The organism is Campylobacter sp. RM12640 (assembly GCF_020137595.1).
Lineage (GTDB): Bacteria > Campylobacterota > Campylobacteria > Campylobacterales > Campylobacteraceae > Campylobacter_E.
Window position 1 is genome coordinate 1 of record NZ_JACGAU010000004.1, and the last position, 57671, is coordinate 57671.

The following is a 57671-nucleotide window of genomic DNA, read 5'->3' on the forward strand; positions in this document are numbered from 1 at the left end:
GCCATAACTCACGCCCTTTCTTATTCTCTCTTAGATTATTTAGCTTTAGATTTAATAAACTTAAAGATATAGCCTTTAAATGCGTTTAATTATGCTTTAAATCGTTAAAGGGCTAATAAGAAAGGTAAATATTGTTTTTAGTAGATTTTTGAAATAAATGGCGTTTTTATGCGTTTGTGGTGTTAATGCTAACGCATTAACTAGAGCAAAAACGCTTTGCGTTTTTATTGCTACGGCTTAAAAGGGATTACCTTTTAAGCCTTTATGGGGGTTTCCCCCATACCCCCAAAGTATAAAGCATAAATTAGTAAAAATTAATTATTGTTATTTAAAGGAGTTATAACGCTTTCTAAAATGCTATTAATTACTAATTTTGAAAGGTTTTTATTGCGTGTTAAGTAGCCGTGTGTAGTTGTAATGTTTGAATGTCCTAAGGTAAGCATTACGCTTTCCATACTAAGCCCTAGATGATTAATAGCGTAAGTTCCTATTAAATGCCTTATGTCGTGAAGTCTCATTTTTGGTAAATTGTTTTTATTTAAAAAATTATTCCAAGCTCTACGCAAATCTATATATTTATTTGCCGTATCTGGGTTTGTGAAAACGAAATCTTCTTCGGAATTGAAAAAAGTCCATTCAAAATGTAGTTTTAATCTATCTTTTAAAAGTGGTGTTAATGAATATTCCATAGTTTTAGAGATTTTACAATTTTCGGAGCGTATTATATAGCTTTCGTTTTTAAAATCTATATCTTTCCACTTAAGGCTTAATACTTCGTTTTTTCTTCTTCCGTATAAAAAAATATTACTATATTTATCTTTATTATTAACAATGGCTTTAATTATATTCTTTTGAATATCGGTTGTATATCTAAAATAAAGCTATTTTTAGTTTATAGCCTTATTTTAATAAACTATCGAATATCTTACTAAAAACCTTAAACTTAATTTATATCTTGATTAGCTGCAAAAAATCTCATTGTTGCAATTTCATCTAACTCTAATGCTTGTTTTTTTTCAAATTCTTTTTTCTTTTTTTTAATTTCTTCATCGTGTAAGTATTTTATTTTCTCATAATCTAGCGAAGCTTTTTTATACAAATGAGTAAAATGCACTATCTCTTTTTCACATAAACTAATTTTTTCTAGTAATTCTTTTTGTTTATTTAAATTAAAAAAAATCGCTTCATTTGCTAATTTTATTTCAAGTATAGTTTTTGGTTCTGGATATGTGTCTAATTCTTTTTTTACTAATTCAAATTCTTGTTCAATTGCAGTTTTTTTAAGTTTTGCTTTATTTAAAGCAAGCTCTGCATTTTGTAAAGCTTGCTTTTTTACACTTAATATTTGTTTAAATTTCATAAAATGATTGTATCTTCACGCTCAGGAGAAGTAGAAATCATTTTTATTTTTACACCAACTAATTCCTCAATTTTTGAGATATATTTTTTCGCATTTACAGGTAAATCATCGTATCTTCTAATTCCATAAATTTTACCAAAGCCATCAACACTTTCATAAATTGGTTTTACATTTTCTAAATCAGCTGGAACATAATCAATTATTTCGCCCTTATATTCATATGCTTTACAAATCTTAATACTATCAAAATTTTCTAAAACATCTAATTTCATTAAAGCAAGTTCACTAAGCCCATTTAATCTAGCAGTATATCTTACAGCTACTGCATCAAACCATCCGCAGCGTCTTTTTCTACCTGTGCTAACACCTATTTCTTTTCCTATTTCGCCTATTCTTTCGCCCTGCTCTGTTTTATCTTCTGTAGGGAAAGGTCCGTGTCCAACTCTTGTAGTATAAGCTTTTACTATTCCTATTGATTTGCCTGCTTCATAAGGACTTAATCCTAAACCACTTAAAGCTCCTGCAGCAATAGTTGTTGAGCTAGTTACATAAGGATAAGTTCCGTGGTCAATATCTAATAAACTACCTTGAGCACCCTCTAATAAGACTTTTTTATCTTCATCTAAAGCTTTCCATATAAGTCTTGTAGTATCACAAATAAATGGTGCTAACATTTCTTTATATCTTTTAAGATTAGCCAACAGCTCATTTGCATCAGGTGCATTTACGCCTAAAGTATCAAAATATGGTTTATTTATCACAAAATCTTTCAAAATTGCATTACAAAGTTTTTCAGGTTCAAGCAACTCACTTACTCTATGCCCACTTCTTGAAATCTTATCAGCGTAGCAAGGTCCTATTCCTTTACCAGTCGTTCCTATTGCATTATCACCTTTAAATTTTTCTTTAGCAATATCAATTTGTGCATGATAACTTAAATTAAGATGAGCTCTATCACTAATAAATAATCTACCTTCTAAATTATCAAATTGAGCCATTTCTGTAATCAAAACTTCAGGATTTAATACAACCCCATTTCCTATTACATTTTTACAACGATGATGTAAAATACCACTAGGCAATAAATGTAAAGCATAACGAACTCCATCAACCCAAATAGTATGACCTGCGTTGTGTCCTCCTGCACTCCTACATACAAAATCATAGTTAGCGCATAATTTATCTACAACTTTGCCTTTACCTTCATCTCCCCACTGAATACCTACTAATATGTCAGCTTTGCTCATATATATCTCCTATAAAAATATTATTTCCGTTTTCATACATTTGCATAATTTTATCTCTATTTTTTTCTTTCACTAAAGATACTAATCTACTCATATAATCTGCTTTAATAGCCAATTCTTCATTAGTAAAATCAAAATTTCTAATATTATTTAAGAATTTATCAAAATCTAAATTATCAAAAGATTCATTATTGTTAATTCTATTGCCAATTACTTTATAGTAATATTCGCAATACAAAATATCTAAATTCTCATTATTTACAATTCTATTTTTACAAAATACAACAAAATTATCCAATTCTGCTGGGTCGTATTCTTGTCTAAAAATTAAACAATATAAATTCTCACCTAAAGAATTCTTAGTTACAACATAGCTTAATTTATTAGGATGCAATATGTTATTAAAGTCTTTTAAATAAACAATATCCTTAATAGAACAAGTTTTGCCATCTAATATATTTGCAATAATTTTATCTTGTTCTTTTGCTAACAAGTCTTTTAAATATATCTTAGGTACATTTTGAGTATTTAATAAATTTCTTAGTTCTTTATTAGCACTAATACATTTAAATTCTTTATCAAATATACCTATGATAGAATTACTTTGTTTATAAATATCACTAAAAGATATAGGTTCTTTTATTTCATCTTCTAATATATCTTGTTTTAATAAAGCAAGATGAGCTGTTATGTTTAAAAACCTAGCTTGTTTACTATCATAATTATAATCTCTTGAAATATTAAAGCTAACTTTAAATTCTGCATATCTACCATTATTTTGTCTTAAATATAAATTTTGTTCAATTACTTTAGAATAATTTGTAAAACTATTATCTTTAAGATTTTTTAATTTTAATAAAAATTCAATATAAGCAGGATAGCTACTTTTATGTAAAAGCTCTTTAAAATAAGCATAACTTAAAGCTGTATAACCTAAAATTCTATCTATATTTTTACTACAACTTCTTATTTTTAACTTACCACCTTTAAGGGTAAAATTCATAGTAATAATGAAACTTTTTTCTAAAGCTTCATATTGAGATTTAATATTTTCATAACTTTTACTAACCATATTAGTATCTAAAATCATCAAAATATCATAGCAAAATCTCTCTGATCTCATAACGAATGGATATATTTTAACTTCTTTAAAGTCTTCTCCATTCACATAGTGTTCAGTTTGTATATAAAATCCTTGATTTTTAATAGAATTTTGCATATTGCTTGCAAAATTTATCGGGTCTATAATGGTATCTCTTTGCTCTTTTTTACCAAGCATATACAAATTCATTTTAGACATACCTGTAATTTTTTGATTATAAAAATCAAGTGCTGATTGATTTGCTTTAAAAATCTTAGCCGTAAAAGCATCAATCATTAGCATAGGAATTGTGCTTTTACTAAACATAGAGCTAAGTCTTTGTTCTAATTCTCTATATTCTTTTTTAATATCTTTATATTCAAGAACTGAAAATGCCGTTTGTTTTTGCAAATCTTCTAAATCAGAGCCTTCTATTAGCTCAAAATTTTGAAACTCATCAATATCGCTAGCACCTTGTAAATCATAGCAATACCTTACTTGTCTTACTAAACCATTTTCAACCAACATAGAATCAAGATAAGCGTTCCAAAAATACATAACTAATATTATTAGCAAAAATGCACTTAACACAAAATAATAATTAAAATACTCGCTTACAGATATAAAGCTTCTCACATTAAAGCCGCTATATTCTACTTCTTTAATAATATTGTCAGAATTACTTGCTGTTTGATAAATTCCAGATAAATACCAATAGTAACTAAACTCATTTACATTGACAGATAAATCTAATTTTGATTGATTACTTGAATACAAAACATTACCAAAAGAATCTACCAATATATAATCAGTATTAAATTTATTCACACTTTTTAAAAGTTCTTTTAAATCAAGCTTTGCAACCAAAAATGTATTTTTATTATTCTCTAATTTTTTTGCAAAATATATGCTACTTTGTAAGTCTTTAGTAGTAATTAATTCGCTAATATAAGTAGTTTTGCCAGTTAAATTCCTAGTATTAATTTCTATGAATTTTTTTAAAGGGTCAACTTCATCACTGCTAATTTTATCTAAAACTTCTCCATCTTCATTAAGATAATAAAATGCTGAAAATGTATTTAAGTCTAAATTTTTTAAACTAGGATTCATCTCAAGTGCTTTTGAATATAAATCTAGTCTAATTTTATGCTGTTTTATAGCATTTTGAATACTATGAGAAATCAATTTGTTATTATTAATTAGTTTATCATTGACTGTTGTAAAATTTACATAAAAACTAAAAAATAATACTAATACAAGTAAAATAAAAGTAATAAAAAAATTTTTTCTTAAAAGCCAAATTATATTATTAAACTTAAGCACTTAAATCCTTCTTTGATAATTCGTTTTTAAAATAACCCTTAAAATATAAACTAATTATAAGTGATGGTAATAAAAACAAAGAACCGCATAATAATAAAATCATAACTAAAACAGTCAGTAATCCAAAATAAATAGTAGGTGTAAAATTAGAGCTCATCATAAGACAAAATCCTAAAACAATAGTGCAAGTTGTATAATAAAGTGCTGAACCAATACTTTGATGACTTGCCCTAATAGCATCATTTAAATTCCTTTTTTTGATTTCTTCTTTAAATCTATGAACATAATGTATTATATCATCAACTCCAATTCCAATAGAAATTGCTGCAATTGTAATACTCATTAAATCAAGGCTTAGCCCGCTAAAAGCAATAATCGCAAACAATAATGAAATAGGAATCAAATTAGCAATTATTCCAATAATACTAAATCTTATATTTCTAAAAATTATTAAAAACAATGCAAATAAGCTAAGTATAACAAAATTAAGAGTATCTACTTGAGAACTTATAAGTGAGCTTAGCATATTGTTATAAAGCACCATAACTCCACTTACTTGAATATTTATATTATCATTTTTTGTAAGTTCTCTTAAATTATCATTTAAATCTTTTAAAAATTTAGCTCTTTTTAAAGTTTTATCACTATCAATCATTCTAATTGCTATTCTAAATTCTTTTGATTTTTCGTTGTAATATGGATAAATAATTTGCTTTTTAGTGCTTTCTTCAAGGTTATTTTGCAATATATTTAGCAAAAAGCCATCAATATCTTTACCATTATTCATAGATTTTGCAAAATCTAAAAGCGAATAAAGGCTTAAAACACTGCCTACATAATTTTGATTTTCTAAGAAATTATGAATTTTTTTTAGAATTTCTACTTTTGATGGTGTTAAATAGTACTTATCACTATTATCTAAAAATTCAGCAAACTCATCAGCTTGTTCATCGTCTTCATCGTTAAATTTAACAATTACATCTAACGGAAGCGTTCCACCTAGTTTTTCATCAATTAATAATAAACCTTTTTTAATATCACTACTATCTTTAAAATAATTCACAAAACTATTTTCAGCACTAAGCTTTGGAATTGAAACAATAGCAAAAACAACTATTATCAAGCTTACAAAATATACTATTTTTCTATGATTTATTGCAGTATTTGCACAAAACAATAAAAACTTAGGCTCTTTAGCAAAATATACATTTTTAAAATCTTTTTTTGCAAGTAACAAATAAGGCAAATATAAATAGCATAAAAGCAAACTAACACTAATACCAATGCTCATCATAACGCCTAATTCACTAATAGGTTTTATTCCTGAAAAAACAAGACTTAAAAACCCAACTACGGTTGTTAAAATAGCATAAAAGCTAGGTTTTGCCTTAGCTAATAATGTGTGTCTTACTTGTGTTAATCTATCTGTATTTTTATTAAAGTTTATAAGTTCTGAAAAATGAGATAATAAATGCACTATAACAGAAATTGTAATAATTAAAACCAATGCTACATAATTACTTGAAATAACGGTTATATTATAACCCAAAATCGCCAAAATTCCCGTCGTGCTAAAAAGAGAAATTAAGCATATAAACATACAAACAAATACAAAATACAAACTTCTAAAAAATATAAAAATAGCAATTGATAATAATACAAACAACCCTATTCCATAAACATATAAATCAGATTTAACATAAGTAATCATATCACTTGCAATAACGCTCATCCCACCTAAAATCAAATCATTATCAAGCGCAAATTGCTTTAATGTAACAATCAAATCATCTGGGTTATTTGCATATATTAAAAAATCAACAACAGAATAATCTTGGCTAATTAAATTCTTTAAATAGAATTTATTTTTACTTATTTCATCTTTAGCTTTTAATAAATTAGCTCCTTCATTTATACTTTTTCCATCACTTAAAAATAATGGAGCATTTAAAATACTAAGAACTGATTTAACACCATCTATTTTTAATAGTTTTTTCTCTATATTTTGAAGTTTTTCAATACTTTCAATACTAAAGACATCGCCTTGGCTTTTATAGGCTAATACTAAAAAATCTTGGGAACCAAAAGTTTTTATACTTTCATTAAATAGTTGTAAATCCTTATCATCTTCTAAGAAAAAGCTAGTTGATTTTGCTTCAACTTCTATCTTAGTAGAATAATATGATAACCCTAAACAAATTAATAGAGTTATCATAAAAACTTTTTTAGAATTTACAAGAAGAAAATTAATTATTTTATTCATTTAAGCTTTTCAAATAAGCCATTAATTCCACTCTGTTTTATAATATCTAAAAACTGAGCTCTATAACTAGCTATTAAACTTGTATTTAAAATATCAATATCATATAACTTACATTCGTTATTGATAATTCTAAACTTAAATATCATTTCTTTAACTTGTTCTTCATACTCAACTTTCATATTTGCCTGACATCTTTTATCATCTATATTAGTGCTTGTTAATTCAAGGCTACTACCTTTAACCAAATCAATTTTAGATGAAAAATCTTTTTTAAGTCTTTCTATAAAAATACTTTGAAATTCTGCTAATTTTTCAGCGCTTAACTCATTAGCGTTTTTTGAAAGAACTAATTTCGTCATTAATTCAATATCTAAATCATCTTTTAATAAATTAAATAAATCTTGTGATTTATCGTTGCTATCACCCTTAAAGATATCTTGTATTTTTGCAACATCTAAAACAATATCATCTTTAAAAGTATCAATTTTGTAAGCATATAAACTTGCTAAGCTTAAAGCTATTATTAATAATTTTTTCATTCTAATTCCTTTCGGTTTTTTTCATAAAAATCCCTTATTGTTACATAAGGATTTATACTTTTATAAGCTTCATTAATTAAAGCAGAATTACTACTTGTTTTATCAATCAGCCCAAAAGCAGAAACGCTAATACTAGCATTATTAGTTAAATAAAAACTAGGCTTTAAAGCATAATCAAACGGCAATGCCAAAGCATCTCTTACATTTGAAGGTCCTAAAAATGGTAAAACAATATGCTCTCCTGGTGGAACACCCCATCTAGCAAGCATCAAGCCAAAATCACTTTCTTTTTCATATTTAAAAGGTCTTAAAATACCACCTAAACCCAATGTGGTATTACCTAAAAATGCTCCTAATTCAGCAGTTCCTGATTTAAATTCTCCACTCAAGTATAAAGTAATAAATCTAAGCGGAGACCCTAAATTATGGAAAAAATTATTAACACCTTTTTTAACTATTGGAGGAGTGATAGTATTGTAAATATTGCTAAGTGGTCTTAAACTCATATTATAAACTGCATAATTAAAACTAGTAACAGCTTTATTGTAATTATAAAATTTATCTACTCTTTCTACTTGATTAAATTCTGCTTCAAAATCATCAATTTCGTTCGCAACTACTAGTGTAATCAAAGAAAGGATAAAAAATAATTTTTTTATCACAAAATTACTCCATATTTAGTATTTTTGGCAAATAATAACAAAAAAATATTAAGAACAAACTATGAAAATTAATCTAGAAATTGAATTTATTTTAAATGATAATGTAAAAATTACAAAAAAACATATATTGCTTTTACAACAAATTAAAACAGACAAAAGCATTAGCAAAGCTGCTAAGAATTTGAATATTTCTTATAAAAATGCTTGGGATAGTCTTGATGAAATAAGCAAAGCTAGTGAGTATAATCTATTTTCAAATACTTCAAGAAAAGAAGGAAGTAAATTAAGTGCTTTTAGTGAAAATATATTAAAAAAATATGAAGAGTTTTGCAAATTTAAAGCCAAACTCAATGATGATTTTACCTATAAACTATCAGCTCAAAATAAAATTAAGGCTAAAATAGTTGAGATTAAAAATGAGAAAAATTATATAAATCTAACTTGCAAATGCGGTGATGACTTAATAAAAGCAAATATTTCAGTAGCTGCTCTTACTGAATTAAATCTAAAATTATTTGATGAAGTTATATTAATAACAAAAATTAATTTTATAGAATTAGAAAATAATAAAGAAAATAGCTTTAATGCAATTATTCAAAATATAGATATTAAAGATGAGTTAATTTATTTTACATTAAATTTCAATAATCAAATCATCAAAGCAATTGGTAAAAAAAATAAATTATGTAAAAATTACTCAATAAATGATGTAATTCAATTTCAAATTCCCGCTAAAAAAATCATAGTATCTTTATAACTTGTTACGGAATGTAACAATTTTTAATTTAATTTATAAAAATGTTACATTTTAGATAAGATTTAAATAAAATTATGTTAAAAACTTACTCAAAATCATAATTTTAAGGATAATTATGTTGGATATAACGCTTATTTTATTGGCTGCAGGTAATTCTACTAGGTTTAATTTACCTTGTAAAAAGCAAAATTTATATATAAATAAATCCCCATTATGGCTATATTTAGCAAAAGAATTTGAGAAATTATATAAGTTTTCAAAAATAATAATTGTTTGTGATGAGCCTTGTTTTTATGAAGTTAAAGAGCCAAATTATATTTATGTTAAAGGCGGTAAAGAAAGATTTGAAAGTATTGAAAATGCTTTAGAAAAAGTAAATTCTCAATATGTGTTAATTACTGATGTAGCAAGAGCTTTTATCAATCCTAATGTATTAAACGAACTTATATTAAATGCTAAAAATTATGATTGTGTTTTTCCAGCTATTAAAATTGTTGATACAATTTATAATGAAGAAAAACAATGCTATTTAAATAGAAATGAACTAAGATTGGTTCAAACCCCACAACTTAGCAAAAGCTCTGCTTTAAAATCTGCGAATTTAAAAAATTTTACAGATGAAAGCTCGGCAATATTAGCAAATAACGGAACAATAAAAGCTATAAATGGAGATGAATTAAGCTTTAAAATAACTACAAAAAATGACTTGCAAAAATTAAAATTACTCAATCTAGCAAAGCCAAGTAAAGATATTTTTGTTGGATATGGATACGATGTTCATGAGTTTTGCCACTCTAATGTAGGGCATAAATTAGATGAAGATAATAAAAATGAAGAATTAATCTTAGCAGGTGTAAGACTAGGAAAAGAATATGCTCTAAAAGCACACTCTGATGGAGATGTATTAGCTCACGCATTTACTGATGCTTTATTTGGAGCTTGTGGCTTAGGAGATATTGGGGCTGCTTTTAGCCCTGATGATGATAATTATCATAACGCAAATTCTATGCAACTATTAAAACTTGCTTATGATAAATGCGAATCTTATGGATACGAGCTAATTAATGCTGATATTACAATATGTGCTGAAAAACCAAAACTCTTAAAACATAAACAAGAAATGCTAAAAAATTTAATCACTACCCTAAAAACAAGCAATATTAATATAAAAGCTACTACAACAGAAAAACTAGGTTTTGTTGGGCGATGCGAAGGTATAAGCGTAAGCGTAGTTGTTAATATGAAATTATTTGATTGGAGCGAGTATGAGAATATTAATAGTTGAAAATGAGATTTACTTAGCTCAAAGTATGGCTTTAAAGCTAAATGATGCTGGATATATTTGTGAAGTTGCAAATGATTTTAAAGATATAAAAAACAAATATTATGATGTTATTTTGCTATCTACTAATATAGATAATTTTTTAAAAGTTATTCAAAATCATAAAAATAGCGTTATATTATTGTTAGTTTCTTATGTGAGTAGTGATACAGTTAGTATGCCTATTGAAGCTGGAGCATATGATTACATACAAAAACCTTTTATGATAGAAGAACTTATTAGAAAAATAAACTATTTTTATGGCTACAACAAGCTAAAAGCTCAAAATACCGCACTAAGTAGCTATATAAAATCAGTTATTGATTCAAAATTTCATACAGCAAAAAGATTAGTATTTCCAACACTAATAAAAACAAATAAGCAAATCTTAGCAGATAGCTATGTTTTTAATTATGTATTTTCTCATAATGTAAATATTCATTTTACTGATTTAAGTAGCTCATTTAATCTAAATAATTTATTAGTAGGAGATAGAGATATTAGGTATTTTACAAATTTTCAAGTTTTAAAAGGCTCTAAATTAGAGCAAATTATCAAGCTTAGTAAAGGGCAAAATTTTATATTTCACACTAATGGAAATGCCGATATTGAAGGCTTTAACATAATTGAGCTAGAAGACAATTCAAATACACTAGCATTAGGAGAAATTCTAACAATTGATGATTACATAAAAAATATGATAATTCATTGGCAAAAAAGCTATTCTGATACAGAACTTAGTAAAAAATTAGGATTAAGCAGAAAATCACTTTGGGAAAAAAGGAGAAAATATGGAATCAATAAAAAATAAAATAAAAGAAATAAAAATTACTGAAAAAGAATTAAGTATATTAAGTTTAATTGAAATTAATTCTTTTAATACCAATGGATATTTACCAAATAAAGAAGAAGTTTTTAAGGAATTTAATTCCGCCACAATTGATAAAAATATATCAGCCTGTACTTTAGCTTTTTCTCCTAATTATGAATTAAATGATAATATTAAAAACTATCAATTTAACAATGAAATTACATTAATATTAAATGATAAAAAAGTAGGAAAAATCACTCAAGCAACTACTTTTGATAATGATAAAGCATATACAAATATATTTAGTGCAAATACTTGCAAATTAGATAAAGAATTAAATCCTTGCATAGCAGGAAAGGTTGAGATTTTTAATAATGAATTTAAAAAGGTAAAAACTGCTCTAAATAATAAAATCAAAAAAAATAATGCCAAAAAAATAACAGCCCTAATCCTAAATGCCGACCCAATCACAAGAGCACACGAAAGAATGCTAAGATGGACTATTGATAAGGCTGATTTAGTGATAATTTTCGTAGTTGAAGGATATGATACAAATTCTTTAAATTTTCAAGCAAAAAAAGAATGCTTTGAATACTATGCGAAAAACTTTTTACCACTTGAGAGAATTTTCCCTGTGTATTTAAAAAACATAGATTTATTTAGTCCTTACCTTGACCCAAATTACGAATGTTTATTGGCAAGTTCATTTGGTGCAAATAAGCTAGTAATAGGACAAAATCATCAAGGTTTAGGATTGTTTTATGATAATAATTTAGCTCATACAGCCATAGATGAATTATCTAAAAAAACAGGCTTAGAGCTAATAGTTTTACCTGAATTTGTATTTTGTAATAAATGCAATGTAATGGTAAGCACAAAATCATGCCCACACGGAGCTCATCATCACATAAAATATCGTTCATCAATGATTAGAGAAATGCTTCATTCAGGGCTAATCCCGCCAACCGTTTTAGTAAGAAAAGAAATATCAGCAAAGCTATTAGCACACTTACACCCTAATAGATTTAAAAATGTTCAAATGATTTATGATGGATTATTTCCAAGTAATGGTATTATAGAAAAACGAAGTGATGAAGACCTTTATAAAGAGCTAATTACTTTATATCAAACAAGTTATATGATTTAAGGAGATTTTATGAATAATTTTAATGAATTTTGTGAAAAAGTTCAAAGCGAAAAAGACTTTTTTAAACCACTTGCTTTTGCTTTAGGTGTTGGGTATTTCGGACAAAAAAGCAAAGAATTAATTTATATTGATTTTGCAAATGTAAATTATATGCAAAATTTCGGCACTTTTGCTGTGTATTTTAAAGAATTAGCACTAAATAATTACAAAAATGAAAGTGAGTTTTGTATCGAGCTTAAAGAAGAGCAAATCAAAAATATCTTAAAACATTTTGAATGCTTTGAAAACGATGGCAAAAGACACGAAAATATAATAAGTCTAAAAGCAGCTTTAAAAAATATAAAAAATGAAAGATTTTTTCTAGTTGCACTAAATAGTGATGAAGCACCTAAAAGCATTGCTAGTGTTTATTTAAAACTACATTTATTATCAAGACAATTCGTAAAACCAAGAGAGATTAATCTAAATGGAGCTTTTGGACTATTAAAAAATCTTGCTTGGAGCAATTCAAAACCTTATGAATTAGAATATTTAAGAGAATTTGAAGCTGAATTAAAATTTAGCAAAACTTATCCTGAAATTGATTTTGTAGATAAATTCCCAAGATATTTACAAACAATAATCCCAGCTGATAATACAAGGATTTTAGATACTTCTAAGGTTAGGTTAGGAGCACATTTAGCTAATGGAACAACGATTATGCCAGGTGCAAGTTATGTGAATTTTAACGCAGGAACTCTAGGTTCAGTAATGTGCGAAGGTAGAATTTCAAGCTCTGCAATAGTAGGCGAAGGTAGTGATGTTGGCGGTGGTGCAAGTATTTTAGGAGTATTAAGCGGGACTGATGGCACACCAATTAGTGTTGGTAAAAGATGTTTATTAGGAGCAAATAGTGTTACAGGAATAGTTTTAGGAGATGATTGTGTAATTGATGCAGGTATTGCAATTTTAGGTGGAAGCAAGGTTGAATTGTTATTATGTGATGGACTTAAGAATGCAAATCCTAATTTTAATTTTGATAAAAATGTTTATAAAGCTAAAGAATTATCAGGATTAAATGCCCTACACTTTAGACTAAACTCAACTAATGGAAAACTTCAAGTAGGCTTTAATAAAAAAGCAATTAAACTAAATAAAGATTTACATTAAAACTAAGAAATTACGAGAAATCGTAATTTCTAAATATCACTTAAAATATGTATTTTATTAGTATTAAATATAAACTTATAAATCAATAATAATATGCTTATAAAATTCTTTGAATTATAAGTTTATTTCTAGTTTGATATATAATTTTATGAATATAAAAGAATATAAAAACAAATTTATTTTACAACAACAATTGCTCTGCAATAAAAAATTTATAAATATTTTAATTAAGCAAATACAATCCATAAATTTGAATACTAATTTATTTTGTGAAGCTTTAAAATATCTTAGCTTAAATTCTCTTAAAAATTTTAATATCTGTTTTAATAAAAAATTCTATCAATTTTAACACATAAATTGATTTTAAAATCTATTTAGTAGGTTTTACAAAAATTATTAAATTACATTTTAAGGACTTTAAAAACATTTTATAAAATAAAAACCCTTTTTTATAAATCACTTATATTGTAAAAATTAAGCTCAAATAACGATTATAAATTTTGAACCTATATTATTTAAAGATATTATTTTTATTCGTTATTAAGCAATACTAATTGTCAATTTTATAAGCAATCTTAAAAATAAAATATGTTTTATAATTACTTATTTAATAATTCACCTACAAAATCACTCATAGAATAATTTTTATTCTCTTTAGTAATAAGCCATTTTGCTACATTAATAGCACCTTTAGCAAATATTGCTCTAGAATTTGCATTATGAATTAATTCTATACTTTCATCATCTCCATAAAATCCAACACTATGATACCCTGCAACGCTTCCACCTCTAAGGCTTACTAAACCTATTTCGTTATCTTCTCTTTTGCCTTCTCTATTAAAGCAAATCTTATGCTCTTTATTTAAAGCTTTATTTCTAGCTTCAAGTGCATTTTTTGCTAATGTTAGAGCTGTTCCACTAGGAGCATCAACTTTATGCTTATGATGTTTTTCATAAATTTCTATATCAAATTCTTTTAAAGCAAGTGCAGCAATTTTCGTAAGTTCATTTAATATTGCAACACCCAATGAAGTATTAGAAGCCCAAAAAAACTTACCTTCATAAGTTTTAGCTTTTTTAAAATATTCATCTTTAAGCCCAGTAGTTCCAACAACTAAAGCTGGTGGATTATCTAATAAGCTAGCTTTTTCAAGTAACTCAACACTAGCAGCAGGAGTAGAAAAATCTATTATAACATTAGCTTTAAAAAGCTCATTATAATCATTATTTTCCTTAGTAAAAGAATATACTAAATCAATATTCTCATCAGCCAAAGCTAGTTTTACTAGCTCCTTACCCATTCTACCATTTGCCCCAAATACTGCTAGATTTATCATTTTATTATAATAGTGAGTTTAATTTATCAGCTAAAGCTTGTTTTGCTTGAGCACCAATTACCGTATCAACTATTTCGCCATTTTTGAAAAATAACATAGTAGGAACTGAGCGAATTCCAAACTCAGCAGCTAATTCTTCACAATCATCAATATTAACCTTAGCCACTAATGCTTTACCTTCAAATTCATTTGCTAATTCTTCAATAGCAGGTGCAAGCATTCTGCAAGGTCCACACCATGGTGCCCAAAAATCTACTAAAGCAACGCCTTTTTTAGCTAAATTAATATTTTCACTTGTTAATTCTTTTGCCATTTTATTCTCCTAAAAAAATATTTGTAAATAAAAATTATCATCTAACTTAGTTAATGAATATTTATTTTATTAAAGCACAATAACACAAATTACAATAAGGAAAAATTATGATATTTAGTGATGAAGAATTAATTGAACCTTGTTTAAATGTCCTAAAATCAAAGCTTCACATACTTCATAATGATGGTGGCGATTTGGAGTTTTTGGGTGTTAAAAACGGGGTTGTTTATATAAAATTACTTGGTGCTTGTCATGGTTGTGCTGCTGCAAATACCACTTTAAAATTAGGGCTTGAAAGGGCTTTAAAAGAACAAATTGATAGCAATATTTCGTTAATAAATCTTGAAGGTGGAAAGGAAGCTTTTGAAAAACTATGAAAGTTAATTTAGATAATTCTTACATAACAGATAATTCAAATGAATGTGAAAAAGGTTGTTATTTTTTACTAACCAATTCAAATTCCAAATACGAAAACGATGCAAAATCTAAAGGTGCTTTAGTAATTAACGAAGCAAAAGCAAGAGAACTTTTAAAAATCGATGAAAATATAAAAATTATAGGTATAACAGGCACAAATGGTAAAACCACTACCGCTGCTGCAATTTATTCTATATTGCTTGATTTAGGTAAAAAAGTATTTTTATGTGGAACTCGTGGGGCATTTTGTAATGATAAAAAAGTTGCGGCAAAATCTTTAACAACAGGATTTTTATTAGAATTATTATCGTATTTACAAATTGCAACTTTAAATAATTGCGAATATTTTGTAATGGAAGTAAGCTCTCACGCAATTGCACAAAATCGCTGTGGAGATATGAAATTCACTGCTAAAATCTATACTAATTTAACTCAAGACCATTTAGACTTTCACGAAACTTTTGAAAATTATGCAAATTGTAAAGCAAGTTTTTTTCAAGATGAATGCTTAAAAATAATAAATCAAGATGCTTATAAATTTTCTTATAATGTAAAAGGTGCTATTACTTATGGTATAGAAAATCCTGCTTTATATAGTGTAAAAGCTTATACATTAATTGATGGTATTGAAGCAGTTTTTGCTGTTAAAAATGAGCTTTATGAGATTAGCTCTTCTTTAAAAGGATTATTTAATATCTATAATCTTCTTGCAGCTTTTGCTTGTGTTAATGAATTAGTAAAACCTAATAAAGATGATTTAACTAATGCTATTGCTAATTATGCAGGGGTAATGGGAAGAATGCAAAGCATTCCTAATAAATATAATAAAGAAATAATAGTAGATTTTGCCCATACTCCAGATGGAATTGCTAATGTGCTAGAAGCAATGAAGCATAAAGAATTAATAGTAGTATTAGGCGCAGGTGGTAATCGCGATAAAAGTAAAAGAACTCCTATGGCAAAAATAGCTAGTCATTATGCAAAAACTTTATTTTTAACAAGTGATAATCCAAGAGATGAAGAACCTATTGCTATTCTTAAAGATATGATAGATGGCTTAAGCGAAAACGAATTAAAAAATATAAATATTGTAATTGATAGAAGATTAGCAATTTATAAAGCACTTTTAGCTCAAAATAAAAATGAATGTGTTATGATTTTAGGTAAAGGTGATGAAGATTACCAAGAAATAAAAGGTGTAAAATATCCATTTTTAGATGAAAAAGTAGCACTTGAATGCTTAGATGAAATACACAATTATGAAGAAAAAATTAGATTGAAAGGTGAATATGTTTAAAGATTTTGATTTTTCTAAAATGCAAGAAATGTTGCAAGATGTCCAAAATAAAGCTAAAGAATTTGAAAACGAATTAGCAAATAAAGAATTTGTAGCAAAAAGTGGTGCTGGAATGGTAGAAGTTAAAGTAAATGGCAAATTTCAAGTAATTGATATAAAAATAGATGATGAATTATTAAAAGACAAATCATCTATGCAAATATTATTAATTTCTGCACTAAATGAAGCTTTAGAAAGTGCAAGTTCAAGTACAAAAAATGCTGCGGCTGATATGTTTTTTAAGGCAGGAAAATGAGAAAACTTGCATTATCTTTAATGTTAGTAGCGACCTTATTTGGCGTAGAGCGACCTACATTTGATGATTATTTAGCATGTTATGAAAAAAATAAAGCAAGTATGTTAAATTACGAAGGCTTACCTGCTTTTGTGTTAGATGAAAATCTTTTAGCTGTAGTAAAATTACCTGATACAAAATTAAATTCATACATTAAATACGACCCATTTTTAAATCTTTATTTAGTAAGGACTGATTTTTCTTTAATAAAGCCAATCACAGATGATGAAACAACAAGAACTAGAAATGATTGGCTAGGAATTATTGATGCTAAAAAAGAGTATATAGGACATTTAAAATATCTAGCTCAAGGTTTATTTGAAAGAGATAAGCTTGATTTTAATACAAAAATTGGTTTATTAAATTCTCCTTGTTGCAAGGTTTTGGGTATTAGTTTATTAAATGGAGAATTCATAGGCAATCGCTATTTAAATCATTTTAAAAAATATAATGATGTTTATTGGGGCGATATTGGTGCTACATTTACTCAAAGAGGGGATAGATATTTTGTAAATGGTATTACTTTTAATAGCAACTTAAGATTAAATGATGAAATCTTAAGCATAGATGATAAGCCTATAGAATCACTTAGGGCATTAAATGAAAGAATACTTTTTGCAGAAAATCAAAGCACTATTTATTTAAAAGTTTTAAGAGATAATGAAGAAATTAATATAAGCTCTGTTGTAAGTCCTAAAATATATGAACAACCAGTATTTACAACAAAAAAAGCAATTGTTAAAAAACAGATTTCAAATTCTTTAGGAATAACTTTAGATAATAATCTAAATGTAATAGGAATTTCAAATAAAAATTTAGGCTTTAAGCTAAAAGATAAAATCCTAAGAGTAAATAATGTAATAGTAAATACTAAAGCAGATTTTAATAAACAAATTCAACAAAGCGGTGTTTTAAATATATTAATTCAAAGATATATTAAAGACGAGAATAAAAACGGGGATTTTCAATTCTTTATAACAATTAACAAAGGAAAATAAATGTTAGAAAAAATGTCAAATAATTTAAGATTTTTAAGTGTAGATATGATTAATCGTGCAAATAGTGGTCATCCAGGCGTAGCAATGGGGCTTAGTGATATTTTAGCAGTGCTTAGCACAAAAATTAATCTAAATACAAAAAATCATATAAATCGTGATAGATTAGTATTTTCAGGCGGACACGCAAGTTCTTTAATATATTCGTTTTTACATTTAAGTGGATTTAATTTAAGTCTTGATGAGCTTAAAAATTTTCGCCAATTAGGCTCACTTGCAGCAGGGCATCCTGAGATTAAAACTCACGGAGTAGAAATAGATACAGGCCCACTTGGTCAAGGTATTGCAAATGCTGTTGGTTTTGCAATGGCAGCAAAATTTGCTAGTAGCAAACTAAATAATTCGTTAAATCATAAAATATACTGCCTTTGTGGAGATGGGGATTTGCAAGAAGGAATTAGCTATGAGGCTTGTTCTTTAGCAAATGTTCATAATTTAAATAACTTAGTATTAATTTATGATAGTAACGAAATTAGTATTGAAGGCGATGTAAAACAAGCATTTCGTGATGATATAAAGGCTAGATTTAGTAGTGTTGGCTTTGATGTTTATACTATTGATGGGCATAATTTTGATGAAATTAGCAAGGCTTTAGAAATGACTAAAAATGCTGAGCGTCCAAGTATTATCATAGCTAAAACCAAGATTGGAAAAGGTGCTTGTGAATTAGAAGGAAGCGAGAAAACTCACGGCTCACCACTAGGTGCTGAACTAGCTTTAAAAGCTAAAAAAGCAGCTAATTGGAATGAAGAAGAGTTTTATATAGATAGCGAAGCTAAAAATGGCTTTGAGAAAATGTGTAAAAGAAGTGATGAGTATTTTGCAAGTTGGGATAAAGCAAATAAATTTAATGATGAACAATTAGAATTTATAGCTTATTTAGAAGGCAAAAAAGATTTAAATGTAGATTTTTCTAAACTTGATTTAAGTAAAAATTACGCTACAAGAGATAGCAACCACGCTTGTCTAAACGAAATAGCAAAACAAATTCCTACATTTTTAGGTGGTTCAGCAGACTTAGCACCATCAAATAAAACTTATCTAAAAGATTATGCAGATATTAGAAATGGTGGTAAAAATATAGCTTTTGGCATTCGTGAGCATGCAATGGGTGCAATTATAAATGCAATGGCAAGATATGGTTTGCATCCGTTTTGTGCTACATTTTTAGTATTTAGTGATTATTTAAAGCCTTCAATAAGATTAGCGGCTTTAATGAATTTGAAAGCATTTTTTGTATTTTCACACGATAGCATAGGAGTAGGAGAAGATGGTCCAACTCATCAACCAATTGAGCAAATCAGCACTCTTAGAAATATTCCTAATTTATACACTTTCCGTCCTGCTGATATGGCTGAAAATATAGCTTGTTGGCAAGTGGCTTTAAAGCTAAATAATCCAAGTGCATTCACGCTTAGTCGCTCAGCACTTCCAAGCTTAAATACAAGTATTCCTGATATTAGCAAGGGAGCTTATTTTATAAAATATAGCGATAATGCAGAAGCTACAATAATTGCAAGTGGTAGTGAGGTTTCACTTGCACTTGAAGTTGCAAAAGATAAAAATATAAATGTATTAAGTATGCCTTGCTTTGAATTATTTGATAAAGAATTTGATAAATCTTTATTAAAAGGCAAGATTATCGGAATAGAAGCTGCAAGGTCTTATGAATTATATAAATACTGCGATGAGCTTTTCATAATGGATAGTTTTGGTGCTAGTGGTAAAGAAAAGGATGTATTTAAATATTTTGGATTTGATGCAGAAAAAATAAAAGAAAAACTATAAGTTTAAAGGCAATTTATTTGCCTTTAAATCAATTCTTCTATTTGTAATTTATAAAGATAAGCACTAATTAATAAAAATCTAATTTTAGCACTACAGAACTAAAGGCAATTTATTTACCTTTAAATCAATTCTTCAATCATACCTTTTATATTTGCAATTCCTAAAGATAAAGCACTAATTAATAAAGCTCTAGCCTTAACATCACTTAAATATTCACTCATAATTACACCATTTTTAATCAAATCAACTTCAGCTCCAGCATAAGCATAGGTTCTAAGACCTGCTTTACCACTTTCACATCTACTTGTCATAATTATTGGAATATTTGCTTTTTGAATAATTGGCATAGCTCTAGCCATTACATGCCCTGCTCCATAGCCACTAATTACCAAACCATCATAATTATTTAAAGCATATTCAAGCATATCATTGTCAAAATCAAGGCACATTTTTAGTAAGGCTACTTTTTTAGTAATTTCTTTTAAAGGCTTTAGTTTTAGCCTTTTATAATTATTATTAAATAAATAAAACCTACCTTCTTTAATCTCTCCAACCAAGCCACGATTAAAACTTGTAAAAGTTTCAAGACTAAATGAATTGCTTTTATGGATAAATTGTGCTGAATGAACACTATCATTTAATACACAAAGCACACCTAAACCCCTTGCTAACTCACTATTTGCTAGAGTAATTGCATTGCTAATATTAGCTAGATAATCACTTCCTAACTCGCTAGGATTTTTCATAGCACCTGTAAAAATTAGTGGCTCATCTAAATCCCAAAATAAATTACAAAAAAACGAACTTTCTTCTAAAGTATCAGTTCCTTGAGTAATAATTACAGCACGAGAGCCTTTTTTAATCTCTTCTTTTGCAAGATTTAAAACTTCAATTAACATTGAAAAAGTTATATTTGGACTTGAGATATTGCTAAAAGTTATTGCATTAATGTCTTTAAATGAACTTGTTAAATCATCAGCATTTAGGCTAGGAATTGCTCCTTCGCCTAAATTACGCATAGAAATTGTCCCGCCAAGAGATATTAAACTAAGCATTTCTTACACAATCTATTAAATATCTTACATTTTCTACTGGAATATCAGGTAAAATTCCATGCCCTAAATTAAATATATGAGCCTTATCTTTTGTAAGTTCTTTTATAATTTCAACGCCTTCTTTTATAGCTTTTTTGCTATAAAGTCTGCAAGGCTCAAGATTTCCTTGTAATACATAAGGAGTTTTTGCTGCTACTTGAAGTGGAGTGCTCCAATCAACACCTAAAACATCAATTTTTGCATCCAAGCATTCAATAAAACCACCTACTCCTTTAGGAAAAGCAATTATTGCAATATGTGGGTATTTTGTCTTTAAATAACTTGCTAAATCTTGAATATATTTCCAAGCAAATTCCAAATAAGCACTAGGCTCAAGCGCATTAGCCCAGCTATCAAAAATCTGAATAGCATTAGCACCTGCTTTTATTTGATTTTCACAGTATTCTTTTAAAACTTCAGTAATTTTTGCTAATAATTTATGTGCTAAGGCTGGATTTTCATAAATCATTCTTTTGCTTTTTGCATAAGTTTTAGAGCCTTTTCCTTCTATCATATATGTTGCTAAAGTCCAAGGAGCACCACAAAATCCTATTAAAGCTTTATTTGAAGCTAATTTTTCACGAGTTAATTTTATAGCGTCATAAACATAAGTTAATTTATTAGCTGCATTTATATTTAATTTTTCTACATCAATTTCACTTGATATTATCTCATCAAAAACAGGACCTTCACCTGCTTCAAATCTAAGTGGTAAGCCCATCTCAAGTGGCACTACTAAAATATCTGAAAATATAATAGCCGCATCAAAATCTAGTATATCCACTGGTTGAAGCGTAACTTCACTAGCTAATTTATAATCCTTACAAAGACTTAAAAAATCTCCTGCTCTAGCACGAGTAGCCTTGTATTCAGCTAGATATCTACCTGCTTGACGCATCATCCAAATAGGCATAACATCACTTTTTTTTCCAAAACAAGTATCTATAAATATCATCTTTGCTCCTTAGTGTTCTTTAGATTTATTATCACTTTTATGTAAAGCCCATAATCCAAGGCAAATACACATAATACCGATTGCTAAATAAAGCATATCCATACTTGAGCTAAATTTTAAATTAAGTGCGTGTTGGAAAAAATTAACAACTAAAACCATAATAATAACTTTACCAAGCTTATCTTTTAGCTCATCTAAACTATGAACTTCTAAAACCTTGCTTTGTTTGTATTGTTTAAATTCTTCAACATCGCTTATAAATAATTCATATATTCCAAAAGAAAATATATAAAAAACTAAAGCCATTAAATATAAATCAACAGCTCCAACTATAGTGCTTACAGCTTCTTCGTGAATGTCAATATCAGCACCTAAAAAATAATAAGTATATGTAACTTTTATGACCTTATACACATCAAAACTAGCAATAAAAAATAATATAAAAGCACCTAAAAGACCAAAAATAACAGGCAAGATTGTAATAAACCTAGAATTTACTAGGAATTTTTCAAAATATTTTTCTAACATTTATTCCCTTATTTCATAAAATCCGAATTGTTGATATTCGTGTGGTTTATTATAAAAATCTTTTGTAGTACTTTGATAAATAGGACTTAAACTTAACTTAAAGTTATTTGAATTTTTATAAGTAGAATTACTTTGTTGTAAAAACAACCAATCTATTTGATTTTTGAAAAGCTCTAAGGCATTAAACCCGCCTTCAATCATTACAAATTTAATATTTTGCTCTTGCAATTCATCTTTTAATTTTAAAGGATTTTTACCAAAAATAATTTCTCTATTAGTTTTAAAAATATTTAGTGATTTAAAATTAGAATTTAAATCTTGAAAATATTTTGAAAATACTAATAAATTAGGTGCTTTTTTGCTAGTAGAATATCTAGCATCAAGCATAGGATTATCAAGTCTTAAAGTATTGCCACAAATTATTAAATAATCTATATTGGTTCTAATTTCGTGAAAATATGTCCTTAAATACTCATTACTAATACTACCTTCATTGTTATAATTTAGATTAATTGCTAATTTAAATAAAACAAAAGGCTTATTATCTAGCCAGAATTTGAATGGAGCAATTAGTTTATCGCATTCATCTTGTAAAATCCCAAGATTTACTTTAATTCCAGCTTGTCTTAATTCATTTATACCATTTTGAGAACTATCACTTGAGCCTATATTTACTTCTTTAACTTTATATTTTATTAATAATTCATGACAAGGTGGAGTGCGACCTTGCTTACTGCAAGGCTCTAAAGTTACATAAAATACACTATCTTTTAAAGCATCTTTTCCATATTTTTCTAAGATTTCATTCACACATAATCTTTCTGCGTGAAATGTTCCTGCTTTTTGGTGTGCTTTAATACTTAAAATCTTGCCGTATTTATCTAATACTAGACAACCTACGGCAGGATTTGGATAAGTTAAGAATTGATATTTCCAAGCCTCTTTTAAGGCTAGGTTCATATAAAAATCACTTCCTAAATTCAAGTTTTTTAACTCCAATAGCTTTATAAGCATCAATTCCTGCAGTTATCTTGCCTAATTTTAAATCAATTTGCTCTATTAAGCTATTTTGTAAAGCTCTTTCGCTATCTAAGAATTCTAAAAAGCTGATTTCTCCTTCATTAAATTTAAGCTTATTAAACTCATAAATTTCTTCTTCTAGTTTTACTATTTCATCATAATCTCTTAATTTAACTTCGGCATTATTATATTTTAAAATAGCATCTTCTATTTCTTTTAACGCAGTTTTTACTACTTTTTCATAGCCTAATACTGCATTATCTTGAGCTAAATTTGCTCTAATTACTTGCTCATCAACATCACCTAAATTAAATAAAGGTTGTAACAAACTAGCAGTAATTGAACCAACAGGGTCAGAAAATACATTATGTGTATCTCCACTCCAACTAACACCAGCACCTATTGTAAAGGTTGGAAAAAAGCTATCCCAAGCAATTTTTGCATTATTATGAGCTATTTTTACATCTAAAATTGCTTTTGCTATATCAGGACGATTTGTCATAACAGAGCTTGGTATAGTAGCTGGCATAACAAAATCTTCTATTAAGTTATTAGCAAATTTAATTGGTTCTTTTTCTTGATTTAATCCATAAACTAAAATATCTAAAGAATTAATATATAAATCTCTTTCTAATTTTAAACTTCTTAATTTAGTTTGATTTAGAGTAAATTGTTCTTTAGTTTGTAAAAGAACTGATTTTGTAATAAAGCCTAATTTATATTGCTCTTCTTTTAATTTTAAAGTTTTTTCATAGCTATTTATAAAGTCTTCTAAAATTTCTATTTTTTTATTAGTTGCTACAACTTGATAATAAAGTTTTGCAATACTAAATCCAATAGTTTGATAAGTATTTTCTACATCAAATTCGCTAATATTAGCACTATAAATAGCATTATCTTTAGCCTTACCAAATTTATTTAATAAATCTATTTCATAAGATAAATTAAGACCTAAAGAATGCCCGTAAGTTGGCTTTTGGTGTTTAATTAATCTCTCATTTGCATTAATGCCAAGATTAATGCTAGGCTCTCTTTTAATCCCAACACTTACTAAATTTGATTCAGCTATTAAAAGATTATTAATAGCTATTTTAACATCTTCATTATTTTCCATAGCAATCTCAATCAAGCGATTAAGATTTTCATCTTTGCCTAAGCTTCTCCAATCTTTAATTTCAAATTTAGTATTATTATCTAAATTATTTGGAGTTTTAAGCTCATAATTATTAACACTAGAGCAAGCAGCTAAAAATAAAGCTGCGATTGCTGATATTAAAAGCTTATTCATTAATTTGCTTTCCTTTCTTTTTAAAAACCTTATCATTTAAACTCTCTAGTAAATAGAAAAATAAAGGCACAAATAAAATAGATATACTAGAAGCTATAATAATACCACCAACTAGCCCTGTGCTAAGTGAGTGTCTAGCAGCACTACCTGAACCTTCACTAAATACTAAAGGTAAAATACCAAAACCAAACGCTAAAGAAGTCATAATAATAGGTCTAAATCTAAGTTTTGCCGCCTTTATAGCTGCATCATAAGTGCTTAAGCCGTGTTTATATTTTTCTTCCATAGCAAATTCAACAATTAATATAGCATTTTTTGCACTAAGACCAATTAACAATAATAAACCTATTTGAAAATATATGTCATTTTGCATACCCCTTAAATAAGTTGCTGCTAAACTTCCAAATACTGCAAAAGGAACTGCCGTAATTACTGCAAGTGGCATTAACCATCTTTCATATTGAGCTGCAAGTATTAAAAATACAAATACCATACCTAATGCAAATGCAGTAGAACCACTACCACTAGCATTTACTTCCTCATAAGAACTTCCTGCCCAAGCATAAGAATATTCATCTTTATTCATAGTTTCATTAAATACTTCAACTATAGCATTAATAGCATCTCCACTAGTATATCCTGGAGCTGGAGAAGCTGTAACTTTTGCAGCTGGGAAAAGGTTAAATCTAGTTACTGAAAACGCTGCTACACTTGGCTTAATATCAACAACACTAGCTAAAGATATGCTTTTGCCTTCACTATTTTTAACATAAATGTTTTCAAGACTTGTTCTTTTATTTCTAAATTCTTCATCGCCTCTTACATTTACTTGGAAATTTTTACCTAAAGCAGTAAAATCATTCACATAAACAGAACCAAAAATTAAATTTAAATTTGAATATATATCACTTAAACTAAGCCCTAAAATTTTAGCTTTTTTCTCATCAACACTTACTTTTAACTCAGGATAATCAGTATTTAAAGTCGTTCTTGCTTGAGTTAATTCAAGTCTTTTTGATGCTGCTGCAAGTAAAGTATCTATATCTTTTTTAATTTCTTCATAACTTTTACCTGATTTATTTTGCACATACATTTCAAATCCGCCTGTTAAAGAAAGCCCCATAATCGGTGGTGGATTTAAGAAAAATGCAAAACCATCAGGGTCAAGCCACATATTTTTCATCCAAGTATTAGCTAAATTTTCACTATCTCCATTAATACCTAAATCTTTTCTATCTTTATAATCTTTTAATGTAATAAATGAAATTCCAGCACTTGGAGAAAGAGCTGAACTCTCTACATCAAATCCATTTAAAGAAATCATACTTTCTACTGCAGGATTATTCTTAACCATATCATAGATTTTATTATTAAAGGCTAGAGTTTTATCTAGGTTGCTAGAAGATTTTAATTGTGATAAAACCAATACAGCACCCTTATCTTCGCTAGGAACAAGAGAGCTAGGAATAATTTTTAGTAAGGCAAAAATTCCATAAAAGAATATAGCAACCACTATTAAACTTGGAATTACATGTCTTAAAACTTTTGCAACTGCACTACCAAAAATATTAATACTCCAATCAAAAAAGTCATTAAATTTTTTAACTAAATAAAAAGGCTTATCTTCATGGTCTTTTAATAATATACCGCATAATGCAGGAGTTAGCGTTAATGCAACAAAACCTGAAATACAAACAGAAATTACAAGAGTAATTGCAAATTGTCTTTGAATTTGCCCTACAAATCCATCTAAAAATGATACAGGAATAAATACCGCACTTAATACTAAAACGATAGAAATTACAGGTCCGGTTACTTCATCCATTGCCATTTTAGTAGCTGCTTTTACATCTTTTGTAATACCACTTCTAAACACACGCTCAACATTTTCTACAACAACAATAGCATCATCAACAACAATGCCGATTGCTAAAACTAAAGCAAATAATGTAATAAGATTGATTGTAAAACCAAAAACATAAAGGAAAGCAAAAGTTCCAAGTAAAGAAACCGGCACAGCAATTAATGGAATAATAGTTGCACGAAGGTTTTTTAAGAACATATACATAACTATTAAAACAAGTAAAATAGCTTCAACAAATGTTTGAACAACTTCGCTTATACTATCTTTTACGAAATCAGTAGTATCATAAGGCATACTATAAGCAACACCACTTGGGAAGAATTTGCTTAGCTCTTCTAATTTTTCTTGCACAGCTTTAGCTACTGCTATAGCATTTGCACCTGATTTTAAATTAATCATCATAGGAACCATTTTTTTACCATTATTAAGTCCGGCAAAACCATAGTTTTTAGTTCCTATCTCTACTCTTGCTATATCTTTTAAATATAAAATATTTCCATTTGGAAGTGCTTTTATTATGATATTTTCAAAATCACTTACCTTACTAAGCTTACCTTTAGCGCTCATTGTATAAACAAATGGACTAATTTCTTTCATAGGTAAATCGCCTATTGTTCCTGTTGGATATTGTGAGTTTTGTTCTCTTATAGCTGCACTTACAACAGCTGGATTTAAATCATATTTATTAAGCTTTTCTGAATCAAGCCAAATTCTCATAGAATAATCTTTAGCTCCAATTACTTCAGCACTACCAATACCTTCTAATCTCTTTAACTCTTCAGCCACATTTAATGTAGCATAGTTACTTAGATAAGTTTCATCACGGCTATCATCAGGAGAATAAAACGAAACAACAGCTAAAATATTTGAGCTAGTTTCATCAACACTAACACCTAATTTTTTAACTTCTTCAGGCATTTTTGCTTGAACGCTTTGAACTTTATTATTAACATCAATTAATGCTTTTGATGGGTCTTTTCCAACCTTAAAATAAACATTTAAAAACATCAAACCACTTGAACTTGAGCTTGAAGTTATATAAATCATATCTTCAACACCATTAATTGCGTCTTCAAGAATACTTGCTACATTTTGAGAAAGCGTAGCTGCATCAACGCCAGAATAATTAGCAGTTACCCTAACCGTTGGAGATGTTACATTAGGATATTCTTCAATAGGCAAACCCTTCATTCCTAAAATACCAGCAATAGTAATTATAATTGAAACAACTATCGCAAATACTGGTCTATATATAAAAAACTTAGAAAACATTATTGTTCCTTAGTCTGCTCTTTAGGAGCTTGCTTTTGCATCATCGCACCAAATTCTGCCTTAGTTGCTATTTTTGCGCCAGGATAAATCTTTTTATAATTATTTAAAATCAATTCATCATCAACTTTTAAATCACTTGTTTTTGCATCAATTACGGCAATTTTCTCATCATCAAAAATTGTTTTAACATGAATTTGTTTTGTTATATTTTTGTCTTTAACAAATACATAATATCCATCAATATCTTGTAATAAATTTTCTCTACTAATTACAAAAGAATCATTTTGCATAATATTGCTTAGTTTAAGACTAACAAAGGTTCCTGCACTTAATTCTTGATTAGTATTTTCAAAAACCGCATAAGCTTTAGTACTTGCTAATTCATTATAATTTGATATAAACTCAACTTTACCTTCATAAGTCTTACCATTTAAAGTAAAATTAGCTTTTGCACTTTTTAAATCATTATTATTTCTTTTAATTTGTTCCATATTTGTATCTGATATAAAAAATGTAGCTTTTAAAGTATTTTGATCTACAATTTTTACTAATTGAGTATTATTTGCATTAGCATAGCTTCCAGCATCAACTAACGAAGCTTGCACATATCCATCAAATGGAGCTTTTACATTAGTATAATCATAGTTTAATTTAGCTATCTTATAAGATGCGTTAGCTCTATCTAAACTAGCTTTTGCACTTTTAAATGCCGCTTCTTTTGCATCAAATTCTTTTTGGCTAACTGCTTTTTTAGCATATAAGTCTTTAGTTCTATTATAATCAGTATTAGCATTTTCATAGTTTGCTTTAGCAACACCAACATCAGCTAACGCTAAATCCAAACTAGCTTTATATTGCTCATCATCAATCTTATATAAAATTGTTCCTTGTTTTACAAAATCGCCATCTTTAAATAATATTTTTTTAATCTCGCCCGATACTTTTGGCAAAACTACTACATCTTTATTAGCTTCTAATTTCGCTGCATATTGATAATAAATTTCAGCATTTTCTAAACTTACTTTTTTAATATCTACAATAGAAGGTGGCATTTCTTGCTGCTTTTGCTCTACCTTGTCATTGCAAGCTGTAAATAATAATAAGCTAGCAACGAAACTTAATTTAATAAGTCTTTTCATAAATCTTCCTTGTTGTAATTTTAAATTTTAAAGATGTAATTATAATTACATTTAAGTTAATGAAATTAACGCAAAGCCCTTAAAAATAAGATATTTACATTTTTTACATGCTCACTTAATTCATCTTTTGTAAAGATTTCTTTAGAGTTAAAAATCAAATCAAAAATCTTATTACTTCTAATCATAGAGCAGTATAAATTAGCTAAATTATAAGCACTTATTTCATTTAGAATTTCTTTTTTGATTTTTTTCTCAAATACTTCACATAAAAATCTAATTATTACATCTTTATCTGCTTTTGCACATTCTTGTTTAAAATTAATATCTTGATAAGTTCTCTCAAGAACTAATCTTAAAAATTTTGCATTATCTTCGCCTATAAAAAAATTACAATATTCATTACCAAATACATTTAAAAAATCTGGTAAATCCAAGTTGGCTTTTGAAGAAATCATAATTTTTAAATTCTCTAACCTAGTTTCTGCCCTAAATTTTAAAGCCTTTAAAAATAAATTATTTTTATTTTCAAATTTTTTATATATCGTCGCAAGAGAACCGCCAGTTACTTTAACAATATCGTTTAAACTTGTATTTTCGTAGCCCTTTTCTAAAAATAGTTCAAGGGCTACTTTTAAAATTATTTCTTCTTTTCCTTCCATTTTTTCTCCTTAGGATATATAAATATTGTATCCTTTATGGTAAATATTTTATCATCATCTAAGGCATAAGCTCTTATATTAATATGCTTATGATGTTTTTTAACTTTCTTAAGCTCACTTCTTAAAATAACAATTTGTTTTAATTTCTCACCAGCTTTAACTCTAAAATCTTTTTTAGGTTTTAAAATACTAATATCATCATCTAATATTTCTAAATAAAATCTATGGTCTTGCTTGCTAGTATTGTGAAATAATATAACATAGGCATTATCAACATAATTTTCATCTTTATTTATTGTATATAATTCAGTAGTTCTATTTATATTCATAAGCATAGTTTCTTTGCTACCAGCCGTTAAAACTAACCCAATAAACATAGCACACAATACAACTATATAAACAATAGTTCTAAATCTAAAGAATTTAAGTTTTTCTTTAGTTTTTATTTCTTTTGTGCTAGACCAAGATATTAATGATGGTCTATTAAATCTTGCTTGAACATTTGAACAAGCATCAGCACATTCAAGACAATTTATACAATCAAGTTGCATTCCTTTTCTAATATCTATATGAGTTGGACATATTTTTACACAGGCTTCACAAGCTATACATTCTCCGCCTATTGGTTTTTTTATAATTTTTTCTCCATCTTTATAAATAATTCCGCCACGACTTTCATCATATATAACACTTTTTGTGTCGTTATCAAACATAACGCTTTGAATTCTTGCATAAGGACAAATATAAGCACAAAAATTCTCTTTAATAAAAGTAATATCAAATGTTATAAATAAAGATAAGCATAAAACAATTCCAAATAAAAGTAAGTGTTCATTAAAATGGTCAAGATAAGTAAAGAAATCTTCAGGTGGAACAAAATACCATAAAAAATTACTTGCAGCAATTAAGCTAATTGGATAAAACACAATAACACTTGCAATTCTTGCAAATATTTTATTTCTTGGTTTATTTTGTTTATTTTTTCTGCCACTATAAATTCTAAATAATTTAGTTTGTATTAAATCTCTAAAAATTATTCTAAATATAGTTTGAGGACAGCCCCAAGCACACCAAACTCTACCAAGTAAATTTGTAATAAAAAAAATAAATACAAACATCATAATTAATAAAAATGGCATTAAATACAACTCGTTTGTATTAAAAGATATGAAAAATAAATCTAATTTTTGTTTATCAAAACTAAGCAAAAATAAATGATTACCATTTATTCTAATAAATGGAATAATAAAAATAATACAGGTAAGTAAAACATAAAATGTAGTCCGCTTTTTAAAATAATTTGTAATATTTCCCATTACGTTCTCCTTAATTTTAACTTAATTTGTAATTTTAAGATAATTTTAGTCTTTAAAAATTAAGAATAGTAAATTAAAAAATATTTTGTTTATTAACAATTTTTTTATAAATTAGCACTTTTAATTTTACAACGAAAGGAAGTGATTGCCGTGCCAGGGATTAAAGTTCATAATAACGAATCTTTTGACGAGGCTTATCGCAAATTCAAAAAGCAAACTGATCGTAACCTAATCGTAACAGAAGTTAGAGCAAGACGCTTTTTTGAACCTATGACTGAAATTCGCAAAAAACAAAAAATTTCAGCTAGAAAAAAAATGCTAAAACGCCTATATATGTTAAGACATTACGAAGCAAAGCTTTAATAAAAAGGGGTTATCCCCTTTTTAAAGGTTAGAAATGAAACTCTTAGTAAAAGACGCCGCAAAATACTTAAATATCAGCAAAGAAGCTATTTATAATAGAATTAGAAGAGGCACTTTAAAATCAATAAAAGAAGATAATAAAACCTATGTTTTAATAGAACCAGAACAAAATAGTTTAGCTATTAAAGATGAGCTATTAGAACAAATAAAAATCTTAAAACTAAGCAACGAAGAATTAAAAAAAGAAAACGAAGAATTAAAAAATAAAATAAATCTACCAGTAATTATAAAAGCAAAATGGATTTTAATAGATGAATATTTATTAAGATTTAAGAAAAAAAAGCGTGAAAAAATAAAAAAATATCTCATATCAAGGCTTTTTAAAAGTAAAAAAATAAAACTAGAAAACAATCAAGTATTTATAAGAAACAAAAAATTATCAAAGATTTAGGAGGAAAAATGTTTAAGAATTTAAATAACTTAACTTACAAAGCGTCTTTAACTGCAATTGTAGCTGGTTCATTATTAAGTGCTTGTGGTGGTGAAGAGCAACAACAAGCTAAAGGCTCATTTTTAATAATAGAAGAATATGCTCCTAAACAATACAGAATTAAAGATGAATTTCCAAGTGATGAAACAAGAGTAGTTCTAAAAGAATTAAATGGAAATGAAAGAGTATTAAGCAAGGCTGAGATGGATGAGCTAATAAAAGCTGAAAATGCAAAAATAGAAGCAAATCAAAGCTCATTAACAAATGAAAGTATTGGCTCAAATCATTCATTAGGCGAAGTTTTGCTAAGCTCTGTAGCAGGTGCAATCATTGGCTCTTGGATAGGCAATAAGTTATTTAATAATTCACATTTTAATGCAAACAAAGCTACGCATTATCAAAACCCAAGCACATATCAAAGAAGTGTAAATAGCTTTAAAAGCACACCTAGTGCAGGAGCTTCAAAAAGTAGTGGATTTTTTAAAAGCCAAAGCACAAGTGGTGCTAGTAGTTCTGGTAGTTTTGGCTCTTAATGTATATTGAAATTATAAAATTTAAAAACTTTATAGTTTTAATAAAAGCTAATGATGAGTATTTGATTTCAGTTGATATTACAAATCTTGCTACTTTAAAAGAAAAACCAAATCAAATAACTTCATTAGTAAAATCTGAACTTTTAAAGTATTTTAAGGGAGAAGATTTTGATTTTACAAATATAAAACTTAATCTTGATAAATTTTCTACTTTTACAAAAGAAGTTTTAAATGAACTTAAAAATATACCTTATGCAAACACTATAACTTATAAAGAATTAGCATATAGAATAAATTCTAAAGCCTATCGTGCAGTAGGAACTGCATTATCAAAAAACCCTTATTTAATAATACTACCTTGCCATAGAGTAATTCGCTCTGATGAAAGTCTAGGAAGATTTACTTGTGAAGTGTCTAATATGAAAGAGTTTTTAAATAAACACGAAAAAAATAATATCAAACCAAATAATTTTTAAAGTATTTTATAAGCCATTATTAATTTATAAAATACTTAATCCTAATTTAAATTCCAAAAAGGAATTTAAATTAGAAATTTAACTTAATAATCTTTTCTAGTAAATACATAGCCTTGCATTAAGCATCTTGCAGTCCTAATCACACTCACACTATCATTATCAATAAATCCCGTAATTGTCCCACTTGGATGAGCTATTACTAATTCATTAGAAAAGCTACTTAAATGCTCATTAATTAATGTGCCTTGTGTCTTTGCTGCCATTGAAATACATACCGTTCCTGTAACTGCAATTGATGGGTGTGGGCGTTGCATACTCATCATTCTAACGCATACATTTATATCATTTTTTGATATTTTAGCACCACTTGTGCTAGTGTAATCTTGCACGAAATCAACCAAACAAGCTTTAGGCACTGATGGATTTTTTGCTGTTGCTTCTTCTTTTTTTGCTAAGCCAATTAGCTCACTTGCTATACTTCTTACTTCTTCAATTTTATCAAGCTCGTTTTGAGAAATTTCATCATACATATTGCCACTTAATAAATCTTTAGCTCTCATAAACACAAGCGCTGCTCCAGCATCTACTATACTAATTTCAATATTGCCAAAACTTGTATTTACAACTTGTTTTGCAGAATTTGTAGGCAATAATCCTTTATTCATAGAGCCTTCAGGATTAATAAAACCTAATTTAATTTCACTAGCTGTATTTGGCACTCCTGCTATTTTAGTATCTCCTGCTGGTTCAAAACTCTTTAAATCATCGCTTAATTTAAATCTAGCCTTTAAATATTTATTTGTATTGGTATTTAAAATCCTAACACAAATTATTTTATTTTCTAAATCACACTCATCTTTTATAATGATTTTTTCATACATTTTAGAATCATTTAAATCAATCAAACCCAAATCATAAGCAAAAGCACCAACGCATGAGCTAATATTTCCACAATTACTATTAAAATCAACCATTTCTTTATCAATATTTACTTGAGCGAAAGTATAAGTTAATTCATTATTTTTAATATCAACTATAGCTACTTTTGAAGTTACTGACGCAGCACCACCAATTCCATCAATTTGCTTTGTAGCAGTTCCCATAACATCAGCTAAAAACTCGCCCCATTTAACTCTTGCTGGCATATCTTTTTCATAAAAACAAGCAGCTTTAGATGTGCCACCTCTATAAATACTACATTTAAATTTCTTCATATTTTCTCCTTTTAATTAATGTAAATAAATCCGTCCATTATTCTTCTTGCACTTCTTTTAAGTCCAACACCTATGATTTTACCACTTTCTATCTCTACGCTAACATCTACTACGCCTAAAAAATGTTTGATTTTTACATCTTGAATACCATTTTGTATCATAGTTAAACCACTAAGCTCATTTGCTAAAGTGCCATTTTCTAATGCTGCAACGGCTAAATTATATAATCCACTAGCAGGCGAGCTTTTGTGAAGATTTCTAAGGCTTAAAACCCTAATTCCTATATCAAATTCACTTTTATCATCAGATTTAAAAAGTGCTGCTATTTTTGGTATAGCTTGATTGTTTTCTAAATCATTTTCATCTTTAGCAAAACCTAATTTAATAGCATAAAAATCTCTTAATTTGTTTAAATCTTCAATAGCTTTTAAAGCACTAAAATCATTATAATTTAAATTAAAATCTAAATCAAATTCCCTTGCATCAACATATAAAAATGGATTTATTAAATCAAGTAAAGTAGCTCTATAACCATTAAAATTGCTAATTTTTCCTAATGGATATTTAAGTCCTGTTTGTTCAGCCCCTGCATTTTTAATAAAAACATCAGCTAGCTCACAACCACCAAAAACTCCTTGCATAATACTAGAACCTTTTTCTACAAATTCTCCATCTTTAATCTTAGCTTTAAATTCAATAATTTTTTTAATATTTGTATTGTAAATTCTAACACATACATTGCTTGCAAACCTATCAAAACTAAATAATTTTTCATTAATAGCATAAGCTCCAACAGCAGCTATTAAATTCCCGCAAGTGCCCTTATTATCTATACTATCTTTCATAACCCCAGCTTGAAAGAATTCCCACTCAATATCATAATTTTTATTATTTACACTTTTTACAACGCATATTTTATTGGTTGATGATATAGAACCACCTAGCCCATCAATAGCGTTTTGGTTATGACAATCAATGGATTTTTTAAATATATCAGCCCAAGTGCTTTTATCTTTAGGCAAGTCATTTGCGTTAAATATTAGCCCCCTACTCGTGCCACCCCTATAAACACTGCATTTAATTTTCATAATTATCCTTTAAATTTATTTTCTATATCCATCCACTTATCAAATTCACATATTCTATTTCTTTCTTTCATAGAAATCATTAAATGTTCTGCATTATCTGTTCTGCCTGTAGTTTTTAGATGATTTAACAAATCATTCATACCTTTAATAGCAGCTTTTAAAGTAGCATTTGCATAAAGAACTATATTAAAGCCCATTTTTTGTAATTCATCATTGCTCAATATCGGAGTTTTGCCACCTTCTACCATATTTGCAATATGATAAGCTTTTACTAATTTAGGAAGACTTGCCATTTGTTCTATGCTAGTAGGAGCTTCTATAAATAATATATCAGCTCCACTTTCTAAATACGCATTAGCTCTATTAATAGCATCATCAAAACCATTAACAGCAATTGCGTCTGTTCTTGCAATTATTAAAGTATCATATTCTAAGGCGTCTTTACAAGCTTTGATTTTCGCACACATTTCATCTTGAGATATTAATTTTTTCCCATCAAAATGCCCGCACCTTTTTGGTAGTTGCTGGTCTTCTATTTGAATTGCTGCTATTTTGTTTTTACTAAATTCTTTTGCTGTTCTATAAACATTTAAAGCATTGCCGTAGCCATTATCTATATCTGCTATTACGGGAAGATTTGTAGCGTCGTTTATTCTCTTTGTATTTTCTAACATTTCATTCATACTAACAAGTCCTATATCAGGAAAACCAAACTGCATATTTGCCATACCTGCTCCTGTAGCATAAACAACTTTAAAACCTGCTAATTCAATAAGTCTTGCATATAAAGCACAAGAAGCTCCTGGTGCTACCAGAATTTCTTGTGAATTAAGTGCTTCTTTTAAAATTTTTGCTTTCATTAGCACTCCTTTTAAAAAATGCTTAATCTTAACACAAAATTTTAATTTTTGATATTAATTGTTAATTAATAAGAAATAAGTGTGTAGAATTGTAACAAGATGATTTAATTAAAAATCATCTTTTTTACTAAAGACATTAATAATATATCCTAATATAAACATAACAATCACAGGTATAACCCAGCCAAGCATAGATGAGTAAAATGGCAACATTTCTAAATATTTAGCTATACCTAAATAAGATAATATTTTTTCATCGTTTATGCTTAAAATTGAGCTGTCAATTGCGTTTAAAATTCCTATAAAAGCCGCAGTATAAACGCTAAATCTATAAATGATTTTGCTCTCATTTATTAAATTATTTATTAAAGATAAAATTATTAAAACTATAGCTATTGGATAAATCGCTATTAATATAGGAACGCTTACTTTTAAAATCTGCGTTAAACCTTGAATTGATAAAACAAAACTAGCAACTACCCAAATAATAACCCAAGTTTTATAAGAAATCTTAGTAACACTACTAAAATAACTAGCACTTGAGCCAATCAAACCAATCGTAGTAGTAAGACAAGCAAGTAAGGCAGTAAATCCTAAAATAAATCTACCAAAACTACCAAATAAATCATCACTAATTAATGATAATAAAATAGCCCCATTACTAGCGTCTTTAAAGGTATTACCATAAACATAGCCTAAATACCCTAAAGCAAAATAAACTATCATTAAAATAATTCCAGAAAATAATCCTGCTTTTATAGTAAGTAATGATAATTGATGTTTATTAGTAACTCCTAATGATTTTAAAGCTCCAACAACGCTAATCCCAAATACTAAAGCAGCAAGCGCATCCATAGTCTGATAGCCTTCTACAAATGCTGTTGCTACTGGGTGGGTAGTGTAATTTTGATTAGGAATGCTAACATTTACTTCTGAATAAATTAAAGTGCATATAAAAAATACTGCTATTAAAATAAGTAAAATCGGTGTTAAATACTTGCCTAATGTATCTAACATAGTGCTAGGATTTAAGCATATATAATAATTAAGTGCAAAATATATAAAACTATAAAAAGCTAAATAATATACATTATATTCATTATCAACAAAAGGTAAAATCATTATTTCATAAGGCATAGTGCTAGCTCTTGGAATTGCTACTAAAGGCCCTATGGTAATATAAATAACTGCTACAAAAATTACTGCAAATGTTACATTTACTCTACTTGCTAATTCTTTTAATGTTCCTGCTTTAGCAACTGCAGCAACGCCTAAAACAGGTAAAGCAACACCTGTTACACAAAAAAACAAAATCGCTAAATAAAAATTATTCCCCGCATCCATTCCTAGTTTTGGTGGCAAAATAAAATTCCCCGCACCAAAAAACATTGCAAACAACATTAATGCTACTACATAAAATTCTTTTTTTCCTATTTTTGTCATATTTCTCCTTAGATTTTTTTATAAAAGACTTCTTACACCTTTTGAATTAGGTTCGCTCAAAATTCCTTGCTTTTCGCACTGCTCTACAATATTAGCAGCTCTATTGTAACCTATATTTAATTGGCGTTGAATATAAGAAATACTAGTTTTTCCACTCTCTTGCATAATTCTTACAGCTTCACTGAATAATTCATCTACACTATCATCATTATTTTTAACATAGGTTTGAGTAAAGCTTGAATCTTGTAAAATACTCTCATCATAATTTGCTTTTTCTTGTTTTTTTAGATGCTCTACTACTCTAATTATCTCTTCTTCACTTGCAAATGGAGCGTGCAATCTTACTATCTGACTTGTTCCTGGTGGAGTAAATAAACTATCTCCACGACCAAGCAAACTCTCAGCTCCTTTAGAATCTAATATAACCTTACTATCAACTCCAGTTCCAACTTTATAGCTTAATCTACTAGGTAAATTTGCCTTAATAAGACCTGTTATTACATCTACACTTGGGCGTTGTGTAGCTACTATTAGATGAATTCCTGCTGCTCTTGCCATTTGAGCTAATCTTGCTATATAAGTTTCTACTTCTTTTCCACTAGTCATTATTAAATCAGCCAGCTCATCAATAATAATTACAATATAAGCAAAAGGCTCAAGTCCTAATTTAGGTGCTTTTTCATTAAAACTCTCAATATTTTTAGTATAAACGCTAGCCATTAATTCATATCGTCTTTCCATCTCTAAAACCATATTTTTTAAAGCTAAAGTTGCTTTTTCTGCTCTTGTAATTACAGGAGTTAATAAGTGCGGAATATCATTATACATTGAAAATTCAAGCATTTTAGGGTCAATCATCAATAACCTTAAAGTCCTTGGGCTATTTTTATATAAAAGACTTAAAATCATAGCATTAATACCTACACTCTTACCACTTCCTGTAGTTCCTGCTATTAATAAATGCGGTAAGCGTTTTAAATCAGTTACAAAAGTATTTCCTACTATATCCTTACCTAAGGCTATTGTTAATTTGCTTTTAGACTTTGAAAATAATTCATCTTCAAAAATAGTTCTAATATTAATTGTTTGAGAAGTTTTATTTGGAATTTCAATCCCTACCACATCTTTTCCTGGAATTGGTGCTTGAATTCTAATACTTGTAGCCTTAAGTGCCATAGCTAAATCATCAGCTAAGCCTGAAATTTTGCTAAGCTTTACATCAGCAGCAGGTCTAAACTCAAATGTAGTAACCACAGGACCCCAATATGTTTTAACCACATCTCCATCAATCTTAAAATGCTTTAATTTTGCTAAAAGCTCGTTTATTTTCTCATCAAGCTCATCTTCATTAATTATTATTTCTGTAGTTACGGCTTTATCTAATAATTCCACACTAGGTAGCTCAAAATCTCTTGGTATTTCAATCGCTCCTAATTCAATATCTTTTAAAATTGCTTTATTTTCTTCAAGCTCATTTAAAATCTCTACTTTTTTGCCTTTTTTAGGGACAAAACTTTGAGAATCTTGCTCATCTACTATCAAAATATCTTGAAAATCATTAGAATTTAAAACAGGAATTTCATTTTGTATTTCTTCGTTTTGCTCTATTGATTTTTCTTCTTTTATTTCGTTTTTAACTATTTTAAAATCATCTTTATTAATGCTATCTTTGTTTATTTTCTGCATTAAAGGCTCTAAAACTATTTTTGGCTCACTAATTATTTTGCCTTGTTCGTTTGTAAAATTAATTTTAGTCTTTTCATCTTCTTTAGGAGTTTTTATTTCATATGATTTTACAAATCTAATATTGCCTAAATCACTTAAAATTTCTTCTTTTGGTTTTGATTTGTCTTCTTTAGGAGTTTTTGTTTCTTTTATGATTTTTTCTTTTTTAATAGGTTTTTCTTTGCTTTTAAAAAGATTTTTGAATTTATCTTTATCTTGTAATTTTGAATAAATATAAGAATGATTAAAATAAATTAAAATAAATACAAGCAAGATAAAAAATACAATATTTACAAAACCTAAAAAGCTAATAATTCCAAAATCAAAAACACTAGAAAAAGGTAAAGATAATATCAAAATACTACAAATTATATTGGCTAATATTTTTAAAGCATATTTAAAAGATTTATATACAAATAAGTAATTTCCTACAAATGCTAATAAAAAAATATAAGAAAGATTTCCAAAACAAATTCTTAAGCCCTTGCTAAAATAAGCACTTGCTAAAAACAATCCATTAGCTTCGGGCAAAAACAGCCCGAAACTAAAATAAAATAATATAAATGAAACAAATATAAATATAAATTCTTTTTTCATCTTACATATAATTTAATAAGCTTAATTTTGAAACCTGCGCACTAGCTTGCAAAGTAGCTTGTAAGGTAATTGTCGCTTGCATTAGCATTAATTGGCTTTCTACAGGGTCTGAATTAAGAACCTTCGCCTTAACTTGTTCAACATTTACTTTCATTAAATCTGCTCTATCTTGAGAATTTTGAATACTTGTTTGAGTTGCACCTATTTTTGTATGAACTTTATTAATATGATCTTGTAAATGGTCAATCCTTTTTAAAGCTCCTTGAATACCAACACTTTTTAACAATTCAGGATTATTACTATCTGCTCTATAATTTCCATTTCTAACAGCTTCTATCATCTTATCAAGGTCTTTTATAATATCAACCCTACCTTCATCAACAATTAAAGTAGAATTTGTATTAAAATTAAACAAATCTCCCTTTTTAGAACCTTCAGCAATTGGCAAACCATTAGCATCATTTCCAAAATCAAATTCATCTTTATTCATAGTATTAGCGTCAAATATAGCTAAATCTATTTTAGTAGTAGTCGCACCTTTGTCTATTAAAGTCATTTGACCTTTTTCATTAAGACCTACATCAACTGAATTTTTAGAATTAATTAACAGCCTTTCTAATTCTGCTTTATCATCATTATTTAAAATCATAGGAGAATTAGCTTGATTTGGATATTTTGGCACTAATTGATAATCTTTAGTTGGGATATTATCACTAGCAAACATAGAAATAACATCTCCTAATTGCTTATATGTTATATTTTCAGGATTTGTCTTAACACTATCTGAAATATGCTGATTATTATCATAAACCACATTTGTAATAGGTAAAGTTACCTTTTTATCTTGACCATTTTGTTTATAACTAGCCGTTGCAGTGCCTTGAGTAATATTAAAATCTATTGAATAATGTACCTTATTTTTTGAAGTAATTTCTAGTTTTAAAACACTATCAGGTCTTGTAGTATCATTTGGATTTAGCTTTAATGTTCCTTGCGAAGCCTCAACTAATTTAGTCTCATTAGTAGCTACATTATTATTTTTATCTACTTGAGCTATGTTTGAGCTTAAGATATTATCTTTTTTACTAAATAAAGACCTAGAATAATCAATCCCATCACTAGTAAAAGAAGTATCTATATTACCTGTATTTGTAAATTCTAAAACAAAAACATTATTATTATTTCTTAAATCATTTGGATTAGTTACACTTGCTAACTCACTTTTAACAGGAAAAGGAATGATAGGCATTGGTGGTGTATCAGGTATTTTTGGTGGATAAATTTGTCCGAAATCATCAGCCTTAGCAGTAGCTGCAAACATAGAAAAATTAATTCTACTTTCTTGATTTTTTAAATCAGTAATTTCTATTGTTCCATTATTGCTAAGCGTTACATCTACTACTTTATTTTCTTTAGTATTTCCGTATAACTCACCTATTTTATTAAGCATAGCACCAACATCTTCACTAGCACCCATCTTAAACTTAGCTTTAAAACTCTCACCATTTCCCTTAGTCCCACGAACATAAAAATAAGTATCAGGAAATCTTCCTTCATCATTTTTTAAAAAATGATCATTCACATTAAGTTCTTTTCCATTAGCTTGTGGTTTTAAATATTCTTTACCAATTAAGTCTTTAATCTTACTATCTTGAGTAATATAATGCACTTCTTCTGGTTTATTAATATCATATCTTCTATCAACCAAACGAACATTTGTGCTGATTATTTTTTTGTAATCATTATCAACACCTTTCATAAGCTCCTGACCTGAAATATTGTAATCATTATACACATTAGACCCTAGTAAAACTTGCATATTTTCATCATTGCCATAATAATTACCCTTTTCATCAAAAGGCTTAGTCCCAACATTAGTTCCACTGAATAAATATTGTCCGTTAATACTTGTATTTGCAATATTTACAATATGATCTCTTATTTTTTGTAAGTCATTTGCTAAAGCGTTTAAAGAAGTATCAGAATGAACTTCGTTTGCACCTTGAATTAATTTGTTTTTAAATTGGTCTAGTGCCTTACTCATTTCATCTACTGCTTTATCAGAGTTTTTTGTAATATTTATAGCTTTACTAGCAGCTTCGCTAATTTGCTGAAATGTAGAAATCTCATAAACAAGTCTTGAACCTTCTGAATAAATTCCAGCGTCATCATAAGATTGATTAATCTTCAAACCACTTGTTAATTGGTTATTTGCGTCATTTATCATATTTTGCTGACGCTGAAAATTGCCTAAATTTTGTGAATAAATATAAGAGCTTGTTATTCTCATTCTTTTTCCTTGTTAATAATCTTTAGGGTATATCGGTAAAAAAATTATTTTATTAAGTCTAAAACTTCACTAGGTGTATTTGCTATGCTAAAAATATTTAAAGAACTCTCATCAATTGCACCGGAATTTAAAAGTGTATTTTTAAAAAAATCAACTAATGGTTTAAAAAATTCTTCGTTATATAAAATGATTTTATAATTTCTTAATTTTGTTTGAGCTAAGGTTAAAACTTCAAATAATTCATCTAAAGTTCCGTATCCACCAGCACAAACTATCATTACATCATTTTGCATTAAGGCTTTTTTTCTTAAAGATAAATCGCTAAATTCAATAGATTTAGTGCAATATTCATTTAATCTTTGTTCCATTGGTAATTTTATATTAATACCAATACTCTCAACCCCGCCAACTAAAAAAGCAGCTTTATTAGCAGCGTGCATAATACCACCGCCACCACCTGTAGTAATGCTATAGCCGTTCTTTGCTAGAACTTCACTTAATTCAAAAGCGTCTTTATAATATTTATTATTTTCATCAAATCTAGCCGAGCCAAAAATTGTAACTGATTTCATCTAAGACTTTCTAACCTTTCTTTTTTATCTCCGATTTTAGTAATTTGCACACCAAAATTTCCATCAACAATAACAACTTCTCCTTCAGCAAAACATTTATCCCCAACTAAGATTTCTAAAGGGTCATTTGCTAATTGGTCAAGCTCAATAACAGAACCTATATCCATTGTTAAAACATCTTTTAAAAGCATTTTTTTACTACCAATTCTAACTCTAATCGGAAGCTTTACATCCATTATTAAATTAATATTTTTTAACTCACCCAAATCCATTTTAGGCGCACTTACTTCGCTTTCTTTTGTAGAATTTGAATTAGGATTTAAAAGCTTATAAGCTTTTTCATTGATAGCAAGACTTATTTGCTCATTTAAATCATTGATATTTACATCATAAAAATAAATTTTATAAAACTTAGATAAATCACACTCATCAGTCAAAAACTCACATTTTTCTAAGCTAAAATTAAACTTAGGTAAATCTTTTTGTGCATTTAATGAAGTTGAAAATGCTGAAAATATATTGCTAATTGCTTCTTTGCTAGCGTCAAGCTCATCTGTGCCTAAATTCTCATTCATTGAGATTTCTTCTTCGCCCATCATCCATTCAGAAATCGCACTCATTAAAACAGGACTTGATAAAAATGCAAATTCTTTATCTTCGCTTTTAAAAACAGCTTTTAAAATAGGTGGTTTTAAGGCATTGTTTTTAATATCAAACTCACTATATTCACTAAATCTAGCACTTTTTCCTGTAAGCCCTTCAATAGTGGCAATACATTCATTTACAAATAAACCTAAAAACTCATCAATCATCTAATTTTTCCTCATCTTCCATTGACAATTCTTCTTGAATTTCTACTACTTTATCAAATTCTGCAGCCTTTGTTTTACGCTCTAATTCATAAGCTTCAAGTATGTTTTTAACCTCATCTTTATCAGTTTTAATTAAATCTAAAATCTTAATTGATTTTTGGTATCTATGAATACCAAATTGAGCTAAAAATACATCTTTTCCATCAACGCTCACAATAGCTTTATCATCAGCATTTCTATTTAATTTAATAATATTTCCATTCTCAAGTCCTAAAAATTCTTCTACGCTAATAAAAGCCTTACCTAAAATCACTTCATAGACCATATCAGCACGACCTACTAAGGTTTTGATTTCTTTATTTCTACTTTTTTTAGCACTTGTTTCGCCTAGCATTACATCACGATTTGCTAAACGACCTAAAATTGGTTCTAAATAAATTACAGGATAACAAATATTAATCATACCGCTATTATTACCTATAGTAAGCTCCATAACAACCATTATTACTATTTCGTTTTGGCTTACAATTTGGACTACACTTGGGCTACTTTCTTTAGCTTCTACGCTAGGATACATATCAGTAATTATTGACCAGCTTTCTTTAAGCCTACCCATCATAATTCTTAAAATACTATCAAGTAAGTTAATCTCAATATCTGTTAATTCTCTATTTTTTTCACTTCCTTCTCCAGCTCCGCCTAATAATTTATCAATCATAGGAAAGGCAATACTAGGATTTATCTCTAAAACACAAGTTCCATCTAAAGGCTTGATTGAAAAAACATTAAAGCTAGTAGGATTTGGTAAAGACATCAAAAACTCACCATAAGTCATCTGATCAACTGAATGTAGCTTTATTTCTACCATACTTCTCATCATTTGAGAAATTTGAGTAGCAAGGCTTCTTGCTAATTTATCATGAATTCCTTTTACTGCACGAAGTTGTTCTTTACTAACACGATTTGGACGCTTAAAATCATATATTATGATTTGCCTTTCATCGTTTTCTTTCTTTACTTCAGGGACACTATCGGCTGAATCAACGGAATTTAAAAGTGCGTCTATTTCTTCTTGAGATAAAATATCAGCCATCAATTAGCCTTTTTCTTAATGTATTAATTACCCTACTTTGCAACTGCGATACTCTTGATTCGCTAATTTGCAAAATTTCACTAATTTCTTTTAAACTAAGCTCTTCATAAAAATATAACTGAATAATCAATTGTTCTCTTTCATTTAATTCTTCTAAAACTTCGGTAATTTTTTCTAATAAATTTTCTTTATCAAGTCTTTCATTAGCGTCTTCATCGCTTAATACTTGTAATTGTTCATCTAATGGAACGATATAGCTAATTGATTGTGCCAATCTTGCTTCTTTAATCTTATCTATATCTATACCTAATTCACTTGCTAAATACTCATCACTTGGTTCTTCATCAAAATCATTTATATAATCATTTATTATTTTTTCTATATCTTTTACAATTTTTCTATTGCTTCTGCTTAAAGTATCAAGACTTCTTAAAAAATCAAGCATAGAACCATATACTCTTTTTCTAGCATATCCCCAAAAATTATCATTTTGTAAATCATCATAGCGTCTTGCTAATTTGATTAATTCTTCAGTCCCAACACCTATTAAATCATTAACATCAACACTAGCAGGCAAGCGTTCTTTTAATCTAAATGCCATAGCTCTTAATGCTGGTTGATATTTAACAGCTAATTCATCTTGAGCATTTCTTAAAGCACTTGCATACGCATTAAGCCGCTTTTGCATTATATTTCCTTGCAGGTTTTGTTTGCTTTTTGATAATTTCTAATTCACTTTCTACACTCTGAATAATCTTATCCATTCTATTTTCTCTAATTTCAAGCTCTTTTATAAAATGATTTGTAGTATTTTCATAAGCAAATTTATCAAAATTCCTACTACCTAATTTCTTTGCATCAACAAAATTAAGAACAACAAGGTGAATTAAAATATAAAAAACAAAAGTAGTAAATAAGGTAAAACCTATCATCATAAACGGATCATCAATCTTAAATACAGCACAAATAAAACCTATAAAAAATCCACAAACTGTAACAAAAGCAATATAATTATCCGTTCTCATATACCTTAAATCCTATCAATTAATCTTTTAAAAAAGCTTTTTATATTTCCTGAATCAGAATCTTTAAGCACATTTCGTTCCAATCTTGATAAAAGATTATTAGTAGCTTTTTTTAATTGATTAGTTTCTCTTGACGAACTTTGAGAAAACAAAACTCTACTTTTAATACAATCAATAACATAAGCAGAGCTTTCTAAGTATCCTAAATATTTTAATTCAGGATTATTTTTAATATTTGCTGATGCAACTTTTGAAATATTTGTAAATAAATCTAGTGCTTCTTTTTCGCTTTTTACCACATTAAAAAGCATTAAAAAATCATTTCTTACATCAGAAGTAACTTTAATAGTAGCATAAGCATCAGTAATTGCAGCAGGATCAGGTGTAGTTACAACAATAACTTCATCAGCAATTTCTAAAAAATGTAAAGTAGTTCCACCAATACCAGCACCCGTATCAATTATCAAAAAGTCTAAATCTTCTAATAATTCAGCATCTTCTAAAAAAGCGTCAAAATAACTTGAATTATTGTATTTTAAAATCTCTCCACCACTATCACCTGGGATTAGTTTTAAATTCGGTTTTACTTGTTTAATAATATCAGCTAGTTTGCATTCTCCTTTTAAAACATGTAATAAATTTTTGCCTATTTTTACATTTAAAATCACATCAAGATTTGCAAGACCAATATCAGCATCAAAAAGACCTACTTTATATCCATCATTTGCAAGTAAATTAGCAATATTAGCACTTATTGTGCTTTTGCCAACCCCACCTTTACCACTTGTAATTGCAATAAATTTTGTATTTTTCTTATTTACTTTATGCTCATTTTTCATAAGCTCATTTAATTTATCAGCTTGTGTTTGCATAATTTATCCTTTAAATCCATCTAAAACGCATTTAATTAAATACTCGCTATTAGCTACTAAAATATCATCAGGGACATTCTGACCTATTGAAAAAAACGAAACAGGTTTTTTAATATTAAAAATTAATGAAAAAATATTACCAAAAGCTCTAGTTTCATCAAATTTTGTAAGTATTAAAGTATCAATATTTAAAGCATTAAAAGCATTAAAAGTCTCTTCCATATCATCATACTTCATACCTGCATTTAATACTAATGCAACTTCAATTTCACTCTCACTAGCCTTTAAATAACTTTCTAATTTTTCAATTTTTGTTTTATCATATTGAGAATTACCGGTTGAATCTATTAAAACCACATCATAACCACTTAAAGTCTCAAGGTTTTTATGTAAATCTTCTTCGGTTGATACAAATGCAATTGGTAATCTCATAGTCCTAGCATATTCAGCTAATTGCTCTTTAGCACCTAGTCTAAAATTATCAAGTGAAACTATAGCAGTTTTGTATCTTTTGCTTCCGTATGCGTATCTATAAGCTAGTTTAGCCAATGTTGTAGTCTTGCCAACCCCTGTTGGGCCAACTAACATAATTATTTTTTGTTTTCTAATAGGTGCATCAACTCTGCAAGGTATCATACTCTTAAGTAAGGTTGTAAAATATCTAGTAATTGCTTCTTTATTACTCAATAAAGCTTTTGGCATATTTTTAAGAGTTGCTCTCATAATTTCATCTAAATGAGTTTGTAACATATCACTTTTTTTTGCTTTATCATAAATTAATGCAAACTCAGGTGGAATTTCAAGATTATTTCTAGCAGGAGCAAGTTCTCCCCATCTCATACTCATTAAATAATCTACTTTGCTATTTAACTCATTTAATAATTGCTTATCATCTTTTGTCTTATTGCTAGAATTAGGATTAAACTTTAATCTAGATAATTCTTTTTTAGAATTTAAATCTTGATTAAGTGGTTTATTTTCATTTTGATTTTGCTTATTTTCTATAGCTATTTTTCTATCAAAATTATCGCTTTTAAATTCTTTTAAACTATTTTCGTAGTGTAACGCTGCTCTTTTATTTACAATTGGTTGCTTTTTTTCTTTTGTATCATTAATAGCTACAACTACTTCTACCATAGCAGGGCTTGTTGGAGTTCTTCCTTCTACTTGAGTTACAGCAACTATTTCAGCTTCATCTCCATAATAATCTCTAACATAAGCTAAATAATCTTGTCCTTTTTCTACTCTAAAACTATCTTGCCTAATTGCCATATTTTTTCCTTACATTGTTCCTAATACTAAAGTTATACTAATCCTATCTTCTGCACCATAATGTGGTAATACTAATCTCTTATCGCAATATGTTTTTTCACTAAAATAAACAATATCTAAATCAAGAGTTCTAGGTGCATTTTTAAAACTTCTTGTCCTATGAAAAATATTTTCATAGTGTTGTAAAACTTTTAAAAGCTCTCTTGCGTGAAGACTTGTTTTAACAAACATTAAAGCATTTGTAAAATCTTTTTGCTCTTTATACCCAAAAGCTTCATTTATTAATAATGCTGAAGTTTGAATAATCTTAAATCTTCTATCAGATTTTAATTTTTTAAATAATCTTACAAATCTTTCACACTCAGGCTCTATATTACTACCAAGAGAAATTAAAGCTAAATATTTATAAGCTTTATTATCCTTGCTAAAATACGGATAATACTTAATCCTTTTAAAATATCTCGCTTCATTTATCTTGATATTTGGCATTAAGCGTTATTTGCTTTTAGTGCTTCTTCTTGAGCTGCTATAAATGCTCTTTGTTGTTGAACCATTTGAATAGCACTAAGTAATGCTAAATGATAACTAAATGGTCCAAAACCACTAATAGTTCCAGCACATACAGGACTTAAGAAACTCTTAGCTCTAAATTCTTCTCTAGCATAAATATTGCTAATATGAACTTCAATTACAGGCATTCTAGTAGCTGCTATTGCATCAGCAATCGCAATTGATGTATGAGTATATCCACCAGCGTTTATAATAATTGCATCACAAGTTCCTACACACTCTTGAATTTTATCAATTATTTCGCCTTCATAATTGCTTTGATAAAACTCTATATCAACATTGCTTTCTTTAGCAGCTAAACTCATTTGTTCATGTATTTGAGCCATAGTCATAGTTCCATAAATTCTAGGGTCTCTTTGACCTAACATATTTAAATTTGGTCCTTGAATTACCATTATTTTCATATTTCTTCCTTTAATAAATATTTTAATGTTGGATTATAAGTTTTTAATTTTAATATAAGTTATTAAAAAATATTTTTTAAATCAATATCTAAAAAAAAGAATTTCAAATAAATATAAAGATTAATAAAATTTTTACGATATGGAATATATTTTGCTAACAAGCTTAAATCAAGTTAAAGTTTTAAAGGTTAATTATGAGTATATTTTCAACACTAAATACAGGTGTAAGTGGTCTTGGAGCTGCACAAGTTCAAATATCTACAACAGGACATAACATTACAAATGCAAACAATCCTTATTATACTAGACAAAGAGTGGTTCAATCAGCAGCAGATGCTTTACATGTGCCAGCTGGTGATATTGGACTTGGAACTAAGGTTGATAAGATTGTAAGAATTCACGATGAGTATGTTTTCACAAAAATGCGTGATAATACAAATAATTTTGAACATACTAAATATCTAAAAACAAAACTTGAAGAAGCAGCACAAAGATTTCCTGATTTAAAAGATGTTGGAATTTTAAATGATTTACAAGCTTATCAAAAAGCTTGGAATAATTATGCTAGCAACCCTGCTGATGGTGCTACAAAAATAAATCTAGTTCAAGTAGCAACAACCCTTGCAAAAGATATAAAAGCTACTAGAGATGATATGTTTAAAATGCAAAAATCAGTAAATGATGATGTAGTTTTAACTATTGAAGAAATAAATAGAATTGGTAAGGATATTTCTACAATTAATGCTCAAATAGCGGCAAGTGAGAGTGCTGGTGATTCTATGGCAAATGATTTAAGAGATAAAAGAGATGAATTAGAATTAAGACTTTCAAAACTCGTTAAATCATCAGTTTTTAAAGAGAATTTAGAACAAAATGCTTCATTTGATACAAATATAAAAGATGGAAGCATAGATTATCATTTAAATATTGAAGGTTTTTCTATAGTTGATGGGACAACATTTCATCCATTAAGAATAGATAGTGTTGCTGCAGGAAGCCCTTTTCAAAGGATTTATTATGAGCTTCAAGATGGAACTACTGCTGATTTAACTTCTAAATTAAGTGGGGGACAATTAGGAGCTCAACTTGATTTAAGGGGTCGTGAGTTTAATACCCAAACTAATGGATTTGATGATGGTATTTTGCAAGATTATATAAACAATCTTGATTCTTTTGCAAAAACTATGATTACAGAAACAAACAATATCTACTCAAGAGCAGCTCAAAAGCAAATATTATCAAATGAAATGTCTCATCTAAAGAGTGATGATATTATTATGAATGCAGATAATAGATTAAAAACAGGCACATTTGATTTAATCGTATATAACGATAATGGTAAAGAAGTAGCAAGAAAAACAATCACTCTTGATACGAGTACATCAATGACAGGTGGAGTAAGAAGTTCTAGTTTATTAGAAAAAATTAATTCTAATACAGATGATAATAATGATAATAACAATTTAAACGATTTTGATGATTATTTTTTAGCTGATTATTCTTATGATGAAACAAAAGATAGTGGTATTTTTAGTCTTATTCCTAAACTAGATGGATTTAAAGTAGGCGTAGAAGATCATGGCACTAATTTTCCTGGAATTTTTGGTCTTGGGAAATTCTTTGAAGGCACTAATGGTAGCAATATAAATGTAGATACTAGCCTAAGACACGACCCAACTTTACTTAGAGCAAGTAGTTCTGGTGCTGATGGAAATAACGATGTAGCAAATGCAATCAATCAACTTCAATATAATAAAATTGATTTTTACGATACTAAAGGAGAAAGCACTCAAGCTACTTTTGAAGGATTTTATAGATCTTTAACAACAGATATAGCAAGTCGTGCAGAAAACAATAATACTTTATACAAAACAAACGAAGCTATCTTGGCTAATGTAACAGCAGAATTTCAATCAGTAAGTGGTGTTGATATGAACGAAGAATTAAGCAATCTTATGAAATATCAAGCAAGTTTTGGTGCAAGTGCTAAAATCATCACAACGGTTGATAAAATGTTAGATACTTTGCTAGGACTTAAACAATAATAGCTAAAATGAGCTTTTTTAATAAAGGATATATATGCAAAAAATAATGTTAATAGGAAAGCCAAATGTTGGCAAAAGCTCACTATTTAATCGCTTGGCAAAAGAACGCTTAGCGATAACTTCTGATATTAGTGGCACTACTAGAGATACTAATAGAAAAATAGTTGATATTAATGGAAAAAAGGCTATTTTAGTAGATAGTGGTGGGCTTGATGATAAAGATGAATTATTTCAAAATGTTAAAAAGAACACCTTAAAAGAAGCAAAAGACGCTGATATAATCGTTTATATGGTAGATTGTAAATTGGGTGCAAATGATGATGATAGGGCTTATTTTTATGATTTATTAAAGCTTAAAAAACCAACAGCTTTAGTAATTAATAAAGTAGATAGTAAAAAAGATGAAGAAAGAAGCTTGGAATTTACTCGTTTTGGATTTAAAAATGTATTTAATATAAGCGTATCTCACGCAACGGGAATTGATGAATTAAATGATTTTTTAAGCTCACATTTGCGTGATACTTTCGTGCCTGATAATTCAGAGCTTAGCTTAGAAGATTTCTTAGATGAAAACATAGCTGGTGAATATGATGAAGAAGGCATTAATGAAGTTAGCGAAATTGATGAAAATCATATAAAAATCTCAATTTTAGGGCGTGTAAATGTAGGCAAAAGCTCACTTTTAAACGCACTTGTAAATGATGAAAGATGTGTTGTAAGTAGCATTGCAGGAACTACGATTGACCCTGTAAATGAAAGTATTGAATATAATGGCAAAACACTTGAATTTGTTGATACCGCAGGAATTAGAAGAAGAAGTAAAATTTTAGGTATAGAAAAATACGCTCTAAATCGCACCGAAAAAATGCTAGAAAACTCTCAAATCGCCTTGCTTGTATTAGACGCTGCTGAAGGATTTAACGAGCTTGATGAAAGAATAGCTGGGCTTTTAGGTAAGAATTATTTAGGCGTGATTATAGTTTTAAATAAATGGGATTTATGTGGTAAGAGTGATAAAGAATTTGATGAAGTTTGCAAACATTTAAGGCTTGATAGATTTAAATTCTTAGCCTATGCACCTATTATTAGCGTTTCAGCACTTAGTAAAAAGCGTATTAAAAATCTTTTAGATTTAATCTTAAAAGTGCATTCAAACTACATTCAAAAAATCCAAACTTCAAAACTAAATCAAATCATAGAAGAAGCTTGTCTAGCTCATCCATTGCCACACGATAAAGGCAAACTTGTTAAGATTTATTACGCTACTCAATATAGCGTTGCACCACCAAAAATAGCACTTGTAATGAATAGACCAAAAGCACTTCATTTTTCTTACAAACGCTATTTACAAAATGTATTAAGAAAGCACTATGATTTAAGCGGAGTTCCATTAATCATAGCAGCTCGTAAAAAAGGCGAAAAAGAATTAATTGAAGAGTAATTAGGAAGTTAATTCCTAATTATTCGCTAATTTCTGGCTGAATAGTAATATGATGTATATTAAACTCATTCTTAAGTAAAGCATTAAGCTTTTGTAAAACACTTTTAAACTCATTTAAATCATCTAAGATTATATGAGCTGTTAGTATATGATAATCTTGAGATATTGAATGAATGTGTATATCGTGAATATCTTTTATATTTAAATCTTGCTTTAATATAAATTCTTTTACTTCACTAATCTCAATGAATGAACTCTCAAGTAAAATATCTAAGCTTTGTTTAAATAATGATATAGACCACTTAGCAATTACTAAAGCTATTAATAAAGCTAGTATTGAATCAATAAAATAAAAATCAGTGTAATAAACAATAATTCCACCAATAATAATTGCAACAGAACTAAGTAAATCACTTAGCATATGAATTAGACTTGATTTAATATTTAAATTACTTGTATCAGCTTTCATTAATAATAAAGCACTAATTATATTTGCTACAAGTCCAAAGCAAGATACTATAAGCATAGTCTTTATATCTATTTTACTTGGGTTTAATAGTTTTTCAATAGCTTCATAGATGATAAATATAGTAAATATAGCTATCATAATAGCATTTATAAAAGCAGCTATTATTTCACTTCTATAATATCCATAAGTTTTTTTACTATCTTGTTTATTAATAAATATTAGTGCAATAAAACTTATTATCAATGCAAAAGCGTGTGTTATCATATGAAGTGCATCACTAATTAATGCTAAAGAATTAGCTAAATACCCATAGATTAATTCAGCAAACATTACTACAAAAGTTACTATAAAGCTTAATAACAATGCTTTTTTATTCTTAGTAAAATCATAAGAATGAGTATGAGAATGATTGTGGTGTTCGTGGGAGTGATTAGAATTATGGTGTGAATGATTATGGGAGTGGTTATGGTGTGAATGATTGCAAGAATGATTGTTTGAATGTTGTTTTATTGGTTTATGAATTAAGTCTTGATAGGTGCAAGTCATTGTTGTTCCTTTAAATCTAGTTTTAAGATAACTTTAATCCTTTTTAATTTTTATGATTATAATTCATATTTAAGTAAATGTAAATTACTTACGAATTTGTAAGTATAAAGGAGTTTTTATGCAAATAAATATGAATAATGTAACCTGTCCTTTGCAAGTAGCTGCAAATATGATAAATGGAAAATGGAAAAGCATAATCATTTTTCAATTAAGTTTAGGTAATTCTTCTTTATCAAAATTACAAAAAGATATAATTGGAATTAGTCAAAAAATGCTTCTTGAACACTTAAATCAATTAAGAGAAAATGGCTTAGTAGATAAAATAACTTATGATGGCTATCCACTAAAAGTAGAATATTTTTTAACAAATCGTGGAAAGCAAATGTTAAAAGCTATTATTATTTTTCAAGAAATAGGCATTGAAGTTTTAAAAGAAAAGAAATTATTTAATGCTTTAAATGAAAAAAGCTTATCATACATACGAAAAAGTAAGTAATTTACAATTATTTTTAAAAAAGATAATATCTATCCTTTAATTTAAATTAAGGAGATTTTATGAATACAAAAGTTCAATTAATTAGAAGCGCTTGTGTAAAAATCACTATAAATAATGTGTGTTTTTTAATAGACCCTATGTTAGCACCAAAAGGCACTTATGAAGGTTTTGCAAATACTTATAATTCACATTTAAGAAATCCTTTAGTGGATTTGCCATTTAGTTTTGAAGAAATTATAAATGATGTAAATGCTGTAATAATTACTCATAATCACTTAGACCATATAGATGAATATACCTGTAAAAAATTAGATAAAAATATTAAAGTTTTCGTTCAAGATAATCAAGATTATAATTATTTTAAAGATTTAGGATTTAAAAATCTTGATATTTTAAGCGATACTTTAGAATTTCAAGGAGTAAAACTAACAAAAACTAAAGCAAAACACGGAAGCGAAGAAATATATAAAAACGAAGAATTAGCAAAGCTTTTAGGTGATACTATGGGAGTTATTTTTAGTGCAAAAGATTGCAAAAGTGTTTATTTAATAGGAGATAGTGTTTTAACAAAAGATGTTGAAAATACTTTAAAACAAAATTATGATATTGTTATTGTAAATGCTGGAAATGCTATGGTTTTAGGATTTGATGATAGTATTATTATGAATGAAAACGATATTAAAAATATTGCTAAAATATCAACTAGCAAGATAATAGCCGTTCATTTAGAAGCTATTAATCATTGTGTTTTAACTAGAAAAGCTTTAAAAGAATTTGTAAATAAGAATAATTTAAGCGATAGAGTTTTAATCCCAGATGATGGGGAAAGCTACAATTTTTAAAGGAGATAAAATGAAAAAATATGAAATTTTTAATGTAAATTGCAATCATTGTGTAAATAAGATAAAAAATGCTTTAGAAGAAGATTTTGGGGTAATTAATTTTAGTGATGATTTAAAATATATTTTTATAAATGCGAATAAAGAAGAATTTGAAGATGAGCTTTTAGAATTAGGATTTAGATTAGGTAAATTAGTATGAAAAATATAAGGCTTTTTATTAACGGAATGCATTGTGTAAATTGTGCTAATTCAATCAAACAAGAAGCCTTAAAATTAGGCGTAATAGATGCAAGGGTTGATTTTATCAATAAATTTGGAGAATTTAGTGTAAACGATGATTTTGATAGTGAAAAGCTAATTTTTACTATCAAAAAACTAGGCTTTGAAGTAAGCTTAGAAAAAATAAATGCAAAAAAAACTTACGAAGGCATTAGGCTAATTTTTTTAGCGATTTTTAGTGTTTTAACTTTTATTGATTTTAGCTTTTTATTCTCTTGTGTTTTTGCAAGTTTGGCTATTTTACTTTCGCTTGATTTTTATAAAAGAGTAATATTTCATAAAAGCTATGGAATGGATTTACTTGTAGTGCTTGGAATTAGCATTAATTATTTTTATTCATTTTTTAGTATTCATCATCATTTCTTTTTTGAAAGCACTTTTGTCTGCTTTGTGATTAGGCTTGGAAAATTTATTGAAAATAAAGCAAAAGCTAAAGCAAATTCTTTAATCACACCAAGCAAAATCCCTACAATAACCCTAGCAAACAATAAAATAATAAAAGCAAATCAAATAAATAAAGATGATGAGCTACTTATTAAAAACGGCGAAGAAATCTTAGTAGATGGAATATGTCTAAATGAAGCCTTAATTGATGAGAGCGTTATTAGCGGAGAAAGCTTTAGTCTAAGCAAAAAAATAGGAGAATTAGTTTATGCAGGTAGCATTAATAAGGGCGAATTATTAAAGATAAAAGCAACTAGCACTTATTATGAAAGCTCACTTGAAAAGCTTAAAGATGAAGCAATGAAAGCTAATAATAAGGATTTAAAAGCCTTTAAATTAGTTGATAAGATTAGCAAATATTTTGTATTAATAATTTGTATAATTGCTAGTATTACAGGACTTGTTTGGTATTTTATAGATTCTTCTAAGGTGTTTTTTTATGTTAGTAGTGTGTTGTTAATCTCGTGTCCATGTGCCTTAGGACTTGCAATTCCTATGGTAATAGTAATTTGCATTAATTTATGCTTTAAAGAAGGAATAATTTTAAAAAATCCAGAGCTAATTAACTCAATAAAAGATATAGAATGCTTTGTTTTTGATAAAACAGGCACACTTACAAATTCCGTGCAAAAAATATCACACGATTTAAGCGAAGCTGATTTTAGGCTAATTGCAAGTATTGAAAATACTCAAAATCACCCAATAGCTAAGAGTATTACGAATAATTTTACTGATTTTTTAGATTTAAATGGAACTTGTGCTTTAAAGGATAATTCTTTAATTTATACTGATGAGAATTTAAAAGTAGAAATAAAACCTTGCGAAAATGAGTTTTTATGCTATAAAAATGATTTATATTTAGGCAAAATTACTCTAGAAAACGAAATTAATGAAAATGCAAAAGAATTAATTAGCTTTTTAAAATCACTCAATAAAAGAATAATAATAATTAGCGGAGATAGTAAAGAAAGAGTAGAAAATCTAGCAAACAAACTAGAAATTAGCGAATATTATTTTAGAGTTACACCTGAAAATAAAGCTGCAATAATAAAGAATTTAAACGCAAAAAGCGTATTTATTGGGGACGGGGCTAATGATATTAAGGCATTAAGAACGGCTAATTTTGGTATATCATTTAGCAACGCAAATGCAATTGCTAAAAATAAAGCCGATGCGATATTGCTAAAAAATGATTTGATTAAAATCATAAAACTTTTTGAGATTTTTGATAAAGCTTATAGTAAGATTAAGCAAAATTTATTCATATCGTTTTTTTATAATTTCATAGGAATTGCTCTAGCTTGTGGGGTTTTTAGCGAGATTAATTTGCATTTAAATCCTGCACTTTGTGCTATGCTTATGAGTATTTCATCGCTTGTTGTGGTGTTTAATTCTTTGCTTTTGTTTAGAAAAAATAATTTATCTAGTTAGTAGTAACTAGATAAATACTAAATACTAAAATTTTTAAAATTCTGCCTTAAGGCTTCCGAGCTTAAAAACGCAACGCTTTGAGCTAGATTAAGCGACCTGCCATAGCTTTTCATAGGTATTAAAAATGTGTTTTCATTACTTAAAATCTCTTTAATTTCAGGCTGTGGCAAACCAAAACTCTCACTTCCAAACACTATAAAATCTCCTTCGCTAAAATTAGCGTTAAAATAAGGATTTTTTGATTTTGTGCTAGCGAATTTCATTTTAGCAATATCATTATTAGCTAAAAAATCCTTTGCATTATCCCAAAAAATCGGCTCAAGTTTATCCCAATAATCAAGACCTGCGTGCATAATCTTTTTACTTGAAAAGTCCAAAAAATGAGGTCCAACAAGATGCAATTTAAAACCTAAGTTATAGCACATTCTACCTATTGTCCCTACATTTCCTGCAATTCTTGGCTCAACTAAAACTATATTAAACATTTTTCATATACTCCTTAATGGCTTTTTCTTCGCATATTAGTGCTTCTTCTTTTGAGCTAATATTTTCATATACGACTTTTATTTTGTCATTATAAATTCCTAATTCTTTAGCTCGTTTTACAATATCCTTATTTAGTCCAAGCCACTCTCTAAGCGGC

General features: G+C 27.8%; 55 protein-coding genes and 1 pseudogene (1 of these 56 running past the window's edge). 20 read left to right on the plus strand and 36 right to left on the minus strand.

What is annotated here, in order from left to right; all coding sequences use genetic code 11:
* Window positions 1-314: 314 nt before the first annotated feature.
* From AVBRAN12640_RS01970 to AVBRAN12640_RS02000, 7 genes are all read right to left on the minus strand, one after another.
* Window positions 315-857, minus strand: coding sequence for a tyrosine-type recombinase/integrase (locus AVBRAN12640_RS01970; RefSeq protein ID WP_336612949.1), 543 nt, complete (start codon window positions 855-857; stop codon window positions 315-317).
* Between the two features lie 86 nt (window positions 858-943).
* The gene (locus tag AVBRAN12640_RS01975) at window positions 944-1360 is read right to left on the minus strand and encodes a hypothetical protein (protein WP_214117182.1); all 417 of its coding nucleotides are present in this window, start codon (window positions 1358-1360) and stop codon (window positions 944-946) included.
* Window positions 1357-2607, minus strand: a complete 1251-nt coding sequence (locus AVBRAN12640_RS01980) for an adenylosuccinate synthase (RefSeq protein ID WP_214117184.1) — start codon at window positions 2605-2607, stop codon at window positions 1357-1359. Before AVBRAN12640_RS01980 ends, AVBRAN12640_RS01975 begins: the two co-directional genes overlap by 4 nt.
* Window positions 2594-5011, minus strand: a complete 2418-nt coding sequence (locus AVBRAN12640_RS01985) for a hypothetical protein (protein ID WP_336608655.1) — start codon at window positions 5009-5011, stop codon at window positions 2594-2596. The genes AVBRAN12640_RS01980 and AVBRAN12640_RS01985 overlap by 14 nt, the downstream gene beginning before the upstream one ends.
* A complete protein-coding gene (locus AVBRAN12640_RS01990) occupies window positions 5004-7226 on the minus strand; it encodes an efflux RND transporter permease subunit (protein ID WP_336608654.1) in 2223 nt (740 codons plus the stop codon). The genes AVBRAN12640_RS01985 and AVBRAN12640_RS01990 overlap by 8 nt, the downstream gene beginning before the upstream one ends.
* Before the next feature lie 44 nt (window positions 7227-7270).
* Window positions 7271-7813, minus strand: coding sequence for an MlaC/ttg2D family ABC transporter substrate-binding protein (locus tag AVBRAN12640_RS01995; RefSeq protein WP_214117190.1), 543 nt, complete (start codon window positions 7811-7813; stop codon window positions 7271-7273).
* Window positions 7810-8475: an MlaA family lipoprotein gene (locus AVBRAN12640_RS02000; protein ID WP_336608653.1), complete on the minus strand. Its 666-nt coding sequence runs from the start codon at window positions 8473-8475 to the stop codon at window positions 7810-7812. The genes AVBRAN12640_RS01995 and AVBRAN12640_RS02000 overlap by 4 nt, the downstream gene beginning before the upstream one ends.
* Before the next feature lie 61 nt (window positions 8476-8536).
* On the opposite strand from AVBRAN12640_RS02000, the gene AVBRAN12640_RS02005 reads away from it, so the two are divergent.
* From AVBRAN12640_RS02005 to AVBRAN12640_RS02025, 5 genes are all read left to right on the plus strand, one after another.
* Window positions 8537-9232 carry a molybdenum-dependent transcriptional regulator gene (locus tag AVBRAN12640_RS02005; protein ID WP_336608652.1) on the plus strand — a complete coding sequence of 232 codons (696 nt, stop codon included), beginning with the start codon at window positions 8537-8539 and terminating at the stop codon, window positions 9230-9232.
* Window positions 9233-9347: 115 nt separating this feature from the next.
* Window positions 9348-10517: a 2-C-methyl-D-erythritol 2,4-cyclodiphosphate synthase gene (gene ispF, locus AVBRAN12640_RS02010; protein WP_336608651.1), complete on the plus strand. Its 1170-nt coding sequence runs from the start codon at window positions 9348-9350 to the stop codon at window positions 10515-10517.
* Complete coding sequence (locus tag AVBRAN12640_RS02015) at window positions 10498-11364, plus strand: response regulator (RefSeq protein WP_336608650.1); 867 nt, start codon at window positions 10498-10500, stop codon at window positions 11362-11364. The genes ispF and AVBRAN12640_RS02015 overlap by 20 nt, the downstream gene beginning before the upstream one ends.
* On the plus strand, window positions 11345-12511 hold the full coding sequence (locus AVBRAN12640_RS02020) for a sulfate adenylyltransferase (protein ID WP_214117211.1): 1167 nt from the start codon (window positions 11345-11347) through the stop codon (window positions 12509-12511). Before AVBRAN12640_RS02015 ends, AVBRAN12640_RS02020 begins: the two co-directional genes overlap by 20 nt.
* A 9-nt stretch (window positions 12512-12520) precedes the next feature.
* Window positions 12521-13660, plus strand: coding sequence for a tetrahydrodipicolinate N-succinyltransferase N-terminal domain-containing protein (locus AVBRAN12640_RS02025; protein ID WP_214117213.1), 1140 nt, complete (start codon window positions 12521-12523; stop codon window positions 13658-13660).
* 599 nt (window positions 13661-14259) lie between these two features.
* Here the strand turns inward: AVBRAN12640_RS02025 and dapB are convergent.
* The gene (gene dapB / locus AVBRAN12640_RS02030; RefSeq protein WP_336608649.1) at window positions 14260-14997 is read right to left on the minus strand and encodes a 4-hydroxy-tetrahydrodipicolinate reductase; all 738 of its coding nucleotides are present in this window, start codon (window positions 14995-14997) and stop codon (window positions 14260-14262) included.
* Window positions 14998-15001: 4 nt separating this feature from the next.
* On the minus strand, window positions 15002-15310 hold the full coding sequence (gene trxA / locus AVBRAN12640_RS02035; protein WP_214117217.1) for a thioredoxin: 309 nt from the start codon (window positions 15308-15310) through the stop codon (window positions 15002-15004).
* Between the two features lie 104 nt (window positions 15311-15414).
* Here trxA and AVBRAN12640_RS02040 point away from each other — a divergent pair, with 104 nt between their 5' ends.
* Genes AVBRAN12640_RS02040 through AVBRAN12640_RS02060 form a run of 5 tightly spaced genes read left to right on the plus strand, consistent with a single transcriptional unit; the run spans window position 15415 to window position 20201 of the window.
* Entirely contained in the window at window positions 15415-15687 is a 273-nt protein-coding gene (locus AVBRAN12640_RS02040; RefSeq protein WP_214117289.1) for a NifU family protein, read from the plus strand.
* Window positions 15684-17024, plus strand: coding sequence for a UDP-N-acetylmuramoyl-L-alanyl-D-glutamate--2,6-diaminopimelate ligase (locus tag AVBRAN12640_RS02045; protein WP_336608648.1), 1341 nt, complete (start codon window positions 15684-15686; stop codon window positions 17022-17024). Before AVBRAN12640_RS02040 ends, AVBRAN12640_RS02045 begins: the two co-directional genes overlap by 4 nt.
* Complete coding sequence (locus AVBRAN12640_RS02050) at window positions 17017-17319, plus strand: YbaB/EbfC family nucleoid-associated protein (protein ID WP_214117222.1); 303 nt, start codon at window positions 17017-17019, stop codon at window positions 17317-17319. Before AVBRAN12640_RS02045 ends, AVBRAN12640_RS02050 begins: the two co-directional genes overlap by 8 nt.
* The gene (locus AVBRAN12640_RS02055; RefSeq protein ID WP_336608647.1) at window positions 17316-18356 is read left to right on the plus strand and encodes a DUF7488 domain-containing protein; all 1041 of its coding nucleotides are present in this window, start codon (window positions 17316-17318) and stop codon (window positions 18354-18356) included. The genes AVBRAN12640_RS02050 and AVBRAN12640_RS02055 overlap by 4 nt, the downstream gene beginning before the upstream one ends.
* Window positions 18357-20201 carry a transketolase family protein gene (locus AVBRAN12640_RS02060; RefSeq protein WP_336608646.1) on the plus strand — a complete coding sequence of 615 codons (1845 nt, stop codon included), beginning with the start codon at window positions 18357-18359 and terminating at the stop codon, window positions 20199-20201.
* Window positions 20202-20320: 119 nt separating this feature from the next.
* Here AVBRAN12640_RS02060 and AVBRAN12640_RS02065 read toward each other — a convergent pair whose 3' ends face one another.
* From AVBRAN12640_RS02065 to ccoG, 9 genes are all read right to left on the minus strand, one after another.
* Window positions 20321-21256, minus strand: coding sequence for an asparaginase (locus tag AVBRAN12640_RS02065; protein WP_214149791.1), 936 nt, complete (start codon window positions 21254-21256; stop codon window positions 20321-20323).
* The gene (hemE, locus tag AVBRAN12640_RS02070) at window positions 21249-22250 is read right to left on the minus strand and encodes a uroporphyrinogen decarboxylase (protein ID WP_214117230.1); all 1002 of its coding nucleotides are present in this window, start codon (window positions 22248-22250) and stop codon (window positions 21249-21251) included. Before hemE ends, AVBRAN12640_RS02065 begins: the two co-directional genes overlap by 8 nt.
* A gap of 9 nt (window positions 22251-22259) precedes the next feature.
* Window positions 22260-22778, minus strand: a complete 519-nt coding sequence (locus tag AVBRAN12640_RS02075; protein WP_336608645.1) for a YqhA family protein — start codon at window positions 22776-22778, stop codon at window positions 22260-22262.
* A complete protein-coding gene (ribD, locus tag AVBRAN12640_RS02080; RefSeq protein ID WP_214117234.1) occupies window positions 22779-23738 on the minus strand; it encodes a bifunctional diaminohydroxyphosphoribosylaminopyrimidine deaminase/5-amino-6-(5-phosphoribosylamino)uracil reductase RibD in 960 nt (319 codons plus the stop codon).
* A gap of 7 nt (window positions 23739-23745) precedes the next feature.
* Window positions 23746-25086: a TolC family protein gene (locus AVBRAN12640_RS02085; RefSeq protein ID WP_214117236.1), complete on the minus strand. Its 1341-nt coding sequence runs from the start codon at window positions 25084-25086 to the stop codon at window positions 23746-23748.
* Window positions 25079-28222 (minus strand): efflux RND transporter permease subunit, encoded by a 3144-nt coding sequence (locus AVBRAN12640_RS02090; RefSeq protein WP_336608643.1) that lies wholly within the window; start codon window positions 28220-28222, stop codon window positions 25079-25081. Before AVBRAN12640_RS02090 ends, AVBRAN12640_RS02085 begins: the two co-directional genes overlap by 8 nt.
* Window positions 28222-29361 carry an efflux RND transporter periplasmic adaptor subunit gene (locus AVBRAN12640_RS02095; protein WP_214117241.1) on the minus strand — a complete coding sequence of 380 codons (1140 nt, stop codon included), beginning with the start codon at window positions 29359-29361 and terminating at the stop codon, window positions 28222-28224. The genes AVBRAN12640_RS02090 and AVBRAN12640_RS02095 overlap by 1 nt, the downstream gene beginning before the upstream one ends.
* Before the next feature lie 65 nt (window positions 29362-29426).
* Window positions 29427-30020, minus strand: coding sequence for a TetR/AcrR family transcriptional regulator (locus AVBRAN12640_RS02100; RefSeq protein WP_214117243.1), 594 nt, complete (start codon window positions 30018-30020; stop codon window positions 29427-29429).
* On the minus strand, window positions 29999-31336 hold the full coding sequence (gene ccoG / locus AVBRAN12640_RS02105) for a cytochrome c oxidase accessory protein CcoG (protein WP_214117245.1): 1338 nt from the start codon (window positions 31334-31336) through the stop codon (window positions 29999-30001). Before ccoG ends, AVBRAN12640_RS02100 begins: the two co-directional genes overlap by 22 nt.
* A gap of 150 nt (window positions 31337-31486) precedes the next feature.
* Between ccoG and rpsU the strand changes: the two genes are divergently transcribed.
* The 4 genes from rpsU to AVBRAN12640_RS02125 are packed head-to-tail and all read left to right on the plus strand — an operon-like array spanning window position 31487 to window position 33198.
* Window positions 31487-31699: a 30S ribosomal protein S21 gene (rpsU, locus tag AVBRAN12640_RS02110; RefSeq protein ID WP_214117291.1), complete on the plus strand. Its 213-nt coding sequence runs from the start codon at window positions 31487-31489 to the stop codon at window positions 31697-31699.
* Window positions 31700-31733: 34 nt separating this feature from the next.
* Complete coding sequence (locus AVBRAN12640_RS02115) at window positions 31734-32150, plus strand: helix-turn-helix domain-containing protein (protein ID WP_214117248.1); 417 nt, start codon at window positions 31734-31736, stop codon at window positions 32148-32150.
* A gap of 8 nt (window positions 32151-32158) precedes the next feature.
* Window positions 32159-32722, plus strand: a complete 564-nt coding sequence (locus tag AVBRAN12640_RS02120; protein WP_214117251.1) for a UPF0323 family lipoprotein — start codon at window positions 32159-32161, stop codon at window positions 32720-32722.
* Window positions 32722-33198, plus strand: coding sequence for a methylated-DNA--[protein]-cysteine S-methyltransferase (locus tag AVBRAN12640_RS02125; protein WP_214117253.1), 477 nt, complete (start codon window positions 32722-32724; stop codon window positions 33196-33198). Before AVBRAN12640_RS02120 ends, AVBRAN12640_RS02125 begins: the two co-directional genes overlap by 1 nt.
* 83 nt (window positions 33199-33281) lie before the next feature.
* Here AVBRAN12640_RS02125 and AVBRAN12640_RS02130 read toward each other — a convergent pair whose 3' ends face one another.
* The 15 genes and pseudogenes from AVBRAN12640_RS02130 to aroQ form a co-directional block, all read right to left on the minus strand.
* Entirely contained in the window at window positions 33282-34412 is a 1131-nt protein-coding gene (locus AVBRAN12640_RS02130; protein ID WP_214142578.1) for a PrpF domain-containing protein, read from the minus strand.
* Between the two features lie 11 nt (window positions 34413-34423).
* A complete protein-coding gene (locus AVBRAN12640_RS02135) occupies window positions 34424-35500 on the minus strand; it encodes a PrpF domain-containing protein (protein WP_336607334.1) in 1077 nt (358 codons plus the stop codon).
* A 2-nt stretch (window positions 35501-35502) separates the two neighbouring features.
* Window positions 35503-36360, minus strand: a complete 858-nt coding sequence (locus AVBRAN12640_RS02140; protein WP_214119946.1) for an isocitrate lyase/PEP mutase family protein — start codon at window positions 36358-36360, stop codon at window positions 35503-35505.
* Between the two features lie 108 nt (window positions 36361-36468).
* Window positions 36469-37803, minus strand: coding sequence for a branched-chain amino acid transport system II carrier protein (gene brnQ / locus AVBRAN12640_RS02145; RefSeq protein ID WP_336608642.1), 1335 nt, complete (start codon window positions 37801-37803; stop codon window positions 36469-36471).
* A gap of 18 nt (window positions 37804-37821) precedes the next feature.
* Window positions 37822-40059: a DNA translocase FtsK gene (locus AVBRAN12640_RS02150; RefSeq protein WP_336608641.1), complete on the minus strand. Its 2238-nt coding sequence runs from the start codon at window positions 40057-40059 to the stop codon at window positions 37822-37824.
* Window positions 40060-40126: 67 nt separating this feature from the next.
* On the minus strand, window positions 40127-42415 hold the full coding sequence (locus tag AVBRAN12640_RS02155) for a flagellin N-terminal helical domain-containing protein (RefSeq protein WP_336608640.1): 2289 nt from the start codon (window positions 42413-42415) through the stop codon (window positions 40127-40129).
* Window positions 42416-42459: 44 nt separating this feature from the next.
* Complete coding sequence (locus tag AVBRAN12640_RS02160) at window positions 42460-42987, minus strand: TIGR00730 family Rossman fold protein (RefSeq protein ID WP_214117266.1); 528 nt, start codon at window positions 42985-42987, stop codon at window positions 42460-42462.
* Window positions 42984-43799, minus strand: a complete 816-nt coding sequence (gene fliY, locus AVBRAN12640_RS02165) for a flagellar motor switch protein FliY (RefSeq protein WP_214117267.1) — start codon at window positions 43797-43799, stop codon at window positions 42984-42986. Before fliY ends, AVBRAN12640_RS02160 begins: the two co-directional genes overlap by 4 nt.
* Entirely contained in the window at window positions 43792-44892 is a 1101-nt protein-coding gene (gene fliM / locus AVBRAN12640_RS02170; protein WP_214117268.1) for a flagellar motor switch protein FliM, read from the minus strand. The genes fliY and fliM overlap by 8 nt, the downstream gene beginning before the upstream one ends.
* Window positions 44885-45580: an RNA polymerase sigma factor FliA gene (locus tag AVBRAN12640_RS02175; protein ID WP_250325125.1), complete on the minus strand. Its 696-nt coding sequence runs from the start codon at window positions 45578-45580 to the stop codon at window positions 44885-44887. Before AVBRAN12640_RS02175 ends, fliM begins: the two co-directional genes overlap by 8 nt.
* Window positions 45564-45917, minus strand: coding sequence for a hypothetical protein (locus tag AVBRAN12640_RS02180; RefSeq protein ID WP_214149799.1), 354 nt, complete (start codon window positions 45915-45917; stop codon window positions 45564-45566). Before AVBRAN12640_RS02180 ends, AVBRAN12640_RS02175 begins: the two co-directional genes overlap by 17 nt.
* 5 nt (window positions 45918-45922) lie before the next feature.
* A complete protein-coding gene (locus AVBRAN12640_RS02185) occupies window positions 45923-46789 on the minus strand; it encodes a P-loop NTPase (RefSeq protein WP_214117271.1) in 867 nt (288 codons plus the stop codon).
* 3 nt (window positions 46790-46792) lie between these two features.
* Window positions 46793-48031, minus strand: a pseudogene (gene flhF / locus AVBRAN12640_RS02190) (flagellar biosynthesis protein FlhF); the annotation flags it as partial.
* A 39-nt stretch (window positions 48032-48070) separates the two neighbouring features.
* A complete protein-coding gene (gene folK / locus AVBRAN12640_RS02195; RefSeq protein WP_214117274.1) occupies window positions 48071-48550 on the minus strand; it encodes a 2-amino-4-hydroxy-6-hydroxymethyldihydropteridine diphosphokinase in 480 nt (159 codons plus the stop codon).
* Window positions 48550-49035, minus strand: a complete 486-nt coding sequence (gene aroQ, locus AVBRAN12640_RS02200; RefSeq protein WP_336608638.1) for a type II 3-dehydroquinate dehydratase — start codon at window positions 49033-49035, stop codon at window positions 48550-48552. The genes folK and aroQ overlap by 1 nt, the downstream gene beginning before the upstream one ends.
* 194 nt (window positions 49036-49229) lie before the next feature.
* Between aroQ and flgK the strand changes: the two genes are divergently transcribed.
* Together flgK and der are read left to right on the plus strand one after the other, a co-directional pair.
* On the plus strand, window positions 49230-51080 hold the full coding sequence (gene flgK, locus AVBRAN12640_RS02205) for a flagellar hook-associated protein FlgK (RefSeq protein ID WP_214117278.1): 1851 nt from the start codon (window positions 49230-49232) through the stop codon (window positions 51078-51080).
* A gap of 34 nt (window positions 51081-51114) precedes the next feature.
* Window positions 51115-52521 carry a ribosome biogenesis GTPase Der gene (der, locus tag AVBRAN12640_RS02210; RefSeq protein WP_214149802.1) on the plus strand — a complete coding sequence of 469 codons (1407 nt, stop codon included), beginning with the start codon at window positions 51115-51117 and terminating at the stop codon, window positions 52519-52521.
* Window positions 52522-52540: 19 nt separating this feature from the next.
* On the opposite strand, the gene AVBRAN12640_RS02215 is transcribed toward der, so the two are convergent.
* Window positions 52541-53536: a cation diffusion facilitator family transporter gene (locus AVBRAN12640_RS02215; protein WP_336612948.1), complete on the minus strand. Its 996-nt coding sequence runs from the start codon at window positions 53534-53536 to the stop codon at window positions 52541-52543.
* A 118-nt stretch (window positions 53537-53654) separates the two neighbouring features.
* Between AVBRAN12640_RS02215 and AVBRAN12640_RS02220 the strand changes: the two genes are divergently transcribed.
* The 4 genes from AVBRAN12640_RS02220 to AVBRAN12640_RS02235 are packed head-to-tail and all read left to right on the plus strand — an operon-like array spanning window position 53655 to window position 57028.
* Window positions 53655-54032, plus strand: a complete 378-nt coding sequence (locus AVBRAN12640_RS02220; protein ID WP_250325158.1) for a winged helix-turn-helix transcriptional regulator — start codon at window positions 53655-53657, stop codon at window positions 54030-54032.
* Window positions 54033-54091: 59 nt separating this feature from the next.
* Window positions 54092-54874: an MBL fold metallo-hydrolase gene (locus AVBRAN12640_RS02225; protein WP_336608620.1), complete on the plus strand. Its 783-nt coding sequence runs from the start codon at window positions 54092-54094 to the stop codon at window positions 54872-54874.
* Between the two features lie 10 nt (window positions 54875-54884).
* Window positions 54885-55073, plus strand: a complete 189-nt coding sequence (locus AVBRAN12640_RS02230; RefSeq protein WP_336608619.1) for a heavy metal transport/detoxification protein — start codon at window positions 54885-54887, stop codon at window positions 55071-55073.
* Entirely contained in the window at window positions 55070-57028 is a 1959-nt protein-coding gene (locus AVBRAN12640_RS02235; RefSeq protein ID WP_336608618.1) for a heavy metal translocating P-type ATPase, read from the plus strand. Before AVBRAN12640_RS02230 ends, AVBRAN12640_RS02235 begins: the two co-directional genes overlap by 4 nt.
* 17 nt (window positions 57029-57045) lie before the next feature.
* Here AVBRAN12640_RS02235 and AVBRAN12640_RS02240 read toward each other — a convergent pair whose 3' ends face one another.
* Together AVBRAN12640_RS02240 and AVBRAN12640_RS02245 are read right to left on the minus strand one after the other, a co-directional pair.
* Window positions 57046-57513 (minus strand): tRNA (cytidine(34)-2'-O)-methyltransferase, encoded by a 468-nt coding sequence (locus AVBRAN12640_RS02240; RefSeq protein WP_336608617.1) that lies wholly within the window; start codon window positions 57511-57513, stop codon window positions 57046-57048.
* Window positions 57506-57671, minus strand: the 3' end of a protein-coding gene (locus AVBRAN12640_RS02245) for a CCA tRNA nucleotidyltransferase (RefSeq protein WP_336608616.1). Its footprint extends 896 nt past the window's final position; only the last 166 of its 1062 coding nucleotides appear in the window; its start codon lies beyond the right edge, outside the window; it ends in the stop codon at window positions 57506-57508. The genes AVBRAN12640_RS02240 and AVBRAN12640_RS02245 overlap by 8 nt, the downstream gene beginning before the upstream one ends.

Coding starts and splice junctions, on each gene's coding strand:
- AVBRAN12640_RS02215 (WP_336612948.1), bottom strand. CDS start 53,536: ATGACTTGCACCTATCAAGACTTAATTCATAAACCAATAAAACAACAT.
- AVBRAN12640_RS02240 (WP_336608617.1), bottom strand. CDS start 57,513: ATGTTTAATATAGTTTTAGTTGAGCCAAGAATTGCAGGAAATGTAGGG.
- AVBRAN12640_RS02020 (WP_214117211.1), top strand. CDS start 11,345: ATGGAATCAATAAAAAATAAAATAAAAGAAATAAAAATTACTGAAAAA.
- AVBRAN12640_RS02160 (WP_214117266.1), bottom strand. CDS start 42,987: ATGAAATCAGTTACAATTTTTGGCTCGGCTAGATTTGATGAAAATAAT.
- AVBRAN12640_RS02045 (WP_336608648.1), top strand. CDS start 15,684: ATGAAAGTTAATTTAGATAATTCTTACATAACAGATAATTCAAATGAA.
- AVBRAN12640_RS02125 (WP_214117253.1), top strand. CDS start 32,722: ATGTATATTGAAATTATAAAATTTAAAAACTTTATAGTTTTAATAAAA.
- AVBRAN12640_RS02050 (WP_214117222.1), top strand. CDS start 17,017: ATGTTTAAAGATTTTGATTTTTCTAAAATGCAAGAAATGTTGCAAGAT.
- AVBRAN12640_RS02075 (WP_336608645.1), bottom strand. CDS start 22,778: ATGTTAGAAAAATATTTTGAAAAATTCCTAGTAAATTCTAGGTTTATT.
- trxA (WP_214117217.1), bottom strand. CDS start 15,310: ATGGCAAAAGAATTAACAAGTGAAAATATTAATTTAGCTAAAAAAGGC.
- AVBRAN12640_RS02095 (WP_214117241.1), bottom strand. CDS start 29,361: ATGAAAAGACTTATTAAATTAAGTTTCGTTGCTAGCTTATTATTATTT.
- AVBRAN12640_RS02225 (WP_336608620.1), top strand. CDS start 54,092: ATGAATACAAAAGTTCAATTAATTAGAAGCGCTTGTGTAAAAATCACT.
- AVBRAN12640_RS02185 (WP_214117271.1), bottom strand. CDS start 46,789: ATGCAAACACAAGCTGATAAATTAAATGAGCTTATGAAAAATGAGCAT.
- flgK (WP_214117278.1), top strand. CDS start 49,230: ATGAGTATATTTTCAACACTAAATACAGGTGTAAGTGGTCTTGGAGCT.
- AVBRAN12640_RS02065 (WP_214149791.1), bottom strand. CDS start 21,256: ATGCTTAGTTTAATATCTCTTGGCGGGACAATTTCTATGCGTAATTTA.
- der (WP_214149802.1), top strand. CDS start 51,115: ATGCAAAAAATAATGTTAATAGGAAAGCCAAATGTTGGCAAAAGCTCA.
- AVBRAN12640_RS02090 (WP_336608643.1), bottom strand. CDS start 28,222: ATGTTTTCTAAGTTTTTTATATATAGACCAGTATTTGCGATAGTTGTT.
- AVBRAN12640_RS02155 (WP_336608640.1), bottom strand. CDS start 42,415: ATGAGAATAACAAGCTCTTATATTTATTCACAAAATTTAGGCAATTTT.
- AVBRAN12640_RS02220 (WP_250325158.1), top strand. CDS start 53,655: ATGCAAATAAATATGAATAATGTAACCTGTCCTTTGCAAGTAGCTGCA.
- fliY (WP_214117267.1), bottom strand. CDS start 43,799: ATGATTGATGAGTTTTTAGGTTTATTTGTAAATGAATGTATTGCCACT.
- dapB (WP_336608649.1), bottom strand. CDS start 14,997: ATGATAAATCTAGCAGTATTTGGGGCAAATGGTAGAATGGGTAAGGAG.
- AVBRAN12640_RS01995 (WP_214117190.1), bottom strand. CDS start 7,813: ATGAAAAAATTATTAATAATAGCTTTAAGCTTAGCAAGTTTATATGCT.
- folK (WP_214117274.1), bottom strand. CDS start 48,550: ATGCCAAATATCAAGATAAATGAAGCGAGATATTTTAAAAGGATTAAG.
- AVBRAN12640_RS02235 (WP_336608618.1), top strand. CDS start 55,070: ATGAAAAATATAAGGCTTTTTATTAACGGAATGCATTGTGTAAATTGT.
- AVBRAN12640_RS02005 (WP_336608652.1), top strand. CDS start 8,537: ATGAAAATTAATCTAGAAATTGAATTTATTTTAAATGATAATGTAAAA.
- AVBRAN12640_RS01980 (WP_214117184.1), bottom strand. CDS start 2,607: ATGAGCAAAGCTGACATATTAGTAGGTATTCAGTGGGGAGATGAAGGT.
- ccoG (WP_214117245.1), bottom strand. CDS start 31,336: ATGGGAAATATTACAAATTATTTTAAAAAGCGGACTACATTTTATGTT.
- ribD (WP_214117234.1), bottom strand. CDS start 23,738: ATGAACCTAGCCTTAAAAGAGGCTTGGAAATATCAATTCTTAACTTAT.
- AVBRAN12640_RS02140 (WP_214119946.1), bottom strand. CDS start 36,360: ATGAAAGCAAAAATTTTAAAAGAAGCACTTAATTCACAAGAAATTCTG.
- hemE (WP_214117230.1), bottom strand. CDS start 22,250: ATGATATTTATAGATACTTGTTTTGGAAAAAAAAGTGATGTTATGCCT.
- AVBRAN12640_RS02060 (WP_336608646.1), top strand. CDS start 18,357: ATGTTAGAAAAAATGTCAAATAATTTAAGATTTTTAAGTGTAGATATG.
- brnQ (WP_336608642.1), bottom strand. CDS start 37,803: ATGACAAAAATAGGAAAAAAAGAATTTTATGTAGTAGCATTAATGTTG.
- AVBRAN12640_RS02055 (WP_336608647.1), top strand. CDS start 17,316: ATGAGAAAACTTGCATTATCTTTAATGTTAGTAGCGACCTTATTTGGC.
- ispF (WP_336608651.1), top strand. CDS start 9,348: ATGTTGGATATAACGCTTATTTTATTGGCTGCAGGTAATTCTACTAGG.
- aroQ (WP_336608638.1), bottom strand. CDS start 49,035: ATGAAAATAATGGTAATTCAAGGACCAAATTTAAATATGTTAGGTCAA.
- AVBRAN12640_RS02115 (WP_214117248.1), top strand. CDS start 31,734: ATGAAACTCTTAGTAAAAGACGCCGCAAAATACTTAAATATCAGCAAA.
- AVBRAN12640_RS02230 (WP_336608619.1), top strand. CDS start 54,885: ATGAAAAAATATGAAATTTTTAATGTAAATTGCAATCATTGTGTAAAT.
- fliM (WP_214117268.1), bottom strand. CDS start 44,892: ATGGCTGATATTTTATCTCAAGAAGAAATAGACGCACTTTTAAATTCC.
- AVBRAN12640_RS02120 (WP_214117251.1), top strand. CDS start 32,159: ATGTTTAAGAATTTAAATAACTTAACTTACAAAGCGTCTTTAACTGCA.
- AVBRAN12640_RS02100 (WP_214117243.1), bottom strand. CDS start 30,020: ATGGAAGGAAAAGAAGAAATAATTTTAAAAGTAGCCCTTGAACTATTT.
- AVBRAN12640_RS02085 (WP_214117236.1), bottom strand. CDS start 25,086: ATGAATAAGCTTTTAATATCAGCAATCGCAGCTTTATTTTTAGCTGCT.
- AVBRAN12640_RS02015 (WP_336608650.1), top strand. CDS start 10,498: ATGAGAATATTAATAGTTGAAAATGAGATTTACTTAGCTCAAAGTATG.
- AVBRAN12640_RS02135 (WP_336607334.1), bottom strand. CDS start 35,500: ATGAAAATTAAATGCAGTGTTTATAGGGGTGGCACGAGTAGGGGGCTA.
- AVBRAN12640_RS01975 (WP_214117182.1), bottom strand. CDS start 1,360: ATGAAATTTAAACAAATATTAAGTGTAAAAAAGCAAGCTTTACAAAAT.
- AVBRAN12640_RS02175 (WP_250325125.1), bottom strand. CDS start 45,580: ATGCAAAAGCGGCTTAATGCGTATGCAAGTGCTTTAAGAAATGCTCAA.
- AVBRAN12640_RS01990 (WP_336608654.1), bottom strand. CDS start 7,226: ATGATAACTCTATTAATTTGTTTAGGGTTATCATATTATTCTACTAAG.
- AVBRAN12640_RS02130 (WP_214142578.1), bottom strand. CDS start 34,412: ATGAAGAAATTTAAATGTAGTATTTATAGAGGTGGCACATCTAAAGCT.
- AVBRAN12640_RS02180 (WP_214149799.1), bottom strand. CDS start 45,917: ATGAGAACGGATAATTATATTGCTTTTGTTACAGTTTGTGGATTTTTT.
- AVBRAN12640_RS02025 (WP_214117213.1), top strand. CDS start 12,521: ATGAATAATTTTAATGAATTTTGTGAAAAAGTTCAAAGCGAAAAAGAC.